This window comes from Pseudoramibacter faecis (assembly GCF_036289405.1).
Classification (GTDB): domain Bacteria; phylum Bacillota; class Clostridia; order Eubacteriales; family Eubacteriaceae; genus Pseudoramibacter; species Pseudoramibacter faecis.
Map to the genome: position 1 here is coordinate 346,030 of NZ_JAYFFI010000001.1, position 54,773 is coordinate 400,802.

Here is a 54,773-nt window from a genome sequence, read left to right on the forward strand (position 1 = left end):
TTCTTCTCCAATTTAGTAACCGTTGAAAAATCCAGCAGCTGCCGGGCCCGGGCCAGCTTCAGTTTGTCCAGATACGCCGGATCCGGCGCGGGCATATCTTTTGCCACGGCCATCGCGGCGCGATAATCGTAGTCTTTCACCAGTTGCTTGATGATCTCCTCGTCTTGAATATTCTTGAGCGAATGGCATTCAAATTCGTGGCAGCGGTTCTTAAAATCCGGTGCGTTATCAACGTCCACTTCCCAGGCGAGCTCGACGTCAAAACCCTCGTGCGCGTGTTCGTTCATTTTCTTTGTCGGCGTGTCCACCTGAATCAGACGCGTCTTTCGGGAAAAGCCGCGAATGGTCTGGAGCACCTCCAGCCCGCTTTTCATCGCCGGCGTCCCGGACGACACGTTGAGCAAAAGTTCATCATCCTCCGCCATTTCATCCGTGATTTGATTGATGCACTTCCAAAATTCATCGAAAAAAATATCAAAATGCTGGACATTTCTTAGCTCCGGGCGCTCGATGATTTCGATTTCCGGCATTTCTCGATTTTGAAGCCGGGCCAGCTTTTCAAGACAATACACATAGCGATTGTCCGACCGGTGAAACGCCAGCATTTCCGCCGACAAATACAAGATAATTTTATCCGGTCGATAAACCCGGGCAATGTGCAGCATCGCCCCATCATAACCGTTTGTCCACGAAATCGGATCCGTCCCGCCAACCGGCGAAAATAGAATGTTTTTTCCCATTGGATAACTCCTTTTCTATCTTTAAATCAAAATGACATCTTCCTGCATCACGCCCGCATGGACACCCCAGGTCTGAATTTGCCCTTCGCCGATGATTTTATACACGCGGATGCTGTCTTCCTCTCCGCAAAAACACGGCAGCTTTGCCAAAAGCTCTGCGTATTTCTTCTGGGACAGGTGCGCTTCAAAGGCCGAACGCTGGACCCGATCGCCATAGCCCTGCAATAACTTGGCGAGCTGTGTCCGCTTTTTATTGTCGATGATATCGTAAATAATCAAAGCAAAGATTTGGCGGCTTCGCGCACGGCCGGCCTCTTCCCCCAAAAGATAAGATGCGCTTTCCATCAGATCACCTGATCGAAATGGGATCATAAAGCGCGGCATCTTCCGCTTCGATCGCTCTGGCCAAACGCCCCGCCTGAAATCCCAATGCCCGCCGGAAGGTCACCGGATAATCCAAATAATGAAGGTAGTGAATGCTGGTTTGCATTTTCTTTTCCATCTTGCTCAAAAAAACAGCGAGCCCTTTTTTGGTCAAATAGCAACCGCCCGCGTCATCGCTTTCAAAATCGCTGACGGCCAACTCGTGACCGTTGAGCAAACTCATCGCCAACGAATCCACCAACACGGCGCGCCATTCTTCCATTAAATCGCTGGCCAATGTCGGATGCTTTTCGACATCCTGGTGCATAAAGCCGAAATAAGGGTTCAGCCCGTGGGACTCAATTTCCCCATAAAGCTCATTGAGCAAAATGGCATAGCCCAAACTGATCAGCGCATTAAAAGGATCTCTTGGAGGTCGGCGGTTGCGCCCGGAAAACGCAAAATCCGCATCCACACAGCGCGATAAGCCTTTAAAATAGGCTTTTGCCCCATGCCCCTCGTAACCCATGATCACCGGAATGCTTTCGGCATCCATCGCCCGTTCCCTTGCCCACAAAATGGGCATCACCTCCCGTTGCACGTTCAATGCCTGATTTCTGGCATAACGCCGAAGAATCACCGCTTGATTGTTTAATTTGGCGGCGACCATCCGTTGACTGAGCTGAATGGCAAAACCGCTGTGGTACAGCTTTGCCTGCTGTCGCTGCAAGCCCGCCTTTTGATAAGCCGTGGCCGTCAGCCGGCCGAAATAATGCCCGCCTTTCGAAAAGAAAACCACATCGATCCCCTTTTTCATGCAGGTCTCCATGCACTGGGTTGTGAGCTGAGCCGGGGCCAGAAGCGTAATGCCTTCAAGGGTTTCGACAGGAATGGAACGGCTCATGCCGTCCTTCGTGTTCACAACAATACGGTTCGCCTGCGATTGAATCACCGCGCCGTTCTCACTGACATAGAGCAAACTCATACACACCTCCGATTTAAATTTTTCTGATAATTAAAGCCTCTCGGCCGTCCCCTTCCGGGGGCTTTTGTTTTTAAATTATTTCATCGAAAAACACCCATAAGGACGCTCAAAATGTCTCCGTCCCCTTCCGGGGGCTTTTGTTTTTAAAATTTGCGATCGACGATTGTGTAATCCGCGGTGGGAGCGAGTCTCCGTCCCCTTCCGGGGGCTTTTGTTTTTAAATGCCGATTGGGATTATGCGATCGACGATTGTGTAATCCGGTCTCCGTCCCCTTCCGGGGGCTTTTGTTTTTAAATAAGATCGTTTTATCCGCGAACAGATCGATCTTTTTGGGTCTCCGTCCCCTTCCGGGGGCTTTTGTTTTTAAATAATATGAAAAAATTTAATTTAAACTTCGCGTTATCTTTCTCCGTCCCCTTCCGGGGGCTTTTGTTTTTAAATCCGCCGACAAGCCGCATACCAATTCTGGATTCCCTTCTCCGTCCCCTTCCGGGGGCTTTTGTTTTTAAATGAGCAATCCATCGAATTATACTTTGAAAAATACAATTCTCCGTCCCCTTCCGGGGGCTTTTGTTTTTAAATTTATTGATATGATCATCAAAAGTTTGGAGAAATTATTCTCCGTCCCCTTCCGGGGGCTTTTGTTTTTAAATCGTCAAAAAGGCTGCGACCGACGCCGAAAAGAGCTTCTCCGTCCCCTTCCGGGGGCTTTTGTTTTTAAATAACGTTAAGCTCAATGAACGGTAAGAACATTGGCATTTCTCCGTCCCCTTCCGGGGGCTTTTGTTTTTAAATTTTAGTCAACGGCAATGAAGAATTCTGTCATGCGACTTCTCCGTCCCCTTCCGGGGGCTTTTGTTTTTAAATGATTACGCAGTCGACGACTGCGTAATCAACGGCGTTCTCCGTCCCCTTCCGGGGGCTTTTGTTTTTAAATGGCTGAAGCACCGAATGGTTAGTGTTTTCAATTTGCTCTCCGTCCCCTTCCGGGGGCTTTTGTTTTTAAATGGCGGCGAGTCTGTTTTCAATAAACCCGCCGCCTGGTGTTCTCCGTCCCCTTCCGGGGGCTTTTGTTTTTAAATAATTTATTGACGATTATGCGTACAAGCATCCAAACAGTTCTCCGTCCCCTTCCGGGGGCTTTTGTTTTTAAATTGAACCACGCGTTGTCTTACGACGCGATGGACAACGTTCTCCGTCCCCTTCCGGGGGCTTTTGTTTTTAAATTTTCATGTTTTTCCCTCCTTAGCGGTTGCCCTTTCCCTCTCCGTCCCCTTCCGGGGGCTTTTGTTTTTAAATGCGTCGTCTTCTTCGTAAAAGTCCAAGTCTTCGACTCTCCGTCCCCTTCCGGGGGCTTTTGTTTTTAAATCGTTGTCTTACGACGCGATGGACAACGCAGCAGAAATCTCTCCGTCCCCTTCCGGGGGCTTTTGTTTTTAAATTTGGTTTTTGACGGGCGTTTCGCGCGTGATCGTCAACCTCTCCGTCTCCTTCCGGGGGCTTTTGTTTTTAAATAAAAGCCTTTGCGATGAAAAAAATCTGTCTAGCTCTCTCCGTCCCCTTCCGGGGGCTTTTGTTTTTAAATTTTCCGAAAAGTTCGCGAACGCCTATAAGGGCATTCTCTCCGTCCCCTTCCGGGGGCTTTTGTTTTTAAATTTACCGTTCATTGAGCTTAACGTTTCCGAAACAAAAATCTCTCCGTCCCCTTCCGGGGGCTTTTGTTTTTAAATAAACAAATGAAAAACTTTAACTCAAACTTCGCGTCTCTCCGTCCCCTTCCGGGGGCTTTTGTTTTTAAATTTTTCCCTCCTCAGCGGTTGCCCTTTCCCGACCACCTCTCCGTCCCCTTCCGGGGGCTTTTGTTTTTAAATCCTCGCCCCGGCATCCGCCTGCTGGCGCGGGCCGGATGCCTTTTTGCGGGGCAAAGCAAAATCGGTGTGAAAAAGAAGACTGTGTTGGGCCATTTTTGCGCTAAAGCCCCGAAACTTGGGCATCGGCGCAAAATCATTCGACGGCAAGCCGGCATTTGCCAAATTCATAAAGCTTGCCTCCATACCGGGCGCATTTCACAATCCGGGGCGAAACCCCAAAACGCTTTTGATCCCGCTCATGATGATGTTTGCGGAAAGCCTTCGACTGTTGCAAAATCTGCTGGATCTTTTGCACGCCCGCCTGCCGGCCCAGCGCCGCATAGACGACGGTCTTGGTGGCAAAGCCGGCACTTCCGCCGAGATAAACCTCGCTGCCGGTCAGGCGGTCCATCCCCGAAAAGACGCTTAAAAAGCAATCTTGATACACCTTGTCAAAGCGCGCGACCGCTTCCAGCAAGGCCGCTTTCGTGACGGCGCATCGACTAGAATCAATGGTCAATGAAAAGCGGATCGGCGTCCCCGGGCGCAGGCTTTCTTTTAAAATCGGAAGGGTACTCTCCTTTCCATCAGGTTTGCGCTCCAGCCGCTGGCACAAAATCAAATCCCCAAGCGCAAGCGGCTCGCTGTCGCTGACGATCAAGCCGGAAAGCGCGTCGTTTACCGCGTCCCCCCAACGGGTGCCGGGCCGGCCAATCGTGTGGAAAGCTTTTGTCTCCAGTGCTTGAACCACCACCTTTAGATCGTTATCGTTGCGCGCACCTTGCAAGGCGGCAATCTCCCGGGCAAAGCGCTCCGGATCTTTTGTGATGCACCCCGCAAGCAAAATCGTCCGCAGCATCCCTTTGACGCTGCTGCCGGGCACATAGGGCTTGCCATAGGGATCTTTGACGAATGCCCAGACATTATATTTGCGGCTCGTTTCAATCGCGCCCGTCGGCAAAATATAACGCACACAGCGCTGCAGCTCTTTTCCACTGATGCGATTTTTGCGAATCCAGCTCCATAAATCCTGATTTCTGCGATACTCCGGCGGCGGACAGAGAAAATCTTCAAAAGAGGGACCAAGATTCTTTTTTTGGGCCAGCGCGTAAAGCTTGGGCATATCCATCACCACGATTTGATGATTTTTAGGATCGAGCACATATTTCTTTTTGGAAATTTCTTCCCCGCTGCCGATGGATACCGGTCCCTGCGCCGTTAACGTCATCCGAAAAGTTTGTGCTTTCATCGGCTCACCTCCATCCAAAAGGGTTTGGCCAGGCGATACACCGGGTGGCTGCCCGCCCCGGTGCTGACATCGGCCACCTGCCCGGCAAAACGCGTTTTAAAGCAGGAGCCCGCCGCAAAGACATAAAGGTCCCGCTTGCGCAGCTGCTCTTTGGCATAGCTCGCCGACGCCACAAAGCCGCCCCGCCGGACCAGCTTGTAACTCGCGCCTTTAAGCGCGTCGGTCAGCTCCCCATCTTCCGGCAAGGCGTTGCTTAGCGTCATGTGCCAAGGGCCGTCCGCTTCCAATCGGCGAGCAATCGACCGGGGCAGCGGCGCTTCGCGCCAGGTGAATTTGCCCAGGCCGGAAGATCGCCGGCCGCCGATCCCAACGAAGGACAAACTCGTCAGCAGCTCGGCCATCAGCCGCCGCTCCGCTTCACCCGCCGTGCGCACCAACGCATAAAGCCCGTTGTCATCATCAAAATAAAATTGCTTGACGCGGTAGGGCTCGGGCTCTTTTTGCGCCGGATCGTTCCCGTTTTGAAGGCTGACCTGTGTTTTCATATTAAAGTGGCCGAGCGCCTCCAAATCCCGGGTCCGTTCCAGCGGCATTTCCCCCTTTAAAAAGGCATCAAAGCAATCCATCGCCACGTATGTCATTTTTTTATACGCCTTTTTAACGCTGGAATCGCCGGCTTCTGCTTTGCTTTCGATATGCATAAACGGCTTGGGCAGATAATAACGCTCGCCCATCAAGGGCATCCCGTTTGAAAAATTCAGCCGATCCTCCCGAACGGCGGTTAACAGCGCTTCGGCGCAGGCTGCATCCCTTTTGAGCGCCTCGATAAACAGCGCCGAAAAAAGCGTATCCGCGCCGAAGGCCGAGCGCCCATTTTCAAGCCGCTGATCCCCGAAATGGACCCCGGTTGAAAAACGAAATTGAATCAACGCCGTTTTCATTGCGGGCCTTCTCGCCGGGGCGAATCCGCCTGGGCGCCTTGGATGATTGCGTCACAGCGCGCCATCAAATCCGCCGGCAAATCGCCGATGGCTTTTTGGGCTGCAAGTCTTAAAAACCGAATCTTGCCATACCCCCGGGTGCCGCTTCCCCCAAGATAATCCATCTGGAGCAGGCGCATTCCCTCCGCCAATGTCGCCATATCCGCTTCGATTTCTTCGGAATCGCTTTCTCTGTCCAGGTCGTAAATTAAATTGAGATCAAAGATCGACCCGCGGACAACCCGCTCCAGCTGCCGGGGATTGGCCACCGCCGTCGCCCGGTTAATGGTGTTTTCAAATTTAATTTCCACCATGCTCGAAAGCCCCCGATCCCGCAGCTCCTTTTCATTGGCCAAAAACAGATCCGAAAAAATCAGGCGGCTGCGGCGTACGTTGTTCTTTTGTGCCGAACCGAATAACCGCAAAATCCGCTCGTCGTCGTAATCCGGCGTTTTCGCCAACGTCTCGTTGTATTCTCTGGCCAACAGCGCGCGCATCTTCCCTTTTAAAGAGCTGCCCGGAATCATCGGCAAGTTGGTGTGCACATCGCGCACCACCGGCGCATCCACCGCGCCAATCGCCGCGAACGCCGTGCTGCCGCCAATATGCATCCCTGTGACCACTTTGATTTGTCCTGTGATTTGTATTTTCCCAAACATTTTGCTCCCCCGTTTATTGATCTTTGCCGCCGTAATATCTGTGATAGGCCACCAGGGCCTCCATGTATCGGCTGAACAGCATAAAATTCGAGCGTTTGCCGTCGATTTCTTCCACAATGTCAATCAGTTTTGCTGTTTCAACAAAATTTTTTACCTTTTGGTCCCGGCCGGCATCGTATAAAAACCGCACTTTCAGATAAGCGATGCGCCCCTTGATCGAATCGGATAGGTCTTCTTTCCGAAAACTCCGCACATCGTTATCAATCGCACTGATTAGTGACAATAAATTCCTGATCTGCGTTGTTGTAACCATGCCAATGAATTTTCCTTTTTTATCTTTCTGCTTTTTTGACTCTTTTATGGCATTGTCCGCTTTATCCACATAATTCGCTTCATTAATGATTTTCATCACTTTGCTGTTCCTCCCTTGTTAAATAAACATAAATATAAATCGCGGTTTTAAGCTGTCTGGTATCTTCCGCGTTCTGAACCCACCTGACAATGCACGTTTCAAAACGCGCATAGGCTTTCTTGATCTCTTCCGAAGCTTTTTGATCCGGCTCCAGCCGGGCCAACAGATAAACCAACCGGGCAAAATTAATTTTGCCGCCGTTCATCCTGTCGCCGTTCATCCTGTCGTCGTCCACCCTTCGGATCAAATCGAGCATGCGATACAAGAAGGCCTTCCCCCGCTCTTCCGTGCGGTCAAAGAAAGCCCTCAGCACGCGAAGCTTCTCGCCGATCACTTGCCTTTCAAAACTCTCCTAGTCGGTGGTGCCGTCGCTGACGGTCACCGCGCCATCGTCGCCGGGTTCCGAATGGGTTTTGCCATCGTCGAAAATCGTCACGGCGTTTTTCCCCGGGTAATGCTTGGATTGATCTTCCAGCGCCGCCACTTCTTCGGCCATGGCGCTGATGGGATATTTGGGCGGATAGACGCCAATGCCCGCCGACAGCGTCAAGGTGCCGTCGCTGTAGTCCGCAAGGGCGTTTTTTAAATCGATCGCGAGGGCGATCACCTGATCCCAGGCGCCGACGATAAAAACATCGTCGCCTCCGGAATACACAATCGTCGCCGCACGCTGCTCAGGACGCGCGTCTGTCAGCGAAAATTGGGGAGACGCTAAAATTTTGTTGATATAAAATTTGAAAAACAGCGATAACTGCCGGGACAAGGTCGCCGTCCGCGACAACGTCACGTAGCGGTTTTGATTTGCCGGGTCATTGAAGCCTGCAACAAAGCTGTGCCCCAGATTGTCGACATCCGCCCGCAAGACGGCGATGCGCCGGATGCCCTGCGCCTGTTTGGCAAAAGCCTCGAAGGTGTCACCGGTGGTATAATCCCCCGTCCATAGCTTTGTGGCCAGTCTTTCGCCCGTAAGCATTTGATTTTTACCGTAAACCCGCACGAAATCCGGGTCGTCTTGAATGATGGCTTTAACGCGCGATTCCTTCTGCGCCGCGTGGAGAACGCCATCAAAAGGCAGCGGCACCCCCGCTGCGCCCGCACCTTTTGCTTTGATGATATAAAAGAAATGATCGTACAGCACATGGGCCGACAACTGTTTGAGCGCCTCGCACATGGCGCATCGCCCGCTTTCATTCACGCTGCCGATACGCTTGCACACCACACATTCGCGGGCGTAGTCTTTCTTTTTCTGATGATTGAGCGCCATAATAGCCTTCGCCGAATAGCGCTGCATTTTCTGCCCCGAAAGTTTGGACGAAAGTTCACGAAACAACTTCGCATAACGGCCTTCCCCTTTCGGCTCGTTACAAAGCGCGTTGCTGCTGCAGGGCACATAGCCGCCGGCGATATAAAGCGCGGTGTCGAATTGTTCCAAAAACCACCGATTGGCCGAGGCGAGGCAATTATCAAACGTCTCTTTGACCGGCTCCGTGTTGGGCAGCAGCAGGTAGCAATGGCCCCCGCCGGCATAAATCACATTGCAGCGCGTCAGGGAAAGCCGCGCAAGCAGCGAATCGACGATGTGCTCCACAAGCAAGTCCAAATAGAAGGAGCGGGCGCGGAGCATCCGAAGGGCATCCTCGGACGTAATGGTGTAAATAAAATCCTGAATGCCCGACAGATCCAGCGAGGCCAGCAAAAAGACATCTCGGTCGTAAAACGACGCAGCCTGCTTGAAAAGAACCTCCCGATAATCCTGAATGGCTTGGGCTTTTAAATACTGACCGATGCAGGCGGCCATCGCGCCGGTCATCTTCATGTGGTCGTAAAGGGAAATATCCGGGACTTCCCCTTTAGCCGTCGACGATGGAATGAACGAGAGATTGGCTTCAAGCGCTTCCAGGATGGAATTGATATAATCCTGCGGCTGACCCCAGTTGATGCCCCGCAGATGGTCCGTTATGCCGGCCATGATCTGGTTGTATTGCTCCCGGCTGAAAACCGCTTTTTCCACCACCGGAACATTGATCTGAGCAGCCGTGTGATCCGCCCCGACCGGCAAAATTCCCGGGGAATACCATTTGTCGCCGTGGTTGCCGTTCAGCAGATTAAAAACCGGCTGCAAAGGCGTCTGCTGACTGAAACCAAATTCCACCTGCGTCTTTTTTCTCCGGTCGGCGGCCGAGGCCATGTTGTCCGCCATATAAACAATATAGGCCGGCGCATCCTTCGCGAGCGCCGCTGCATTTAAGGCATCGCCGTGGTGATAGCGAACACATGCCAGCAGGTCGGCATCTTTCACGCCAATGCTTTCTTTTAAAAAAGCATATCCCAGCTCCGAATGAGTTCTTCTTTCTTCCGCCTGCCGATAAACAACCTTGCCGATATCGTGCAGCAAAGCCCCGATAACCAAGCTGATTTCACAATGATTCATGTCTTCTCTGCCTTTCTTCAATCAAACGCATCGCACCCATGCCCATGGCTGATTTCACGCCTATACCGGAAAATTCGCCGAATTCTGCCAGCATCCGCGCATATTTCGCCATGGCAGAAGCGCCCTTCACCTTGATGGCCACCGTCCCCATAAAAGCGGGGATCACCATGCCTTCCATCGGAAATTTCACGCTTCGCAACCGATATTTAACGATCTCGCTTTCTCGGCACAATTGTTCCAGCGTCTTTTCATCCGCCATCTCGACCGTATCGCTTGAAGCGCTGTATTTTTGCATCAGGCTCTGAAAGATCAACCGCACATCCGGAAAAATTTGATAACGCCCATTTTGTTTAAACGCCGTCGCCGATTGAAAGACCAGATTCAAATAGCGGCTGTAATCCCTTTGATAAAAGTGCGCCAATAATTTTTCCTGGGGTATTTCCCGATAGGCGCGGCCTAAAACCGAAATGGTCATTGGTTTGCCTGTCAGTTCAAATTCTGAGATATTCCGCGATAAAATCGGTTGAATGATTTGTTCATTCGCTTTTTGATTGGTCGTTCGAATATGCCACCGCCACCGCTCATTTTCGCGCAAAAGGCACTGACTGTAAGGATGGCGCTGCTGCCGGTGCAGGGTCTGGGCGTCGTTTGAATCGATCCACGTCATCAAAACGCCTTGCAAATTCGACGACTGATAATAACCAAAATTCGGGCTGTCGGCTTTTAAATCTAAAATGAGTTCTGATAACATCATTTCTCTCACATTCTTTTAGGCTAATCATATTTTAACATAAATGGTTTGCAACAAAATATAAATTTAATTCCCCGAATCATTGCTCGTTTTTGCCCAAATTTACGAAATCTCATCTTCGCCTACAAAAAAAACAGACCCGAAGGTCTGCGATCTCTCCACTGGAGCCTTTGACCAGATTCGAACTGGTGACCCCCACCTTACCACGGTGGTGCTCTACCAACTGAGCTACAAAGGCGCGCGTTATGAATTTTTAAAAAAATGGTGGGGAAAGATGGATTCGAACCATCGTAGACTCAGTCAACGGATTTACAGTCCGCCCCCTTTAGCCACTCGGGCATTTCCCCATGCTTGTCGGAACTTCTATATCATACAAGACCGACCATCCAAAGTCAAGCACAAATTCATCAAAAAACAAAAAAGAGAAGGCCGGGCAAACCGGTCTTCTCGGGCATAAACCCTATTCGCCAAAAACGGCGATGTAGTCCTTCTTGAAGTTTTCGATGCCGCGGTCGGTCAGCGGATGGGCGATCATCTGATCGATCACCTTCATCGGCACGGTGCAGATATCCGCTCCGGCCGCCGCGCAGTCGACGACGTGCATCGGGTGGCGCACCGACGCGGCGATGATTTCCGTCCCGATGCCCTGCACGTCAAAAATTTCCGCGATGCTCGCCACCAGCTCGACCCCGTCGGTGGAGATGTCGTCCAGACGGCCGAGGAACGGCGAGACATAAGCCGCGCCGGCCATGGCCGCGAGCAGCGCCTGTCCGGCGGAGAAAATCAGCGTGACGTTGCAGCGGATGCCTTCGGCCGAAAGCACCTTGGTGGCCTTGAGCCCTTCGGCGGTCATCGGGATCTTCACCACCATGTTCGGGTGAATCTTCGCGATTTCGCGCCCTTCGGCGATCATCCCTTCGGCATCGGTGGTCGTGGCTTTCACCTCGCCGGAAATCGGCCCGTCGACAATCGACGTGATTTCTTTGATGACTTCGTTAAAATCGCGGCCTTCCTTCGCGATGAGCGACGGGTTGGTCGTGACCCCGCAGATCACGCCCATATCGTTGGCCTTGCGGATGGCGTCCACATTGGCGGTGTCCAGGAAAAATTTCATAATACACACTCCTCGTATTTCAATTCACGCCCCAATCGGCGATTTTGGCACAATTTAAAACGGCTGCGGCGAATGCCGAAACCGTTTTTCTGTTTTACTTGCGGGCGATGGCCGCCTTGGCCGCCGCCACGATGCGGTCCGCGGTGAGGCCGTAATGCTCGAGCACTTCGAGCGCCTTGCCGGACTGGCCGAATGCGTCGTCGATGCCGACCTTTTCCACCGGAGCGGGCGCCGTTTCGGCCAGCACTTCGCACACGGCGCCGGCGAGCCCGCCGATCACGGAGTGTTCTTCCGCGGTGACGATGGCGCCGGTTTCCCTGGCGGCGGCCACGATGACCTCGCGGTCGATGGGCTTGATAGAGCCCATATTGAGCACCCGGGCGTGAATGCCTTCGGCGGCCAGGCGTTCGGCGGCATCGAGGGCGCGCTCCACCATGAGACCGATGGCCATGATGGTGACGTCGCTGCCTTCGCGCAGAATCACGGCTTTGCCGAGCTCAAATTGATAGTCCTCGGGCAGGATCACGTTGGCCGCCAGACGGCCGAGACGGAGATAGACCGGCCCGTCGACGGCGATGGCCGCGTCCATCATGCGGCGGGTTTCGGTGGCGTCCGCCGGGACGAGCACCGTCATGTTGGGCAGCACGCGCATCAGCGCAATGTCTTCCACCGACTGATGGGAGCCGCCGTCCTCCCCGACGGAAACGCCGGAGTGGGTGCAGGCCACCTTCACGTTGAGCTTCGGGTAGCAGATGCTGTTGCGGATGATTTCGAAGGCGCGGCCGGCGCCGAAAATCGCAAAGGTGCTCGCGAAGGGAATTTTGCCCGTCGTCGAGATCCCGGCGGCCATGCCCATCAGATCGCATTCGGCGATGCCGGCGTTAAAGTGGCGTTCCGGAAAGGCTTTCTTGAAGATCCCCGTCTTGGTCGCTCCGGAAAGGTCCCCGTCGAACACGACGATATCCGGATTTTCTTTGCCGAGTTCTACTAAATAATTGCCATAGGCTTCTCTTGTCGCTTGTTTTTCCATGAGGCTCATACTCCTTGTTCGAAAATCCGATTATGCCAAATCCTTCAGCGCCTGCTTGACCTCTTCGGCGTTCGGGCCCTTGCCGTGCCAGCCGACCTGATTTTCCATGAAGGAAACGCCCCTGCCCTTGACCGTCTTGCAGACGAGCACGGAGGGCTTGTCGGTGCAGGCTTCCGCCTGGTTAAGCGCGTCGCGCAGCTGATCGAAGTCGTTGCCGTCGGCCACGTCAATCACGTTCCAGCCAAAGGCCGCAAATTTTTCATCAATCGGATACGGACTCATGACCTCGGAGATCGGCCCGTCGATCTGCAGGTTGTTGTTGTCCACAAAAGCCGTCAGATTCGACAGGCCGTAATGAGCCGCGGCCATCGCCGCTTCCCAGATGATGCCCTCTTCGATTTCGCCGTCGCCCAGCAGCGCATAGGTGTGCCATTTGGCCCCGTCGATTTTCGCGCCCAGCGCCATACCGACCGCCGTGGAAAAGCCCTGGCCCAGCGATCCGGTGGACATATCCACCCCCGGCACGTGATCCATGGCCGGATGCCCCTGGAGCATCGCGCCCAATTGTCGCAGATGATTGAGCTCTTCTTTGGGGAAGAAGCCCTTTTCGGCCAGCGTGGCATAAAGCACCGGCGCCGCGTGCCCCTTGGACAGCACAAAGCGGTCGCGATCCGCCTTTTTCGGATCCGCGGGGTCCACATTCATCTTTTCGTAATAAAGCAGGGTCAGAATTTCCACTGCGGATAGCGATCCGCCGGGATGGCCGGATGCCGCCTTCCCCGTGCTTTTAACGATGTCTCTGCGAATTTCCTTTGCAATAGCTTTCAGATCTGCCATAAAACGCTCCTTCTCTTGCAATGCTTGCCGGTTCACAACCGCCGACGTCCCACACTTTTATTCTTCCTCGCCAAATCCGTTTTCGGCCAAAGCGGCCAGGGCCTCCACCGCGGCCTCTTCGTCGTTGCCATTGGCGGTGATCACCATCTCGGCGCCCTTGGACAGTCCCATGGCCATCACCGAAATCACCGATTTGGCATTGCCCACGCGGGTTTCGTCCCGCGCATCTGCAATGGCAATGTCCGATTCAAAAACGACGGCTTCCCGGCAAAAGTTGGCCGCCGGTTTCGCGTGAAGGCCGGTTTTATTGATGATTTTAACGGTTTTGCTGTACATAGCAATACTCCCTTTAACTTTTGTTCATTATACACTCTCCCCATTTTCACTGTCAAAAGAATCGCACGGGGAGAGACGCACTTTTCTTTAATTTCCTTTTTGGCTTTGGTGAAATTATTTTCACATTTTTTTCAGCCGTTTATTTTAATGGATGACGTCCGATTTGCGCAGCGCGTCCAGCTCGGTAAAGACCCCGCCTTCAATCTGGTCGCCCAGCCGCTGATGCTGCGCCGCTTCCGCCTCGCTGTCGCGGCGGGGCGCCGTCCCACCGATCTCGTCCATCTCCTGAATCAGCTCCCGGGATGAGATCCGCACCGCGCCGCTTCCCAGCACCATCTGCTGCACCGCGCCGTCGGAGGTTACCACCGCCACCTGGATCCGGCTGCAGCGGCGCTTCGCCGGGGTGTCGCCCAAAAGCCTGACCACGCGCCGTTCGATATAGGCGTCGGCGGTGATTTCCCGGCCGGTGAACACCACCGTGATCCCCGAACGCTTTTCCTCCCGGGTTTTCGGATCCTCCTGGGCATAGGCGTCGAAGACGAGCACGGTTTCACAGCCCCTGAAGCCGCTGTAATTCGCCAGGCGGTGAATCAGCGCGTCCCGCTCGTCCTCCAGATCAAAGACAGCCCGCTTTTCAAGCTCCGCGCGCTGATAAATCACGTTATAGCCGTCAACGATCAAATAATGGTTCACGATGGGACCCCGCGGCGCTGCCTGGCGGCCTCGGCCATCAGAATCCCCGCCGCTACCGAGGCATTAAAGGAATCGATGCTGCCGTAATTGGGGATCGACACCGTAAAATCGCAATGCTTTTTTACGTTGGGACCGATGCCTTTGCCCTCGCTGCCGATGACCAGCGCGAGTTTCCCGGTGAAATTCTGCGTATAATAGGGTGCGCCGTCCATATCCGCGGCGGCCACCCAAAAGCCCCGGGCCTTGAGCGCCTCGATGCAGCGGGAGAGATTGCCGACCTTCACCATGGGCGTCGCGTTCATCGCCCCGGCCGAGGCCTTCATCGAAACGGCCGTCACCGAAGCCGAGCGCCGGTCCGGAAAAATCACGGCCGCTGCCCCGCAGAGGTTGGCCGAGCGCACAATTGCGCCGAAATTGTGGGGATCGAGCACGTGATCCATGACGACGACAAAGGCGTCCTCCCCCGTGGCCTCGGCCGCCGCGAGCACAGCCTCAAGGGTCTGATAGGCAAAGGGGGCCATTACCGCCGCGATGCCCTGGTGGTTTTCGCCCTCGGCCAGGGCGTTAAGCTTCGCCTGATCCACCGAGTGCACGATGATGCGCCGCTTCTTGGCCTGCTCGATGAGATCGCCCAGCACGTGATCGCGGTTGCCACGCATCACGTAGAGCTTGTCGATCTGGCGGCCGGCGCGCAGGGCTTCCCGCACTGGATTCTTGCCGACGATCACGAAGCTATCGGCGCTTTCGCTGCGCCCGCGTTTATCGAATTTATTTGGGGGCGTTTGCCCCGGATGCCGTTTTTGCTTCATGGGATTTGCCTCCACTCATGCTGCCGGTTCCGCCGGCGATGGCTTCCCGCCGGTTGCGGCGCGGCGGCAGCGGCCCGTAATACTGATAGCAATAGGTTTTGAGCATGCTATTGTAAAGCTTGCGGTTTTTGGTCGCCCGCCGGCCGAAGGCAGCCTCAAAATCCGGACAGGCAGTGAGGATAAAATAGGACCAGTCAGGAAGGCTTTCAAAAGCGGCGCCCATCTCGCGGTAAAGCTTTTTCACCCCGGCGGTATCGAGCAAACGCTCGCCATAGGGCGGATTGGTCACGATCACGCCGTAGCGCCGCTTGGTGGCGACCTTTTGAAAGGGCAGCTTCTGAAAGGCCGCCAAGTCTGCCACCCCGGCCGCCCGCGCGTTTAGCCTCGCCTGCTTGAGCACCCGGCCGTCGATATCGCTGCCCAGCACGCGAAAGCTTTTGCCGTTCACGGCGCGCTCGGCCTCGGTGCGGGCTGCCAGCCAATGCTTTGGCCCGATGGCCGGCCACGCCTCGGAGACGAAATGCCGCCGCATGCCCGGGGCGATGTTCCTGCCGATCATCGCCGCCTCGATCACGATAGTGCCCGAGCCGCAAAGCGGGTCGAGGAAAAATCGTTCCGGCTGCCAGCGAGAGAGCTTCACCAACGCCGCCGCCATGGTCTCCTTCAGCGGGGCGCCGCCGGCGTGGGCGCGGTAGCCCCGCTTGTTGAGCCCGCTGCCGCTGGTGTCCAGCGACAACGTGACCTGATCCTTTAAAATCTGGATATGGATGGGGTAGGCCGCGCCGTCCTCCGGGAGCCAGTCGCGCCGGTAATGGGCGCCCAGCCGCGAGGCTATGGCCTTTTTCACGATGCGCTGCCCATCGGATTTTGAAAAGAGCCGGGACTTCACCGAGGTGATTTTCGCCGCGGGGAAGCTGCCGTCCGCGGGGATGATGGTCTCCCAGGGCAGGGCGCGGGTCCCCTCGAACAGCGCGTCAAAGGTGGTCGCTTCGAAGCGGCCGATGTCCCAAAGCAAACGGTCTGCGCAGCGCAGCCAGAGGTTCGCCCGGGGAATAGCCGCCGCATCCCCGACAAAGTGGACCCGGCCGTTTTCCACCCCTTCGATGGCATAACCCAAAGCGCGCACTTCGTCTTTCACCAAAGACTCCAGACCAAAGGCTGTCGTCGCCGTCAGGTGCAGCGGTACCGCGTTATTCGCCATCAAAGGTCTTCACCGCTTCGTCCCGGCCGAACACCATGAACCCGGTGTAGCCCGTTGCCTCGCAGTGGCCGATCTGCTTGCCGAGCTTTTTCTTCTGGGTGATCAGGTTCACGCTGTAGCCCGCTTCCCGCAGCGCGTCGGCCTGAGCGATCACCGCGGCCATATCGGCATCCGCCCGGTGGAAAAGCGCCACGCGCCGCTCCGTCTTGGCCGCGCCCGCTTCCCGTTCCATCAACAGGCCCACAATGCGCTCGAAGCCGATGGAAAAGCCCACCGCCGGCACCGAGGCCTTGGCGTACTTGCCGATCATGTTGTCGTAGCGGCCGCCCCCGGCGATGGAATAGCCCACGTCGCCCCAGCGCACCTCAAACACCTGTCCGGTGTAATAGCCCATGCCCCGGATCAGCGTGAAATCAAATTCGATGCGGTAGCGGCCCGCCGCGAGGGCAGTCGTCGTTTCGATCACCCGTTTCAGGTCGGCCACGGCCGCAGCATCATCCACCCGGTCATCGATGTTGTCGAGGCTCGCCCCGGCCACGGCGTCCACAAAATCGCTCGCCATCGCCGCGTCATAGCCCTTTTCGGCAAGCTCCGCCTTCACGCCGTCAATGCCGATTTTGTCGGCCTTGTCCAAAGAGATGCAAACCGAGCCCACATCCTCGGCGCGAAAGCCCGCCGCCGTAATGAAGGCGGTCAACAGGCGCCGATCGTTGACTTTAATCGCAAAATCCTCGAAGCCCGCCGTCATCAGCGCCTTGGCCGTGGTGGCAATGAGCTCGATCTCCGCCGTCACGTCGGGATCGCCGATGATGTCGATGTCGCATTGCTTGAAAGAGCGAAAGCGGCCCTTCTGCGGGCGTTCGGCGCGGAACACGTTGCCAATCTGAATCGCCTTAAAGGGCAGCTCGAGGTGCTCTGCGTTATTGGCATAAAACCGGGACAGCGGCAGCGTCAGATCGTAGCGCAGCCCCATATCGCACAGATCCCGGCTGGTGGCCCCGGCCTCGGGGCGCAGCTTATCCCCCCGTTTTAAAATCGTGAACAGCATCCTGAGGTTGTCGCCGCCCTCGCTGCCGAGCAGCAGATCGATGTTTTCCAGCGCCGGGGTTTCGATCCGAGAAAACCCGTGGGCGCGGTAAATGCCCGCAATGGTTTGCTCCAGGTGATCCCGGACGCGCATTTCCGCCGGGAGAATATCCCGTGCGCCGCGAACCGGCTTCGAACTGATTTTTTCCATAAAGTACCATCCTTATTTTTTATTTTCTTAATTGCTATTTTGATGCGATTGTCCGCCGGGCCTGCACCCGCCTCTGCGGCTGCGGCAGGAATAAGCCTAAGTGTATCATTTTCCCTTTTAAAGGGCAAACGCCGCCCGCGCTTTTCAAAAAAAAAGCCCCGTGCTATAATGACAGCAGATTCCCGGGACGGCTCGAGGCCGCCCCGCGTTTTTGAACCCCGCGAAAGGACCCTTATGATTTTCTACCTCATTGCCTGCGCGATCATCATCGCGCTGGATCAGCTCACCAAGCTTCTGGCCGTCACGTTTCTCGCGCCCATCACCACGCTGCCGCTGATCCCCAAGGTCTTCCACCTGACCTATGTCGAGAACACCGGCGCCGCCTTCAGCCTGCTGGCCGGCCGCTCGGTCTTTCTGATCCTGCTGACGGCCGCCCTGATTGCCGCCTTGATCGTTCTGCTGATCCTCCAGCCCAAAATCCGGGCCGTCCTGCCGCTGAACCTCGCGCTGACGATGGTCATCGGCGGGGCGCTGGGCAATCTGCTCGACCGGCTGCACTACGGCTACGTAGTCGATTTCTTCGACTGCCGCATCATCGGCTTTGCCGTCTTTAACGTCGCCGACTGCTTTGTGGTGATCGGTTGCGTCCTGGTGGTGGCAAGCATCCTGCGCGCCCCCGGCCTCGCCGAAGAGCCGGACGCCGCCCCCCGCGAAAAAAAACGCCGACCCCGCACATAGGGACCTGGCGTTTTTTAACGGCATTTTTTGTTTTTGACGCGCTGCTTATGGCCTATCAAGCGGCTCGAAGGCCTCGTCGTCCGCGAGCAACTCCATCATATCCCTTTCGGTGATGCTGATGTGGCGTCTGGCGTAGCGCGCCGCTTCTTCGGCATTGCCCGCCTCGATGTTGTCGATGATGTCCCGATGCTGCCCCGGCAGGGGCTTTTTCTTTTCGATGCGGTGGACGTATTCCACGCGAAAGCGCAGCATCTGCTCCCGCAGCGTGTGAATCATTTTCTGCAGACGCCCGTTGCCCGAGGCGCGGTAAAGCACCTCGTGAAAGGTGATGTCGTTGTCGATGATGGCCTCGCCGTCGTTATCGTGCACCCCCGCCTCGAATTTCTGATTGCTGGCCCGCAGGGCGGCGATATCCTCCGGGGTCGCGTGGATCGCCGCGAGTCTGGCCACCAGCGCTTCCAGCGCGCCGCGGATCTCCATCATCTCTTTCAGATCGGTGATGGACATCGGCGTGACATAGGCCCCTTTGCGCGGCACCATCTTCACCAGCCCCTCCAGCTCCAGCTTGCGAATCGATTCGCGCACCGGCGTCCGGGAGACGCCCAGTTCGTTGGCCAGCTTGACCTCCATCAGCCGCTCGCCGGGCTTGAAATCCCCGTGAACGATGGCGCTGCGGATGGTCTCGAAGACGACCTCCCGCAGGGGCTTGCAGGACTCCGCATCCATCTTAAGCCTGTGATGCCATTGACACTTTGCTTGTTCTTCCATCTTTGCCTGCCTCTCGTTTGTTTTCATCTTCTCATCGGGTCCGATCCCCGTTTCAAAATTGCGCCGTCTCTGACCTTTAGCCCTCCGGCCGGTAGATTTCGGCCGTAAACACCTGATGGCCCGCCTCAAAGGCAGGCCTAGCCGCCCGGGCTTCGGCCATCGCCGCAAAATAGCCGATCACCGTCGAGCCGCTGCCGCTCATCACGGCGAAGCGCGCCCCCGCGGCAAGCAGCCGGTCCCGGATCGCCCGGATCTCGGGATACGCCTCGAAAATCACCGGCTCGAAGGCGTTGGCCGCGAAACGTCCCACCGCGTCGAGCTCTCCCGACGCGAGGGCAGAAAGCAGCTTGTCCGTCGTGTCTTCGCGCGCGCCGCCCGCCGCATCCAGACGGGCAAAGGCCCAGGGGGTCGGGATGTCGATCGGCGGCTTCACGCCGAGGACCGAAAACCTCGGAAAATGCGCCAGTGGCTCAACCCGCTCCCCGATACCGCTCACCAGCGCCGGCCGGTTCACACAGCAATAGGGGATGTCCGCGCCGATGGCCGCGCCAAAGGCATATAGATTCCCGCCGGCCAGGGGCAGCTCCCACAATGCCGTAAGCCCGCGCAGCGCCGCCGCCGCATCGGCCGAGCCGCCGGCGAGCCCCGCCTGCATCGGAATCCGCTTGGTCAGATGCATCCTGGCGCCCCGGGTGACGCCAAAGGTCTTTTGCAGCCGCCTGGCGACCCGCATGATCAAATTGTCGTCCCCGGCGGGCACCGCGGCATTCTCGCAGCTCAGCGAGAGCTCAGGCGCCGGCGAAAGCGTCAGCACGTCGCAATGGTCCGCCGAAAAATTGACCATGCGCATCAGATGGTAGCCGTCGGCGCGCTGGCCCGTTACCTGCAGGGCCAAGTTGATTTTGGCCGGTGCTTCGATTGTTATCATAAATCACTCCGTACGCATAATGATACTGTATACAAGTATAACACAAGCATTTGAGAAAACAAGCCGCCCAAATGCTTTTTTCAGCGGCGTCGGCGCCGCGCTTTTATCAATTTCGAACCGTTTTCGGCCGCACGCCAAGATTCATCCTTTATTTTTCGCGCTTTTTCTTCTATAATTTTAACCATAGCCATCAACGCGTGATGATTTTTATTTTTTCGGAGGGAGGCCCGAATGAGCATTCATTTCAAAAACGACTGGGAAACGCCGCTGCAGGAAGAATTCCAGAAAGACTACTACCGCCGGCTGCACCAGTTTTTGCTGCGCGAATACCGCACCCAAACTATTTATCCCAATATGTACGATATTTTTAACGCCTTTCACTACACGGCCTATCAGGACACCAAGGTCTGCATCATCGGCCAGGACCCCTATCACGGCCCGGGCCAAGCCCACGGCCTGTGCTTTTCGGTGAAGCCCGACGTGGCCGTCCCGCCGTCGCTGCGCAATATTTATCAGGAGCTTCACGACGACCTCGGCTGCCCGGTGCCCAATCATGGCTGCCTCGTCCACTGGACAAAAGAAGGGGTGCTCCTGCTCAACGCGGTGCTCACCGTGCGCGCCAGTCAGGCGGCGTCCCACCGCGGCCGGGGATGGGAAACCTTCACCGACCAGGCGATCCGCCTGCTCAACGCCCGGGAAAAACCGGTGGTGTTCATTCTCTGGGGGGCCTTCGCCCAGTCCAAGAGCCCGATGATCACCGCGCCCCAGCACCTGATCATCAAGTCGCCGCACCCGAGCCCCCTTTCGGCCAGCCGGGGCTTTTTCGGCAGTCGGCCGTTCTCCCGGTGCAATCAGTTTTTGGATCAGGTGGGCATCGCGCCGGTCGATTGGGCCATTCCGCCCATTGCGGACCGCACGGCCGCCGCCCGAGCCATGGCCCACACCCAGGGATAGCCCATGGATCACCAAATCCTCGTCGCCATTTCGCATCTGGCCTGTCCGCCCCTGGATGTCTTCTTTAAAAGCATGACCTTTCTGGGCAACGGCGGCCTGATCTGGCTCTTGCTGATTCTTTGCCTGTCCGGTTATCGCCGGACGCGGCCAACGGCCTGGATCGTGTGCATTTCCCTGATCGCGGCAGCGCTGATCACCGTCTGGGGGCTCAAACCGCTCTTTATGCGGATGCGGCCCTATCTTCGCTATCATTTTCCCATCATTATTGCGGCGCCGACGGGCACCTCGTTTCCGTCGGGGCACGCCGCGTCTTCCTTTGCCGCAGCCTGGGCCTGCTTCCGCCTGTATCACAAACGCCATCCGCGATGCTGTGCGGCGCTGCTGATGCTGGCCGGCGCCATCGCCTTCTCCCGGCTTTATCTTTATGTGCATTATCCCAGCGATGTCCTCGCCGGCTCGCTCTTGGGCATCGCCGTCGCCGAGGCCTGTGTGCGGCTGGCTGACCGCCATGCTTTTTCACGCAAAAAGGACACCCCCGCTTTTTGATCGGGGGGCGTCCTGCTGCCGTTTCTATCGCCATGTTGTTTAAAGGGGCTTTTATGATTAAAAAAGGGTTTTACAGCCGGCGCACGACCGGCGATCTCACCATTTTACTTCTGGGGCTGGAGCTGGCGCGCCACCTGGGATTTGCGGCGGGGTTCTTTCCCTACGCCGCGCTCTGGGGTCCCCCGCTCACCACCGAGCCGTCCCTGCACGCCGCGGAGGGCGGGCTGATGTTTTGCCTGCTGCTGGCGATGGCCGCCTGCTTTAGGCTGGGGCATCACCGCTTTCTCCGCCGGGATGGCGGAGGTCGGCCGCGGTTTGTCCCTCTGGGTCGCCGCCTTTGGTCCGGCTACGCCGTGCTGATTTTCGGCGCGTTGCTCACCCTGGGCTATTGGCGCTGCAATCCCCTCGCCCTGCGCCTGATCACCGGCTGCGGCGGGGTGGTATTTTTGCTGCTCGCCCTGCGGCTGCTCCGGCTGGTCCGCCGCGACAGCCTCCGCGCCCAAAAGGCCCTCGCGCGTCGAAACGAGCCAAGGGATCCAGCCGTCACGGCCGATGGTCGCCGGCCAGCGCCGCCGTCGCCGCGTCGATCTGGGCATCCGTCAGAAGGGCCGGCGCCCCCTCCGCCCGGCGGCCGTCCAGATCCACGACGGCCGCATCCGCCGCGCCCACCGCGTCGTAAGGAAGGCCGCTGGGACTGATCGCCGTCAGTCCACTGGCCGGACCGCAAAGGCTGACGTTGCCGAAGGTCCCGGTGACCAGCCCCGCTTCCCGCAGTTTGCGGCCGAAGACCGCCACCTGTTCTCTTTCCGATTTCAATCGCATGGTTTTCCTCTTTCCTGTTTTAATCGACCGCTTTGTTTGTCTTCGCACCGGTGCGCCGGCGGTGCCCGGCGATTTTTTTTATATCAGGATCTGCCCGCCCGCGCGAAAAATTCTCGTGAAATTTTGACGGGAGGGGTTATCAAAGGCGGACAAAAAGTTTACAATGGCATCAAATTTGAACCTGAATTGGAGGATACAAAATGGCAACAGGCATTTTAATTGTTTCGCACAGCGAAAAACTGGCAGAAGGCATTATCGAGTTGATTTCCGAAATGGCGAACGACACGGTCGTCATCAAACAGGCCGGCGGCACCGAAGACGGCCGCCTCGGCACCGACGCCGTGCGCGTTCAGGCCGCGATCGAATCCATGGCGGACTGCAGCGCCATCCTGATCTACTGCGACCTCGGCAGCTCCATCATCAGCTCCGAAATGGCCATCGAGATGCTTGAAGACGACGCGCTGCGCGAAAAAGTGCAAATTGTCGACTGTCCCATTGTCGAAGGGGCTTTCACCGGCGTGGTGCAGGCTTCCATCACCGAGGACGCGGCGGAAATCGTCGCCGTTTCCGAACAGGCCAGAGACCTGCGCAAGCAGAGCTAAATCCCCGGACATGCAAAAGAGCCGGCCTCAACCGAGACCGGCTCTTTTTGCGTCTTGACCGTCAGCCCAGGGCCACATCCAGGGCGAGCATCACCGTAAAACCCAGCGCAAAGCACAAGGTGCCGACGTTGGAATGCCTGCCCTGCGACATTTCGGGGATCAGCTCCTCCACCACCACATAAATCATGGCCCCGGCGGCAAAGCTCAGCAGATAGGGCAGCACCGGTACGATTAGCCCCGCCGCCAAAATGGTGAGCGCCCCGCCGACGGGCTCCACCGCGCCGGAGAGCGCGCCCGCCGCAAAGGCCCTGCCCCGGCGGTGCATACCGCCGGTTGCCAGCGGCATCGAAATGATCGCCCCTTCCGGGAAGTTCTGGATGGCGATCCCCAGCGACAGGGCCAGCGCCCCCGACGCGGTGATGTGGGCGCTGCCGGCGAGCCAGCCGGCATAAACCACGCCGACGGCCATCCCCTCGGGGATGTTGTGCAGCGTGACCGCCAGCACCAGCATCGTCGAGCGCGTCAAATGGCTGGCCGGCCCCTCCGCCTCTTCCGAAAAGCGGTGCAGATGGGGAATCACGTGGTCCAAAAACAGCAGGAATAAAATCCCGATCCAAAAGCCGGCCACCGCCGGCACGAAGGACCACTTGCCCCAGGCCGCCGACTGCTCGATGGCCGGGATGAGCAGGCTCCACACGGAGGCCGCCACCATCACTCCCGCCGCAAATCCGGTCAGCGCTTTGTCGACGCGTTCCTTGAGCGCGCCCCGCATAAAAAACACGCAGGTGGCCCCGGCCGTCGTCCCGATAAAGGGAATCGCCAGGCCCTGCACCACGGTTCCATTCACTGTGTTCACCTCTTAACTGCTTTCGTGATCGGCTGCCATTAAAAAAACCGATGACCGAAGCCATCGGATTCGCATCCATCAACATGGCGGAGAGGGAGGGATTCGAACCCTCGATACGCTTAATCACGTATACACGCTTTCCAGGCGTGCTCCTTCAGCCAGCTCAGACACCTCTCCATCTCAACCGCCCTCCCAGGCAATCTTTCTTTTTGAATGCTTTAACAGTATAGCGAAGCGGCAAACCTTTGTCAAGGTATTTTTACGTCCGTTTATGTGCGCCCGTTGACGCGGAATTTTAGGTGAATTTGCAATCCCGCGGGCAATTTGCGCCAATCTGTGCTATGATAAAAAACAAAGGAGTTGCCATGTTACACATTCTCGGATCGGCCGCCGCGCTCAAGGCTTATTTGCTGAACTTCGGCCCGTGGACACCATTGGTTTATTTTTTGCTGCAGACCGCCCAGGTCGTCGCCGCCCCGATTCCCGGCGGCGTGACCACCGTCATCGGCGGCGCGCTCTTCGGCTGGTATAAGGGCTTTCTCCTCAGCGGCAGCGCGGCCATGCTCGGCTCGTTTCTCGCCTTCGGCCTGGGCAGAAAACTGGGCCGTCCCTTCGTGATGCGCTTTCGCGACCGGAAATGGGTCGCCCGCCTCGAGGCGCTGGAAGAAGACAAGCTCGACCGCTTTTTATTTTTTCTGTTTCTTTGTCCGGGCTTCCCCGACGACTTTATCTGTCTGGCGTCCGGGGTGACCAAAATTACTTTCCGGCGCTTCGCCTGGATCTGCATCGTCGGCCGGCTGCCCGGCTTCTTTCTGATCGCCCTGATCGGCGCCGGCATCATGAAAAACGATCCGGTGCAGCTCGCCCTGCTGCTCGCGGCCTACGGCGGCCTGACCCTGGCTCTTTATTATCTGCAAAAACGAGTTACCGCGGCCATCGACCGCCGACGGCCCCATCCTGATGCTTCCCAAGAAAGGAGCTCCCCATGAAAATCATTCTCGACGTTGATACCACCCCCCGCGCTGCCCGCAACATCTGCGACACCATCGCTCAGCAATTCGGGCTTTCCCTCGTCTCGGTTTCCGATATCGACCGCGACGCCGGGGATCCCCGGGAGCGCACGGATCGCATCCTCGAGGCGCTCACCCGAAACGATATTGTCGTCACCGACGACTATACCCTCGCCGACCGGATTTACGAGCACGCCATGGCCACCGTCAGCCCCAAGGGCTTTGTCTTCACGGCGGCCAACATGGACGAGCTGCTTTACGAGCGCTATCTCAAAAATAAAAAGGCGGCCGAGGCCCCTGCGCCGGCCCTTTCCAAGCGCGGCCTGGCCCGCAGGGCCCGCGCCGAGGAGCGGGCCTTCACCTCGCTGATGCTCGATTTGATCACGCCGGTTTCCAAGGAGTTATAGCGCCGCATGGCCGAAGCAGACGTCCCGCCCGGGGCGTCTTTTTTGATGCGCCGGCGCCCGTCACGCGGATTTAATGAATTAAATCCCACCGGAAAACCGCCCCGAGGTTATCCCCTCGCGTCCCCGGCCGGCTTTTGATATAACTTCATCAGCGCGCCAGGAGTTTTTGATATGATGCGGCGCGAGACAGCCAAGCGCGGCAAAGCCGCAGCTGCAAAACGGCGTCCACATCTTCCCCGCAAGATCCGATGCGGCCGGTGCGGCTGCCGGTACGGACCGAAGGTCTGGCACTCCAACGATTGATAGAGAAAGGCGATCTGGCAGTGCAGCCACAAATCCGGCGGCGGCAAGCAGGCACTTCCACACCGCGCTTGACCGGGGAACAACTGCAGGATATACTTCTGTCCGCGGCAAATAAGCTGTTGGCGACAAAGGAAGCGGTTATCACAAACACCAAGGAAATGACGAAGCTCCTCTTCAACACGAAAGAGCTGGAAGCTGAACACAAACGACGCTCAGGTCATCTCCGACGCGGTACGGAACAGCATCGAGAAGAATGCGCACACTGCATTAACCAAAAGCCTATCAGAAAAAATACGGTGATCTGACCGCCCGGTACGAAACTACCAAGACTCGCCTTGAAAGTTGAACGGCCCAATCAATTCCCATAAAGGCAGCAGCTACGTGGATTTCCCCAAAACCTTCAGGAAGGAGCCGGATTCCCTAACAGAATTCAGCCTCGATGCCTTCAATGGACTGGTCGCCTTCATCACGGTCTACAGCGACAAGGACATCCGGGTAACCTTCCGCACCTCGCTGTAACAAACGACTCCGGAAGGCAGGCTATCGTTTATTTGTATCCAAATTTTGAGTCTTGTTTTCTGTCGCCGTGTCTAATTTGATACAGCATAACGGAGCGGAATTTTTACCCTTTAACGATGAACATCCCCGTGTGCATTTTTGCACACCCCTCATAACGATATGGTATTCATCGTTACGGCGTATGAATTGCGGTTTTATCGCTGTTTGTACGTGCATTCTTCTCCTTGCGAAACTGGAAAAACACTATTCCTTAATGTTACCCTTACGGATGTTTTCTTGAATCATCTGATCCGTCACTCATACAGGCGTTCTGAACCGAGCCTCGTCTTGCTTTGTCTCCCGTAAACCTGCTCTGCCGTGACACCATGCTCTCTCCAGTCACCACCGTCATTGCTGTTATTCAGGATCAACGGCTGCAGATTGTCCATCGCATGGGCAAAGCGGGATTCCGAAGTCTGTCCGGCTTCAAATTCATCGACCAGCGAGATCAGTTCATCCCGCTGGTCGTCCGGAAGCAAAGAAAATATCCTTGCTTTCGCAGCATCTTCTCTGGCTTTCTGTGTTTTCAGACTTTCAGCGTCATAAGCGTAGGTATCTCCGGCATCGATCTCAACGACATCGTGTATCAGGCACATGAGCATCACTTTTGCGATATCCACCGGTTCGTTGGAATATTCCCGCAGAAGATAAGCCATGATGGACATATGCCATGCGTGTTCCGCATCGTTCTCATTTCTTCCGTGGTCTGACAGATGCGTCTGACGGAAGATATTCTTTGTCGATCTCAAGCGCAAAAGCAAGCCGTTTTTTAATCTCTCGTCCATCACTTTGCTCCGATATAATAAAATCCGTTGGATTTATGACCGTTCATCGTGGTGAAGGTCAGATGTTCAAATTCCTTCCGGCTGAAATCACCCAACAGTTCCTTTATCCAGTCTTCCGAATGATGGCACTGCGCCTTCCGGCAGTTCAGACGCGCCGTACACGCCCAGCTGCTTCTCATACTTTTTATACCTTGTGATATTCCTTTCATCCGTATTGAGCAAAAAATCATTCACATAGAGAATACCGTCCGGTTTTAATATTCTACGAATTTCAGCGATAAGCTTTTTCTGGCCTTCGTTTCTTACGATGCAGGTCAGCACAGCAAACAGAATCACCGCGTCAACGCTGTTATCCGATAACGCGATGGTATCGTCTCCTTTGACGCGCAGATCAACAAGCTCCGGAAATTGCCTGTGTCCGCGCCTGATCATCTCTGCAGAAAAATCAAAGCCGATGAGATGCTGATACCCTAACCGATGCAGCTCATCAAGGGTTCTTCCGTAGCCGCCGCCGACATCTACGACGAGGGCGTTTTTATCCACATACTTTGAAAAAGCCTCTGCCTGAAAAGGTGCCGTGAATTCTTTCTTCTCTGAAACGCTGTCCCAATAAGCTCTCTCTTCCATTGTTGATTCTTCTTTTCATAAATGATCCCTGCGCATTTGGTGTAAAGGTGTGTGCATTCTATTTCGCATTCCGGGAAAATGCGATATGTCCTGATTCTCACCGGTTTCTTCTAAAGCCATTCTCATCCACATACTCCGGGTGTTCCTTTGCATACAGTTCCTCATCTCCGACAAAGCTGTAGTCGCATTTATCGCTAAATGCCAGGGTTTCCGGCCTTATCAGTTTTATCCGCATACAGGCCATTGCCGGATAATCCGCGTTGCACATGGCGGGCATAGCCTCTTCCAGATGAAACTTTTTGGCAAAATCGACGATTGGGCAGGTGCCGAATTCATAGTGTATCGGTTTATTCTTGTCAAACGGGTAGAGCTTCATTACAAAATCTTGGTATTGATCGCCGCTTTTTTTCGCGCTTGTAAACGACTTGTACAGGATCTTCTTTATAAAAGCCCTGTTCCCGTTCGCGATCCTGAGCTTGCTGAGTGCTTTGAATGTTGAGAGAACCAGATTCGTCTCCATTTCTTCCAGTTCCGAAACGGAGATCACATCCTTGCAGACGGAATACAGGCATAGGAGCGCAATGCTGTCGAATGTGCCGCCGGCTCCTTTATTGCGGAAGTTTTTCTCCCCGCCGAGATCCTCGTCCCACGCATTCAGATATTCCGCATAACGGTTTTGGAATGTTTCAAAAACCTCATCCACCTGCTCTTCCGGATAATGCGCGGCGATATGCTTTATGATCTCCTCCCGGCAGGCCTTCGTATAAACCGCATGGCGGGTTCGGTCTATCTTCGGTTCATTTTCCTTCATATTTGATATGTTCCTTTGCCGGTTCTCCTGTATAGGCATCTTCCGCGCTGTTTCGGAAGTCCTGTTTCTCTAGCCACACTTGCTCTTCACCATTTTCAGGAAGGTCGATACGCTCGATTTTAAAAACAACCGGTCTTGTTCCGTCATTGCAGCAGGCGATCATCATACGCTCGTCATTTGTCCAGCCGTGCATGATGGAGCCGCCCTGCAGCGCCGCATAGATATATCTGCTGATGGCGTCCCACGCCTCCGCGCAGAACGGCATCTTCGGACCGCCGGCGGTAGTATCGAGATCGCCGCTGCCCTTAATGAGCGAATTCAGACCGGTGTGCCAGAAGTCATCCTTATCCTCGTTTCTGTCGAACAGATACACATCGCCTTCATGATAACAGGGACATGGCCCTGATTTCGGATCGGCAAGATATTGCTCCTGAAAATCCGCGAAGCATTTTGTCGCCAGCACTGTCACTTTGCATTGGTGTTTCATTTTGCAACCCCGCTTTCTTCCCGTTTCACATAAGTCAGCTCTACATCGTAGCCGAGAACTTCGAGCATCTGCACAAAAGTCTTATTCACGATGGAGTCGCCTTTCTTGATGAGCCGATTCACATACTGGCCCGTTGTGCCGACTGCTTCTCCGAGTTTCGCCTGCGTCATTCCGGCTTCGATGCATTTCACCTTGACATCGACTTCAAAATTATTTTTGACCATATTTCAATCCCTCTGTTGTTTCTAATGACATTTTTGTCGGTTTATTACACTCACAATGTTATTTATTATAATATGGATTTATAAGCTTTTCTACCCCGCAGCAAAAAGACACCCGACCGCAGCCGAGTGTCTGAATTTCCGTATTCGGTTATGCCTGTATCTCCGTGCCGTCCCGGAAAGTGACCGTGATTGCCTTGTCCCTGCCCGCCGTGACATACTCGACCATGCCGCCCCAAAGGCTGCCGTCAAAGTCGCGAATGGTTCCTCCCCGGTTTTTGAGTACCTTGATGAAACTCACCAGCCGTTCGCTCTGCGCTTCCTTTGCGGAGATGGCGGCCACCACCTCATCGTATCGAGCCTTGGCTTCCTCATACCGCTTGACCGGCCCGTCGTAGCGTTTCTGGTACTCTTCTTGGCCCTGCGCAACGTGGGCGTTCTCCGCCACGATGTTCTACGTCATTTCCACAAGCGGCACCACTTCTTCCTCCAGCTTGTCCTTTTCTTCCTGCAAGGCACCAATGACACATAAGCCGGATGATCCCTGTAGTCTCTCGTCACAAAAAAAAGCTGCCGGCGGTGATCCTCTCGCGCGCCGGCAGCGCGTTTTGATAGACCTCCGCGAGGGTTTTCGGCGGCACCGGACAGCGTCCGAAGATCCATTCGCAGGTCAGGCTCGCCGTGCCGAGGCAGTAAATCCGGATATACATCTCGGTCTTTTCGTCTAAGGCTTTTTCCGGATATGCTTTTTCAGCGCCTCATCGTTGATCTCCGTCATGCGGCGGATAAACGCGTCCTGCCCGCCGGTATGCAAAAACAGATTCGCAAGGCAGCTTCGCTCCGCCTGAAACCACCTCGCCCCGGCCAAAAGCGTCTGCTCCCAGGTGAAATCGCCGCCGATCTGCCCCATGATGGCCGCCGCCCCGCGGGTGTAATCCCAGACAATCAGATCGTATTTATCCTTAAACTGACGATAAAAGGCCGCCGGTGAATAACCGCAGTTATCTGTGATCTCCTTAATCGTGATTTTATCCGCAGCTTTCTGCGCCGACAGCTCCCGGAAGGATTCCGCCAAAATCTCTTTGGTCGTTTTGCGTTTCACACAACCCTCTCTTGCTGCGTCCCGCACCGGATCAAAGGCAAGACAGCCGGTTAAATATCGGGCGCCGTCAGCCGCAGACTTCCCGGGAAGGGACTGCGCGTTTGTTTTTATTTCTGTCGTTCCCGCGTCGATCTTGATTTTTATGATAGCACAAAAACCACCCGCTTTGCAGAGGGCTCGTCTGACGGCTTTTGCCGCAAAGGCAATCTCGCATCTCGCCGGCCGCCGTCCGCCGAGGAGGCTGCTGAGCATTTCGCACCGGCTGTCCGTCGTAAAACAGGGAAAAGACCGAAGCCAAAAGCAAAAACCCCAGGAGTAAAACCACTTCCAACAACGATTTAATCAATTTGCGTCTCATATCGGCCACCCTTTCTGTTCAGTCTGCCGCCGATGCGAACCATCGACGCACCGGTGATTGATCTTAGGATAGCGCATTTTGTTAGATTCGTCAAACTATTTTTATATTTTCTGTTTCCTTCCCGGGCATACTTGGCCGGACCGACTGATTCCGGTCGGATTCGCATTTGTCACTCGTTGAATCGGGCCGCCGCCTGCCGGTCGGCGGTCTCGCTCGCAATTTCTCGGCGGATGCCGCCGCGGGAAACGAATCCCGCACAAAAACCGTCCGCCTTGCGAAATTTTCACCTTCGGGTATAATAAATCATAAAACCGACCGGCTTACCGTGATTGCTCATGCGGCAAGCCGGCGAATCGAGGTGACTCATGAAAATTTCAACCAAGGGCCGCTATGCCCTGCGGATGATGCTCGACCTGGCCTATCATCAGGACGAGGGCTACATCGCCCTCAAAGACATTGCCCGCCGCCAGGACATCTCCAAAAAATACCTGGAGCAAATCGTCTCGCTGATGCGCGGCCCGGACATCCTGGCCACCAGCCGCGGCTACAGGGGCGGCTACCGCCTGGCCCGCCCGCCAAGGGACTACACCGTCGGCGAGATTCTGCGCCTGACGGAAGGGTCGCTCGCACCGGTGGCCTGCCTGGAGGAGGGCGCCGACGAATGCCCCCGGGCGGCCAGCTGTGAAACCCTGCCCGTCTGGCAGGGGCTTTACACCCGCATCACCGACTATCTCGACAGCCTGACCCTGCAGGACATCATCGACCATACCTGGGAAAACGCCCCGCTGGACTTTGTGATTTAACACCGCTCTGAAAGGAAGCTCATGACCCGTTTTGACTTTACCACCCCTATCGACCGCCGGGGCAGCGGCGCCATCAAATACGGCCCGCACCCCAAATTCCCCGACGCCGACCTACTGCCCTTCTGGGTGGCGGATATGGATTTTGCCGTCGCCCCCGCCGTCCGGGACGCTTTGCAAGCCAAACTCAACCACGGCATCTTCGGCTACGAGGGCATCAGCGATGCCTATCGCGACGCCGTCACCGGCTGGTTTGCCCGCCGCTTCGGCTGGCAGCCGGACCCGAAGAGCCTGACCACCACGCCGGGGATCGTCTTCGCCGTGGCCACCGCCATCCGCGCCTTCACGGATCCGGGAGAGGCCGTGCTGATTCAAAACCCGGTGTATTTCCCCTTCGCGGGGCTGGTGAAAAAAAACGGGCGCAAACTCGTCGAGACCACCCTGGCGCTCAAAGACGGGCATTACGCCATCGACTTCGCCGAATTTGAGCGTCAGATCGCCGAAAACGACGTCCGCCTTTTCGTGCTCTGCTCGCCCCACAACCCCACGGGCCGCGTCTGGACCCGGAAGGAGCTCGCCCGGATGGCCGCCATCTGCGCCGACCATGACGTGATCGTCTTTGCCGACGAGATCCACTGCGATTTTGTCTATCCCGGCCACCGCCACACGCCCTTTGCAAGCCTTTCCCCCGAGGCCGCGGCCATCGCCGTCGTCGGCACCGCCCCCTCCAAAACCTTCAACCTCGCCGGGCTTCAGGGCTCGAATCTCTTTATCGCGGACCCATCCCTGCGCCGCCGCTACCGGAATGCGCTTGCTGCCCAGGGCTTCGGCGCGCCGAATAACCTGGCGATGGCCGCCACCGTCGCCGCCTATAACGCGGGCGAGCCCTGGCTCACCGAGCTGCTCGCCCACCTGGCCGAAAACATCGCCGCCCTGCGGGAGGCCCTCGCGGACACGCCCATCCGCCTGACCTGCCCCGAGGGCACCTATTTGATGTGGCTTGACTGCCGGGCCCTGGGCCTTGCCGACGACGCCCTCGAGGCGTTCTTTGCGGAAGGCGCCGGGCTCTGGCTCAACGCCGGGATAACCTTCGGCAGCGCGGGATCGGGCTTTATGCGCATGAACCTGGCCTGCCCCCGGGCCACCTTGGATGCCGGCCTCGCAAGGCTTAAGGCGGCGCTTAAGCGGCGGGGGAAGTAACCTCTGCGATTTGTATTTTTAAGATTATGAGGTAAAAAAATGTCCACCACCCCTCCCGCACACGCTTTTATTTCTATTGTTGTCCCCTGCTTTAACGAAGAAGCGGCCATTCCCTATTTCTATCGGGAGATCGCCAACGTATTTCAAACTTTACCAAATCCTTACGAAATCATTTTTGTCAATGATGGTTCCAAAGATCAGACACTTTCTGTTATTCAAGGGTTATCCGCTCACGATGATCACATCTTTTATCTTTCCTTTTCAAAAAATTTTGGGAAAGAAGCCGCCATGTTGGCCGGATTTTCAAATGCGCATGGTGACTACATCGCCGTGATGGATGCCGATTTGCAGGATCCCCCTGCTTTAATCAAAAAAATGATTGTTATTTTAGATGCCGGACAATACGATTGTGTTGCCACGCGTCGGCAAGACCGAAAAGGCGAGCCGCCCATTCGCAGCTGGTTTGCCAGAAGATTTTACAGGCTCACCCGGAAAATCACGGACGTTGCCATGGTTGACGGCGCCAGAGATTTTCGGATGATGAAGCGCAAAGTCCTGGATGCCATTGTGGCCTTGCCCGAAACCAATCGCTTTTCTAAAGGTCTTTTTGAATGGGTTGGCTTTAACACATACTGGATTGCCTACGACAATGTGGAGCGCGTCGCCGGCGCCACCAAATGGCATTTTGGATCTCTTTTCAAATATGCCCTTGATGGGATTATTAATTTTTCTCAGGCTCCCCTCGTGATCGCGTCCTGGATCGGCGTCGCGATGACCGGGATTTCATTGATTTCACTTATTTTGATCATTATCAGACAACTGCTCTACGACAACCCCGTCGCCGGATGGGCATCTACCGTTTGCATCATTATTTTTATCGGCGGAATCCAGTTGTTTTGCATGGGTATTCTCGGCCAATATATTGCTAAGATCTATCTTGAGGCCAAACATCGCCCCATTTATATTGTGTCCGACACCAATATTCCAAATGCCAATAAAATCAAATAAAACTGACGAAAGTGATCTCAAACCATGAAACGATCTTCCAAACAGGGTTTAACCGATTGGCGAATCCGAAACCTGATTTTTATGCTGCTCTCAATCCTGCCGGTTCTGCCTTTTTTAATGCTGCAGGCTTTTCCCATCGGCTTGGATGGCTGGTTCCATTTATCCCGTTTATATGAAATTGAGCAAAACATACACATGGGCAAATATATCCCTGATGTCTGTTTTCATACTTTTAATCATCAAGGCTACGGTGTCCATTTCTTTTATCCTTACTTTCTAAACGATCCCGCCGCGCTTCTGTGGCATTTGACAGGCCGGCCCGTCACGGCGGTGCTGTTGTTTAACGCCGCGATTCACTGGATTGGGCTTGCGATTGCTTATGATACCTATCTGACATGGCAGGGTAAGCCGCTTCCCGCTTTTATTTTTGCCATCCTCTATATTTTTGGAGTGAGCGGGTTTAACATCAATCTTCTGAAGCTAACCATGTACAATCAATACATGGCTTTTATCTGGCTCCCGTGGGTGATGATGGGGATTTCCCAATTGATCTGCGGCAACCATCAAAAATGGATGAAACGTGCCGTCCTTGGCGTCACGCTGCTCACGCTGACACATGTCTTAACGTTATTTTTCTGCATGGTTTATGCCGCCGTTCTTTTTTTATCCGCGCTCATGCGAAGGCAAATCACCCGGGCGCGCGTGATCTGCTGGGTTAAAGCGATTCTCATTTTGATCCCGGCCACCGCCATTTTTACCTTCCCGATGCTGGAACAGCGAATGGCCAACGCATGGCTGAAGGTGCCCGCTCAAAATTTAAAATACCGCCATCAACTCAGTTATAGCCTGCGCGATGGCAGTGGCCTTTTCACCAAATGGAACGGTGCCCTCAATTTTTCAAACATTCTTTTTTTATTGTTGATCATCGTAGTGATTCTGCTGATTTATGACCATCTGCTTGATCGAACCCTCTTCAAATGCGCTATCGGCATGGGCACGATCTTGGTCTTGCAAAGCCATTTGATCCCATGGAATGTGCTGGATCATCTTGCCCTCATCGATATGATCCAAATGCTTTGGCGTTTAGACGGCCTCTTTTATTTATTCGCGGCTTTTGCAATCGCCTATGGTTTTCAAAAATTGTGGGCTGCAAAATCACCCTCCTTAGGCCCAAAACCCTTCATCATCATGACCGCCGCCTTATATCTCGTTTTTGCCAGTCAAAATTTTTATCCCGTTAAAGATATCCTTCATCGGGCGCATGCCGGCAACCCGGCCGGCCGCACTCAAACGGTCACGCCCGTCACTTTGTCCGATGCGCTGAGTCACCCTTCTTTTTCGGAGAATGAAAAACTGGAGCGCGTTTATCTTGTCAACGGCTTCTACGACTATCGGGCCAAAGGGCAAGTCGTCGGCGACCAGACGCGGGGCATCCTCCATGCGGGGGATTTCCAAATTGAAAACCACCGATCTTTATATCCGAATCCCCATGCGCCGGCCGATCAGAAAATACAAACCAATCTATTGATCGAAAATGCCATTTTAATCGACGGCAAACGGGCCCTGCACCATTTCTCGCAGCGTGGTCAAGCCTTTTATATCCGAAAGCTGCCCAAAGGAAGCCATATGATCCAAACCCCGATCACCTATCTTCGCGGCTTTAAGGCTTTTGACGAAAACGGCAAGGTGTTACGCGTGCAAAAAAATGCAACAGGATTTTTAGCCATCCCGTCAAAGGGAACCGGCCGAATCAAAATCACTTACGAAAAAACCACCCTTCACAAAATAGCAATCGGTTTATCCATGCTCACATGGGTAATGGTTGCCAGCACCTTTTTATTTCGCAAAAAAGCCACCCCTTAACAAAAAAAGCCAGCCGATTATTGATTGTAATCAGCTGGCTTTTGTTTTGACCGAAATCAGCAGCCGCTGCCGTCGAGGCTACAGGCCTGCCCGGCAAGCGGCGCGTCCTGCGGCCGCGGAGCGATGCCCACATCTTCTTTGTTCAGGGTGATGCTGCCGTCTTCGCGCACGAAGCAGGGCACCCCGGCGCGGCCGGCGGCCTTGGCCTCATTAAAGGCCGGATCATTGTCCCGCAGCTTGAGGAAGGCCTTGAAGTTGCCGATATTTTCGCCCACATTCACATAGTGAAATTCGGGGTTCCCCTGCACCTGGGTCTTCACGTATTCGCAGTCCGGGCAGCCGGTGACGCCATAAAAAGTAATCATGTCGCTTTTCCTTTCTGGATTTGCTCCTGAATCGCCGGCGGCATTCCCGCCGGTGTTAGCCGCGCTATTTAAAAGCGTTATTTTATATTGGATGCATTTAAAATACCACGTTCGGCCGGCTTTGTCAACTGCGCGTCCTGCCGCCGATGCGCGAATGTTATTCCGTCACATCCTCGTAATAATCGATGGCGAAAAACGGTTCCCCGCCTGGACCGGGCCGTTGGCCAGCTGCGCGAAGAAGATATTCCGCCCGCCTTCGATCATTTTGCCGCCCACCTTCATGGTGCCGCCGACCGCCGTCTGCCAGAAGGGCATATAAAACACATGGTGCAGCCCGAAGGGAATGAGCGCCCGCTCGATGGCCCCGAAGGCCAGCGTTCCCAGGGGGCCAGAGGCCGCCGCCAGCACGCCGAGGGCGTTGATGCCCGCAGAGATGGGCGGCCACGCGAAATAAAAGGCGATGCCCACAAAGGTGTACACCAGCGTCGAAATGATGGGCACAAAGCGGCTGCCGCCGAAAAAGGAAATCGCGTTGGGCAGCTCGATTTTATAAAACCGGTTGTGGAGCGCCGCCACCCCCGAGGCCCACGATGATCCCGCCGAACACCCCCCATCTGCAGCGAGGTAATGCCCAGCGTCCGGGTGATGGCCCCCGGCAGGATATGTGCGCTCTTGAGGAGCTTGCCGTCGGCGTCGATCTGCCCCGTGATGCGCAGCATGCCGTTGATGGCCGTGTTCATCGCGATATAGCCGATCAGCCCCGCCAGCACCGAGACCTTCTTTTCCTTTTTGGCCATGCCGATCGCGACACCCAGCGCGAACAGCACCGGCAGGTTGCCGAAAACCGCATTGCCCACCGCCAACAGAATCGCATTGAAGCCGTGCACAAAGGTGCCCGGCCCGAAAAACGCCGTCAGATGATAGGCCGCCGGGGTGGTCTCGTTGGTAAATACCGAACCGAGACCGAGCAGGATCCCCGCGATGGGCAAAAGCGCGATCGGCAGCGGCCCACCCGCTGCAAAACGCCGAAAATTTTATCTTTCACGGTTTCCTCCTTAAGGTTCCTTTACGGATATTGGTTTGACCATTTTATCGCAAATCGTTTATCATTGCAATCTTTTTCAGCCGTTGTGACCGCTCTTTTTTTCGCCGGCGTTTCAGGCGCGGCAGTGTTTAATTTTACACCTTAATTTCGGGCGTCCGCCTTGACATTTCCATTAAAACGGACTATCATAAAACATGAAGAACCAATCATTTATTATTTACGCATATATTTAACCGTTTGAATTTCGGGTCTTTGCCCATTAAAAATTTTAAAGGAGAAAATCATGTCCTGCGAACATCATCATGATCCCAAACACGCGCATGTGCCCTGCGATCATCACGATCACGCGCATCACCACGAAGACGGCTGTGGCTGCGCTCACGGTCATGTGCATCATCACGAATACCACCACAGCGATGCCTGCGGCTGCGGCCACGCCGAAGCGGTCGCCATCGATCCGGCAAGTCTTTCCGCTCACGGCATCCACTGCGGGCGCTGCGACGCGCCGATGGACGAATGCACCTGTCCGCCCCGGCCCACCACCACCAAGCTCTACCAGATCAACGGGCTGGACTGCGCGGACTGCGCGGCTAAGGTCGAGCGCGGCCTCGAACAAATCGAGGGCCTCGAGGCGGTTCAGGTGGCCTATCCGGCGGGGCTCGTGCGGGTCACGGCCCACGACCCGGACCGCTACCTGCCCGCGATGAGCCAATTGGCCGGCAAGCTCGAGCCCGGCTGCGAGATTGTTGCCCGTGACCGTTCGGTGGCCGCCGCCCGGGCCAAAGCGAGCGAAGCAAAGGAAACCGGCGTGGCCGAGTGGTTTTTCGGCGAAGGCTACGCCAAGCTTCAGCTCTTCCTCGGGGGGATCTGCTTTATCGCGGGGCTTCTTTTCGAGAAGGTGCTCGGCGCCGGGATGCCCGTGTGGCTTTCGCTTTATCTCGTTTCCTACGCCATCATCGGCCTGCCCATCGTGGCGGTGGCCGTGCGCATGCTGCTCAACGGTCAGTTTTTCGACGAGCACTTTTTGATGGCGGTGGCGACCATCGGCGCCTTTGCCATCGCCGAGTGGCCGGAAGCCGTCGGCGTCATGCTGTTTTACCGCATCGGCGAATATTTTGAAGACCGCGCCTCCGACCGCTCCCGCGATCAGATCATGGCGGCGGCGGACCTGCGCCCCGAGGTGGTAAACCGCGTGGCAGCGGACGGCAGCGTGAGCGTGATCCCCTCGGAAGACGCCCAGTCGGGGGATCTGGTGGTGGTGCGCCCAGGCGATCGCATCCCGCTGGATGGGATCATCACCGAAGGCACGTCCCGCATCGACACCTCCCCGGTGACAGGCGAGCCCGTGCCGGTGGCCGTGGCCCCGGGAAACGATGTGGTTTCCGGCTGTGTGAACACCGCCGGCACGCTCACCCTGCGGGTCACGGCACCGCTGGAAGCCTCCATGGTCACCAAGATCCTCGACTCAGTGGAAAACGCGGCAGCCACCAAGCCCCGGATGGACAGATTCATCACCCGCTTCTCCCGATATTACACCCCCTTTGTGGTGGCGGCGGCCGTCGCCGCGGCGCTGATTCCGCCGCTTTTTTTCGGCGCCTCCTGGCACCAGTGGATCTACACCGCCATGTCCTTCCTCGTCATCAGCTGCCCCTGCGCGCTGGTGCTCTCGGTGCCGCTGTCTTATTTCGCCGGCATCGGCGCGGGCTCGAAGCGCGGCATCCTCTTTAAGGGCGGACTTTCCCTCGAAGCGTTAAACAAGGTGCGCGCGGTGGTGATGGACAAAACCGGCACCATCACCGAAGGCAACTTCACCGTGCAGCAGATCGACGCCCGCGGGAATTACGACGAATCCGGGCTTTTGGCCGTCGCCTGTGCCCTCGAGGCGCGCTCGAGCCACCCCATCGCCGTCTCCATCGTCGATGCGGCCAAAGCGCGCGGCCTGAGTCCGGCCGCCGCCGAAAACGTCCGCGAAGAAGCGGGCCAGGGCATCATCGCTGAGATCGCGGGCAAGCCCTTTCTCGCCGGAAACGACAAGCTCCTCGCCGCCCAGGGCGTCGCCCTGCCGGAGGACGCCGTCCCGGCCTACGGCACGCCGGTGTATCTGGCCGAGGCCGGGCAGTTTATCGGCGCGGTGGTCATCGCCGACGCGGTGAAGGCCGATGCGGCGGGCGCCGTCGCCACCTTGAAGCAAACCGGGATCCGCACCGTGATGCTCACCGGGGACAGAGCCGAAAACGCCGAAGCGGTCGCCCGCACCACCGGCATCGACGCCGTGCGCGCGGGGCTCCTCCCCGAAGACAAGCTCGCCGCCCTGCGGGAGATCCGGCAGGACAAAGGCGGGGTGATGTTCGTCGGGGACGGCATCAACGACGCGCCGGTGCTCGCCGGGGCCGATGTGGGCGCCGCCATGGGCAGTGGGGCCGACGCCGCCATCGAGGCGGCGGACGTGGTCTTCATGAACGCCGAGCTCGCCTCGGTGCCCGCCGCCATCGCCATCGCGAAGCAAACGAACCGCGTCGCCTGGGCCAATATCGTCTTTGCCCTGGCGGTAAAGGCCATCGTGATGCTCGCCGGGCTTCTGGGCCACGCCAACATGTGGGTCGCCGTTTTCGCCGACACCGGCGTCTCGGTGCTCTGCGTGCTCAACGCCATCCGCATTCTCTACCGGCGCCGCGGCTCCGGGCGCCAGGTAGCCGCCAAGGCCGAAGCGCTTGAAACCGCCGAGGTCTGACCGTTTTTTTTAACCGCTCCGAAAGGGGCGGTTTTTTGTCGGTCGCCCTCTGTTTTCGCAGAAAACAGCCGGAAGACCGCTGAGGAGCGCGGCGGGGCGCAGCTGCGCAATTGTCAAAAGCGATCTCATCCCCTTCGCCCTCCCTCGCAGAAACGAGAACCAAATAATATTGAAAAACCATCCGATGGCAAAGACGGACCGCGAGCCGCCATTTTGCGTATGCTCCTCCTTTAAGCCAGGCTGCAGAAACGGATGCTAAGCCATGAACGTTATGCGCCTATTGGATGCTTCATCGGGCGCGTGTTTTTTTATCGGCCTCCCCGTTTTGACACGATTTGACACGAAAGGACCTTCACGTGACCAACCGTTTAACCTCTGACCGTTTTCGCCCTCTGCTTTTGATCGCTTTGATCGGCGCCGTTTATGCCGCCTCTCTCCGGCGCAAAGCGGGCTTGTGATCGTGCTCGGTGCTTTCGGGGCCACGGCCTGTCGATGCTGTGGCAGCTCTTTGCCGACGGCGTCCTCTCCGCCATTCCCCTTGTCCACAAGCTGCCCGCCCAGCTCAACCAGTCGATGGCCGCCGTGGACAGCGGCCGCTATCTCTGGACCTTCCTGGCCGCCCGTGTGCTCGGTCCCGTCGTCGAGGAGCTGATTTTCCGGGGGCTGATCTTCAACTGCCTGCGCCAGCTCTTCAAAACGCCGGTGCGGCCCGTTCTGATCTCGGCCGCCCTCTTCGGCATCTGGCACGAAAACGCGGTTCACGCCGTTTTTGCCCTGATCCTGCCCATGATCGGCGTCTATATCCATCTGTTCGCCGCGAAAAAGCCCCGCTTTCTCCCGCGGCCCGGCAAAGGCCGCCGGCATTCGCCGGAGGGTTGAGCTGCCGCTTCGAGGTCTCAAACCGGCAAGCCTTTGGTTTGCCCCCTGCCGGCCCCGGGGCGCCTCCCCATGATACAATAGGGGCATCACAAACCATCAGGAGGAAGCCATGCCCATTTTTGTCTTTATGTATATCGGCCAGGGGCTCCACCCGGCCACCCATCACGCGGAAATCCCCTCGATGACCTTCCACATGCATCTGGTCGGCGTCTCGTCCTACGCCGAGGCGGAGCAGACCGCCCGCAAGCTCGCGATGAATCCGGATCTGCGCGCCATCGAGTTGTGCCCGAGCTTCGGCACCTGCGGCGTAGCCCGGGTCAAAAAAGCGGCCGGCCCCAAAATCAACGTCGGCGTCGTGCGCTTCGATCCGAATCCCAACATGGGTCACCGATCCGGGGACGATCTGTTTTAACGGCATTTTGCCGCGCGCCAACCGGCGCTTTTTTATTTGCTCCCGGCCGCTTCTTTGTGTTACAATGGTTCAAATAATTAAAGTTAAATGGAACAGAAGCCTGGCATGAACACCGCCAAAAACTTCCGTCGTTCGGCCTTTTTGTATTATCTCGCCGCCGGCTGTTTTTATTTTGCGGCCATAATGAATTTCGTAAAGAAAAACACCGCGATGGGCTGCGTTTATCTCGCTTTGGGCTCGGCCTTTTTCTCCCTGGGCAGCGCTGCGGCACCCGCTCAGGGCCAACGCGCCGAGGATGCGGAGGATGCCGACGGCCGGGCCGAGGAACCCGAGGCGGATCGCCGATAGCCCGACGACGTTTTTTGTTTGGATGCCGCCTTCCGTCCAGAAAGGAGTCCCGATGCAGCCCATCCATATTGCCAAGGCCGGCGGCGCCGTCGTGCCGGCCATCTGCGGCGTGCCGGATGCCGCCGGGCAAATCGTCATCATGATTCACGGCTTTGAAAGCTCAAAGGCATGCGCCACCGGTCAGCTGCTCTTTCGGCGGATGGTGCCGGCGGGGCTCGGCGTCATCGCCTACGACCAGCCGGGGCACGGCAGCGCCGAGGCGCGCCGGGAGCCCCTCACCCTCGACGCCTGCTTTGAGAGCCTGGCCGCGGTGGAAAACGCCGCCGCAGAGCGATGGCCCCGCGCCCGCCCGGTGTATTTCGCCTCGAGCTTCGGGGCCTACGTCGCCCTGCTTTATGTGAGCCTGCGCCCCCATCTCGGCCGGCGGCTCTTTGTGCGCTGCGGCGCTGTCAACATGCCAACGCTCTTTCTCGGCTCCGCGCCGGATCCCGCCGCCCTCGCTCTGCTCGAAAGACAGGGCTATCTCCAGCCGAACCTCGGCATCGGCGACCCCGTTAAGGTGTCGGCCCGGATGTTTGCGGATTTTGCCGCCCACGATCTCTTCAAGCGGTTTCGCCCCGGCGAGGCGGCGGTCTGCATGGTTCACGGCGAGGCGGATCCGGTGGTGCCCGTCGCCGCGGCCCGGGCCTTTGCCGCGCGGTTCGATCTGCCCATCACCGTCTTCCCCGGAGAGAACCATTCCCTCAACGCCGACCCCGGGACGCCGGACCGCGTGGCGGATCTGGCTCTGGCGTTTTTTCGCGGCGAAGACGCCCCGGCATAAACCGGCGGTTTCCGCTCCTATCCGATCAGCTTTTGTATATAAATGAAAAGGAGGCTTTGATGCGAAAAAAAACACCCTCGCCTGGCCGCAATGTTATCGTTTATGGCCGCCGTCTGCTTTCTGACGGTCGGCATCTTCAGCCGAAATCTGCGCTATGCGCCGGAAAGCAACCGTTCGGGCGGCCTGTTTTATTTCAGGCTCTGCGCGCTGTTTGCCGTCTCGGGCATCGTGTCGCTGCTGAACTCCAAATAACCCGCCGGCCGCGTCGCTCCAGTCTTTCTTGCGCTTTATGTTTTTTGGGCGGCGCTGCTCCTTCGCCTTTGCCATGTCGGCCAAATACGCCAGGCAGGTGCGCACCGCGGTGCTCGGGGAGCCGGGCCAGGACTACATCGTCGGCGCCCGGGTCCGGGGCTTTTCCGAGCGGCAGATCCTCTGGCGCCACGTGATCCCAAACGCCATGCCCCCTGATGACGATGCTCGGCCTCTCCCTGGGGAGCCTGCTGGGCGGCACCTCCGTGGTGGAGGTGCTCTTTGCCTATCCGGGGCTGGGCAACCTCGCGGTGGAAGTCCTCGAAAACGACGATTATCCGCTGGTGCAGGGCTATGTGCTGTGGATCGCGCTGATTGACATGGTGATTAACTCCATTGTCGACATGACCTATCACCGGCCCGATCCCAGAGTGCAGCTGAGGGGATGAGACCGATGCTTTTTTAAACCGATCCCGAAAGCGGCCGGCCGGGATGCTCGGCGTGAAGGAAAACCGCCGGGGCTTTATCCTCCTGTCCGCGCTGGTGGTGCTGATCCTTCTCGTCGCGGTGCTCGCGCCGGTCATTACCCCGCAGGACCCCACCAAGACCCTGGCCTTTTTGCGCCCGGGCCCTGGGCATCCTCGCCGGCCATTTCGGCGGGGTGCTCGACGCGGTGATCATGCGCATCGCCGACATGATGATCTCCTTCCCCGGGATGGTGCTCGCCATCGCCATGGCGGGCTTCATGGGGGCGAGCATCACCAATCGGAACTCCTATTCCCCTCAGTGCAAAAAGCGCCCCCGGGGTGAAAGGGGATGATGCGCGAGTCCAGTACAAATCGGTTTTGCCGAACGTCAAAATGGCAAAAACTATCTTGCGGATTCAATAAATCGAACCCCTGCATCCTCTCGCGCCGCGTCCCACGCGGCCATGGCGTCCGCTTCGGTAATGGCCCGCAGGGGACGGCAGGGCACGCCGCCTGCGAAGGTGTTTTTGGGGATATCCCGCGTGACCACGCTGCCCGCCCCGATGACGCTGCCCGCCCCGATGCTCACCCCGGCGCAGAGGGTCACGTTCCCCGCGATCCAGCAATTGTCCCCGATGGCCACCGGCTTCGCATATTCGAGGTTGCCCGGGGTGCCGTCCGCTCGGACAAAGGCGTTGCGTTCCTGGTGGCGCATCGGGTGGACGGGCGTTAAAATGCTGACGTTCGGCCCGACAAACACATCGTCGCCGATGCTCACCGGCGCGCAGTCGAGGCAGGTGAAGCTAAAATTGATATACACGTTGCGGCCGATGGTGGTGAACCGGCCGTAGTCCAATTGAATGGGCCCCTGCAGATAGGCGCCTTCGCCGAGGCCGCCCAGCAGCCGCGCAAGGATCGCCTGACGCTTGTCGGCGTCCGTCTCCGAAAGGCCGTTGTATTCGCGGCACAAGTCGTGGGCCTGCGCCCGCATGGCCGCAAGGTCTTCCTGATCCGGGTCATAAAGCCCGCCGGCGAGCATTTTTTCTTTTTCGTTCACGATATTCTCCTTGGTTTGGCCCACGCGGATGCTTCTAACGCGTCTTTGAACGGCCGACCGAATGCTTTTTAGGGCCAATTTGCTCCCGGAGCCCTTTCAAAAAGGCGATCAGCGCCGCGTCGCAATTCGCCTTCACCACGATATAGGCCTGATTGCTGCCGATCATCAAATAAAAATGGGTGGGGGTTTCGATCACCTTGTAAAAATCTTCATAGCGGATTCGATTTTCGCCGTTGGCCGTTTTCACGACGACCCGTTCGGGCTCAAAGGCGTAGTCCACCGTCAGGTTCTGAGCGGCCTTGGTCGTGCGGTAGACCCGGCGGATATTGGCACGAACGATCAGATAAAGCAGCAGGGGATAGCCCACCCCCAGGATCAGCACGAAAAGGACAATGCCGTATTGGCCGGCCACCCAAGCGTCAATCCCCACGCCGATCAGAAACAGGAATGCGATCCCGGCGGCGATCGTTATTTTCCGCCGCCGCATCAGGGCCCAGCACATGGTTTTAAATGCCTCATAAGTCACGGTTGCCGTCGTGTGATAGGTGTTCATCTGCTTTAACCTCCATTTTAATAGAAGCATAGCATAAAACCGCAGACCGATCAACACGGGCGCGGCCCGCGCGCCGGCGGCTTGAGCCGCCCAGGCCACCGGACTTTTGTGATAAAATATCTACCGATCCAATCATTTCTATCCATCTAATCATCCAATCCATCCAATCATTTCAATCTGAGGCGCCCATTATGAAATCATTTTTAAAAAAATATCCCGGCCTGCTGCTGACCGTCGTGCTGGCGGCGGCCATCGCCTGCGCGCTGCCGCATGGTGCGCACGCCCCGGCTTATCGGCCCAAAGGGCCTGTCAAAATCGCCCTTTGCGGAGAATCCCACGGCATTTCGCCGCTGCTGGAAGAAGAGCTTGCGCTCTGGCATCAGTATTACCGTCGCGGCAGCCGGGATCTTTTTATCGAGGATGCCTATTTTACCGCGCAGGCTCTGAACCTCTGGATGCGCGCAGGGGACGACGCCATTTTGAAGCGGATCTATCGGCACTCGAAGGGATCGCCGTCCCACACGCCCGCAACGCTGGCCTTTTACCGCGGCATCAAGAAAAATGAACCGCAGACCATTTTTCACGGCACCGATGTCGGCCATCGTTACGACACCGACGGCGCCTGGTATCTGACTTATCTGAAAAATCACGGCCGGACGCATACCGAGGCGTACCGCCGGACGCTTGACAATATCCGCCAGGGAAAGCGATATTACCGCTTTGATCTGTCGTCGCCGGCCGCAGATGCCTGGCGCGAGACGCGGATGGTCGAAAACTTTGAGCGGGAATATCGATCCCTGAAAAAAAGCGGCCGTCAGCCGGTCGTCATGGGGATTTATGGCAGTTTTCACTGTGACATGCGCAATCCGGACGCGATGGCCCCTCGGCTCCGCTCGGACCTGGGTGACATTCTGTCGACCCGGGATATGACGCAGGCATTTCTGGCCGGCCGCAGCTATCGCCTCGGCTTCAGCTGGTTCGGCGCCGCCCTGCTGCTCGCGATCGCCCTGCCGAAGCTGATTCTGCGGCTGATGTGGCCGCCGGCCCCGCAGGCATCGCCCGAAAACCGCATCCTTGCGGCCATGAAGCGCATCGGAGCGGCAACAGCGGCGACCTCCGCGCTGATTTTTACCGCGTGGGATCCGGTTATCTTCCGCGGCGCCGACGGCGCTGTCGACGCGCCCGGCGACAATCTTTATCTGTTGCTCATCCTCGGGCTGCTCGTGGTCTATACGCTCTTCTGGATCCGCCGCTTCCGGAGCGCTCGCCCCCGGAAGGCGCCGTATGCCGACTTTGCCGGCTTCCCGGTCGCCGACGCAACGCTCGTGTTTTTGATGCTTCTCCTCCTGGGGATTTACGGGCGGCAACTTTTGATGGTCGCCGCGGCCGCAATCTTCGGTATCGGGGCCATCGGCCCGGCCGTGCGCCGTTCCCGTTTGTCATCAGGCTAAAGACATGCCGGTCGTCTGTCTTTTTAGTGCCGCTCGCCCCGGCAGTACCTTTGCCACGCACGTTTATCCCCGTTAAAAAGATCGTGATCCACGCCCCGGGCGTCCGTCTGCCAGATCGCCCAGAACGGCCAGCTCCGCACCGCCGGGCGCTTCACGCCGTAATGCGCCACCCAAAGCCCGAAATTTTCCCGGGCAATGGCCGCGTAGCGTCCCGTCTGCGACGCGGAGCAGTAAAACAGCGGGCGCACGCCGGTGCGCTGAAACACGCGCTTTAGCCACGCCAGCGGCCAAACCGGCCCATATCTTAACGCCGCGCCTTCAAAATCCAGCGCAAAAATCGCGTGGCCGGCGTGGTGCCCCACCAAGCTGATGAAGTGGTCCGCCTCGGCCTGCGCTGAATTGCCGTTCTCCGGCCTTGCGTAGTGATAAAATCCGTATAATTTTTTAGAATCCGGCCGCCCGTCCGTCTTGCCGTGCAGACGGTTATAGTGCGCGTCCAGCAGCGGATCCTTGTAGGTTTTGCCTTCGCTCGCCTTCATAAGCACAAAATCCTGCGCGTTTGGGTCAAACGTCCTTTGGTGATTGCTGATGTCGATGCCTTTAAACACGGGGCGTCACCTCCGGCAAGCCCTTGAGCGCCAGCGCCAGGGCGAAGAGGGCGGCAAAGCCCGCCACGATTAGCGCTTCGCGGTAGCCCGCCGGGCTCATCGGCCGGCAGGCGGCGACGTAGGCCAAAAACACCTCGGCCCAGGTGCGCGCCATGCGGACGATAGCCGCCCGCCATAAATCGAGTTGCATGGGTTTTCCTTTCTGTGAATACGTGGGGTTGAGGTCATTTGTTCGGCACGTTTTTTCCCTTGATGGTTTTGTTTTGGCGAAAGGTGCGTTGCCGAGTTGACAAATCCGCCATTGCTCTTGTTCAGCTGATCCGAACGAATGGCCGTGCCTTTTAGCGTTTGGCAAGCGCCCCGGTGTTATGATTCGTCTCTCTGCGAGGGAGGGCGAAGCAAATCAGCCATCGCCAAACGCCGGTCAGGCGGGAAGCCTGCCGTTCAAACCAATAAGCGCAGCGCCTCCATCCGAAAAGCCCGGCACGCGGCCGGGCTTCGGCGCTGTCTTGGCCGTTATGCCAGGGCGACCGGGGTCACCGTGCGGCCGACGCGGTTGGCCGCCTTCACCGCGGCGATGGGGCTGCCGTCATAGGCGAAAAGCTTGTTGGCCACCACCGTGGAAAGCGCCGCCTTGATCGCGGCATCATCCGCATCCGTCTTGTAATCCATCAGATTCAGGGTGCCGGTTTCCCCGGCTTCCGTGGTCCATTCAATCGCTAAATAATTCGTTGCTTCCATGGTTTATCCTTTCTGTTTGCATGCGCCAAAGCGCCCGTTAGCCTTCGACCAGCTGGGTGGTCTCCACCCGGGAGATGGTCTCCAGGGCCGGGGTGAGCATCAGGCCGAGGCCCTTCGCCCCGGCGACAATCTGCTCGTCGCTGATATTCGGGTTGAGGTTTGCATAGGTTTTGCTGGTGGTTTTGACGCTGCCGTTATCCTGGACGCCGTAATTCAGGCGCACTCGCAGAGACAGCGCGGTTCTTGTTGCTGTGATTGCCATTTGATTACCTGCTTTCTTGTTTTTTGATGGCAGGCCTGCCGTCGATCATGATCTTGATTTGATGATACCCCTTTCAAAACGAAGCGCAAGGGCAAGATGGGGATGCGCGCTGAAAACCGGGGCGGCTGACCCTGCCCCGCCGGCGGATTTTTTGCTTTTCTCGCGCGCGCCTTTTACCTTTATGTTTTATATTTAATAATAATGAAAGGTGGCCAATCTGGCCGGCATCGGGGGCGCGAACTGTCGGCGTCCCAGCGGCCAAAAGCAGCGCATCCCGGCCCGAACGGCCCGAACGGACAGACCGGCGGACGCTGCCGATGCGCGAAAGAAAAATTTAAGAATCGATGGGGCGCCTTCTTCCCCTTGGGGGCGTCCAAACGAAAGGGTGCGTTGCCGCATTGATCAATGCGTTGTTTCCCTTGTGGGGCTGTCCTTACGAATGGCCCGCACCTTTTCTCACAGAGAAAAACAATTGTTCCAAAGCCCGCACAAAAAAGCCGCTCTTTCGAGCGGCTTTTACCGTTTGGCCGAGCAGTCTTACGCCAGGTTGTCCTTGGCCCACTTGGCCACCACATCGCAGGATTCGGCCACGTTGGCCCCGAGCACGGCAAGTCCCGGGCCGACTTCCGCTCCCGGGCAGGCCTGCTCAAGCGCCCGGGCCGATCCCGCAAGGCCCGCCCCTTCGTGGGTCATCACCGGGAAGACGCGCTTGCCGGCAAAATCCAGGGTTTCCAGCTGGGTGAAGATCGCCATCGGATAGGTGCCCCACCAGCAGGGCCCGGCCACCACGACGTTGTCGTAGCCCGCGACGCTGTTTAGCCTGGCGGCGAGCTCCGGGCGAGCCTTGTCGCGCAGTTCCTGCTTCGCCACGTCGATGCATGCGTAATAATCCGCCGGGTAAGGCTTCACCGTTCGCACCTCAAACAAATCCGCATCCGCCGTCTGGGCGATCATCTGAGCCACGGCGGCCGTGTTGCCCTTGTCGAGCACCTTCACGCTGCCGTCCACATAATTTTCGCCGGTGCGCGAATAATAAATCACCAATGTTTTTGCCATCATCATACCTCCTGTTTGCTGTTAATGCCATTATACGCCCTCGAAGCCCCGCACACAATGAGGCGTCCTGCTTTTTTAACGCATTCGCTGTTTTGATGCCGAGGCCATCGTATCGCCGCCATCGTATCGCCGACGACAGCGTCCCGACGCGTCTGCGCGAATCCCCATCGGGGCGAGTTTGATAAAACGATATCAAATTTTCGTGGATTGCCAAAATTTTACCCTTCTTTGACAAAGTTTAAACTTATCTTGCACTTGTTTACATACAATTGTACAATATCTGTGTATTTCTTTATTTTTTCAAACAGGCCCTGGCCCATCACCCGAATCATCAAGGGCGATCGCGCCGCGCGCACCGCGGCCCCGCCGATCGTTAGAAAGGAGCCCCATGAGCAGACTGGAACTTTACACCCCCGCCGCCGCCGAGCTTGCAGTGGAGGAACTTTACAAAACGCTGGAACGCCGCATCGAGGCGAGCCCGCCGGGGATTTGCCCCGTGGATACCACCCGTGCCTTTCTGGAGCTTTGCCACGCCCAGACCTGCGGCAAATGCGTGCCCTGCCGTATCGGCCTGCTGCAGCTCAAGCATCTGCTCACCGAGGTGCTTGACGGCGAAGCCACCATGGCCACCCTCACCCTCATCGAGGAGACGGCCAGATCCATCTCGGAAACGGCGGACTGCGCCATCGGCTACGAAGCCGCCCACATGGTGTGGCGCTGCCTGCGCGAATGCCGGGACGATTTCGAGGCGCACATCAAAAGCGGGCGCTGCCACTGCATCACGGCTCAGCCGGTGCCCTGCGTCTCGCTGTGCCCCGCCCATGTGGACGTGCCGGGCTACACCGCCCTGGTGCGGGAGGGCCGCTATGCCGACGCCATCCGCCTGATCCGCAAGGACAATCCCTTCCCGGCCACCTGCGGCTATATCTGCGAGCATCCCTGCGAGGCGCGCTGCCGCCGCAACATCGTCGACGACGCGGTGAATATCTGCGGGCTCAAGCGCTTCGCCGCCGACCATGCCGGCGTGGTGCCGCCTCCGCCCTGCGCGCCGGCCACCGGCAAAAAAATCGCCGTCATCGGCGGGGGGCCGGCCGGGCTTTCCGCTGCCTATTACCTGCAGCTGATGGGCCACCAGGCCACGGTGTTTGAAATGCTGCCGGGCCTCGGGGGCATGCTGCGCTACGGCATCCCCAATTACCGCCTGCCCAAGCGCGAGCTCGAGCGCGACACCGACGCCATCCTGGCCACCGGGGTGAAGGTGCGCCACGGGGTTAAAATCGGCGAGGACCTCACCCTGGATGCGCTGCGCCGCGACTTTGACGTGACGCTGATCACCATCGGCGCCTCCACCGACAAGAAGCTCGGCCTCAAACACGAGGACGCCCCGGGCGTCATCTCCGCAGTGCGCTTCCTCCGGGATGTGGGCAAAGGGCTCACCACCGACCTCGCCGGTCAGCGCGTCGCCGTGGTCGGCGGGGGCAACGTGGCCATGGACGCCGTGCGCACGGCCGTTCGCCTCGGCGCGAAGAAAGTCAGCTGTGTGTACCGCCGCCGGGTGGCCGACATGACCGCCCTGGCCGGCGAAATCGACGGGGCCCGGGAAGAAGGGGTCGAGCTGGCCACCCTCAGGGCGCCGGCGCGCATCGAGGTGGACGATGCCGGGCGGGTGCGCGCGCTTTGGGCCGCCCCCCAGATGATCTCCGCCATCAAGGGCGGGCGCGCCTCGGTGGTGCCCTCGGGGGAAGCCGACGTGCGCATCCCCTGCGACACCCTCATCGTCGCCATCGGCCAGAACATCGAAACCGACCATTACGAAAATGCCGGCATCCCCGTGAAGCGCGGCACCATCTTCACCCTGCCCAACGGCGGCTTCCGCGGTCTGCCCGGCCTCTTTGCCGGCGGGGACTGCGCCTCCGGCCCGGCCACGGTGATCCAGGCCATCGCGGCGGCCAAGGTGATGGCGGCCAACATCGACGAATTTTTGGGCTATCACCACGAGATCACCTGCGACGTGGCCGTCCCCGATCCCGCCATCGGCGACTTCGACCACGCGCCCTGCGGCCGAGTGGAGCCCGGCGAGCGGGAAGCCGGCGAACGGGTGCGCGACTTTGAGGGCGTGGCCCTGTGCATGCAGCCGGCGGAGGCCCGTCAGGAGGCCTCGCGCTGCCTGCGCTGCGACCACTACGGCTTCGGAATTTTTAAAGGCGGGAGGCAGCCCCAATGGTAAATTGCACCATCGATCACATCCCGGTCACCGTGCCGGCAAACACCACCATCATGCAGGCGGCCGAATCCGTCGGCATCGCCATTCCCCACCTCTGCTTTCTGAAGGATCTGAACGAAATCGCCGCGTGCCGGGTGTGCGCGGTGGAGATCGTGGGCACCGAGCGCCTGCTCACCGCCTGCAACAACGCCGTCGCCGAGGGCATGGAAATTTTGACGGGCAGCCCCAAGGTCACCATCGACCGGCGCCGCACCGTGCAGATGATCCTCTCCCAGCACGATTTCCGCTGTGCGACCTGTGTGCGCAGCCGCAACTGCTCGCTGCAGGATCTGGCGGGGGATCTCAACATTCAGGACGTTCCCTTTGGGTCCTGCATCGAACGCCGCCCCTGGAACCGGGACTTCCCGCTGATCCGCGACGCGGCCAAATGCATCAAGTGCATGCGCTGCATCCAGGTGTGCGACAAGATGCAAGGCCTTAGCGTCTGGGATTTCGAGGGCACGGGCTCCCGCTCCACCGTGAACGTCTCCCACGCCCGCAATATCGAGGACGCGGGCTGCTCCCTCTGCGGCCAGTGCATCACCCACTGCCCGGTGGGCGCGCTCTCCGAGCGGGACGACACCGGCCGTTTCCTGCGCGCCGTGATGGACCCGAACACCACCGTGGTGGTGCAGGTCGCGCCGGCGGTGCGCACGGCCTGGGCCGAATCCCTGGGCCTGCCCCTGGAGGCGGCCCCGGTGGGCAAGATTTTTGACGCGTTAAAAAAAATGGGCGCGGATTACGTGTTCGACACGGCCTTCTCCGCCGATCTGACCATCATGGAGGAGGCGGACGAGCTGATTACCCGTTTTGCCGCCGGGGATCTGGCCGAGCGCCCGATGTTCACCTCCTGCTGTCCCGGCTGGGTGCGTTTTCTCAAAAGCGAATATCCCCATCTCGAGAGCCGCCTCTCCACGGCCAAGTCGCCGATGCAGATGTTCGGCAGCGTGATGAAAACGGCCTTTGCCGAGGATCAGCACCTGAATCCGAACCGCATCTTCTCCGTGGCGGTGATGCCCTGCCTCGCCAAGAAGAGCGAGGCTGAGATGCCCCTTTACGCCGGGGAATACGCCGGCCACGAGACCGACTGCGTGCTGACCACCCGGGAACTTGCCCGGCTGATCCGCGCCTGCCACATCAACGTGGCGACCCTCGAGGCCGTCCCGGCGGACACCCTGTACCGAAACGTCTCCGGTGCGGGCATCATCTTCGGGGCGACTGGCGGCGTGATGGAGGCCGCCCTGCGCACGGCCTATCACGCCCTGACCGGCCGCAACTGCCCCGGAGATCACTTCGCCGATGTGCGGGCAGCAGGCCGGGACACCGGCATCACCGAGGCGACCTTTGCCATTGGGGACATCCCTCTGCGCGTCGCCGCAGTGAGCGGTCTCGCGAATACCCGACGCCTGATCGAGGCGCTTGAAGCCGGCCGGGCCCACTACGATTTTGTGGAGGTGATGGCCTGCCCCGGCGGCTGTGTCGGCGGCGGCGGACAGCCCATCCACGACGGCGAAGAGCGCGCCTTCACCCGAGGAAAGAATCTCTATTTCCTCGACCGCGACGCGCCGATTCGCCACTGCCACGAGAACCCGGATATCCAGACGCTCTACCGCGACCATTACGGCGAGCCGGGCAGCCCCGCCGCCCACCGCCTGCTCCACACCGACCACCATCGCTGGGCCATGCCCCGCGGTTTATAACCGACACGCCAAGCCCCCGAAGTCCGCGCTTCGGGGGTTTTTTGCAGGGGAGCGCTGCGGGCTCATGGCAGGCGCGTTGCCGAATCGCTAAGACTCAACGTTTGGCAACGTGCCTTTCGCTCAAACGGAGCTTAATACAACGGCACACCCTCATCCCTAGGTATATAAGCGTTTGAGGGGTGTAGGAGAGTGCGCGAGGGAGGGCAGCCGGTCGCACTCTGTTTCTGAAAGAAACAGTTAGAAGAGCGTCCCGGAGCACTTCCAAGAGAGCGCATCGAAGATGAAGTTCGATTGGTCAAAAGCGACCTCATCCGCCTTGCGTGAAACCAATCGATCACCCCCCTTCGCCCTCCCTCGCAGAAGGACAAACCATTGCGTTGGGACGCTTGCCGGACGATAAGCCGCCCGGGCAAACAAACTTTGGCTGAGAAGAGAAGGCCGATCCGCTCGATATCGCCCCACCTTGCCCTTGCGCCTGCCGCTCCACCCGCTATACTCAAAGCAAGGCACACAAAAAGCGGCCCTGTCGAGCCGCCTTGATGCCAAAGCTGATCTTTCAAACGCGGCGCCCCGTCATTCGGACGGCGCCCCTTGATCCCTGGCCGCGAGCAAAAGCGCCGCACTCACCACCACGAACACCGAGCCGAAGTTGTGCCAGAGCGCCCCGCTCACCGGCGTGAGCACCCCCAGAGCCGAAAGCACGATGGCCGTGACGTTGATGATCATCGAGGCGACGATGTTCACCTTGATGCGCGCGAGGCACCGGCGGCACAGGGAAAGCAGATAGGGCAGGCGGGCGATATCATCGGTCACGAGCACGGCGTCCGCACTTTCCACGGCGATGTCCGAGCCAATGCCGCCCATGGCGATCCCCGCGTAGGCCGCGGCCAAAGCCGGCGCGTCGTTGACCCCATCGCCCACCATGGCGATCTTCGGCGCCGCTGGATCCGCCGCATTGTAGCGCACCGCCGCGAGCTTCTCGTCCGGCAGCAGGTCCCCGCGCACGGTGTCGATGCCGACGGCGCGCGCGATGGGAGCCGCCGCCTCGGCGTGGTCCCCAGTCAGCAGCATCGGCGCGATGCCCAGCCGCTTCACCCCGGCCACCGCATCCGCAGCCGCCGGCCGCAGGGTATCCGCCAGGGCGAGGGTCCCGGCAAAACGGCCGTCCACCGCGGCAAAAATCACCGTCTGCCCGACCTGCGCAGCCGCCGTATCCGCCACATCCACCCCCCGCTTTGCAATAAAGCTTTTGCGCCCGGCCAGCACCCGGTGCCCGGCCACCGTGCCGGCCACCCCCTGCCCCGGGGTCATTTCAAAACCCGCCGCCTCGGGCAAAGGGCCATCCGCCGCGGCCGCAATGGCTTTGCCTAACGGATGCTCCGAGCGGGCTTCCACCGCGGCCACCTGCTGCAAAAGGCGCGCGTCGTCGCCGTCTGCCGCCGCCACCGAGACCACCGCCGGTTTCCCGGCGGTGAGGGTGCCGGTTTTGTCAAAGGCCAGGCGCTCCACCGCCGCCAGCCGCTCCAGAGCGTCCCCGGTTCGGATCAGCACGCCGTAGCGCGTCAGGTTGCCGATGGCCGCCGCCACTGCCGTGGGCGTCGCGAGGATAAAGGCACAGGGGCAAAACACCACCAGCACCGTCACCGCGCGCATCCACTGATGGGTCACAACCCCCGTGACCACTGCGCAGGCCAGCGCCGCCAGCACCAGCCAGCTGGCCCAGCGGTCCGCCAGGCCTACGATGGGCGCCTTTTCCGCGTCCGCCGCCTCCGCCAAGGCAATCACCCGGGCGAGGGCGCTGTCGGTTCCGGCCGCCGTGACCCGCATATCGAAGCTGCCGCAGCGGTTGACCGTGCCGGAGATCACCGCGTCCCCGGGGCCCGCGTCCACCGGCAAGGGCTCCCCGGTCATCACGCTTTGATCCACCGAGGTCTCGCCCACGGTGATGACGCCGTCTGCCGGGATAGTCTCCCCGGCCACCACCCGCAGGGTCTGCCCTGCGGCCACATCCGCCGCCGGCACCACCAAAGTCGATCCGTCATCCGCGACGAGGCGGGCGGTTTTGGGCGTGAGCGCCACCAGGGCCGCGATGCCCCGCCGCGCCCGATGGTCGGTGTAATCCTCCAGCAGGGAGCCGATCTGCATGATCAGCGCCACCTCTCCGGCGGCAAACCACTCCCCGGCGATCACCGAGGCGATCAGCGCGATGGCAACCAGCACGTCGGCCTTGATGTCGTGCTCGGTAATGAGCGCCACCGCCGCCCCCACGACGATGGGCACCCCGCACAGGATGATGCCCACCCAGGCGATATCCACCGGCAGGGCCGAAAGCCAGCCCAT

Annotated in this window: 62 protein-coding genes, 3 tRNA genes, 2 pseudogenes and 1 CRISPR repeat array (2 of these 68 only partly in view); of the genes and pseudogenes, 22 read left to right on the top strand and 45 right to left on the bottom strand. The window is 57.9% G+C overall.

What is annotated here, in order from left to right:
- From csm6 to hisS, 20 genes are all read right to left on the bottom strand, one after another.
- On the bottom strand, positions 1-740 hold the 5' portion of the coding sequence (gene csm6, locus V3C63_RS01570) for a type III-A CRISPR-associated CARF protein Csm6 (RefSeq protein ID WP_329886059.1). 670 nt of this gene lie to the left of the window's left edge; only the first 740 of its 1,410 coding nucleotides appear in the window; the start codon lies at positions 738-740; its stop codon lies off the left edge, out of view.
- Positions 741-761: 21 nt separating this feature from the next.
- Positions 762-1,085: a CRISPR-associated endonuclease Cas2 gene (gene cas2, locus V3C63_RS01575; protein ID WP_329886060.1), complete on the bottom strand. Its 324-nt coding sequence runs from the start codon at positions 1,083-1,085 to the stop codon at positions 762-764.
- 4 nt (positions 1,086-1,089) lie between these two features.
- Positions 1,090-2,088: a CRISPR-associated endonuclease Cas1 gene (gene cas1 / locus V3C63_RS01580; protein ID WP_329886061.1), complete on the bottom strand. Its 999-nt coding sequence runs from the start codon at positions 2,086-2,088 to the stop codon at positions 1,090-1,092.
- Positions 2,089-2,128: 40 nt separating this feature from the next.
- Positions 2,129-3,960: a CRISPR direct-repeat array (repeat unit 36 nt; unit sequence TTCTCCGTCCCCTTCCGGGGGCTTTTGTTTTTAAAT).
- A gap of 133 nt (positions 3,961-4,093) precedes the next feature.
- On the bottom strand, positions 4,094-5,188 hold the full coding sequence (gene csm5 / locus V3C63_RS01585) for a type III-A CRISPR-associated RAMP protein Csm5 (protein WP_329886062.1): 1,095 nt from the start codon (positions 5,186-5,188) through the stop codon (positions 4,094-4,096).
- Positions 5,185-6,129, bottom strand: coding sequence for a type III-A CRISPR-associated RAMP protein Csm4 (csm4, locus tag V3C63_RS01590; RefSeq protein ID WP_329886063.1), 945 nt, complete (start codon positions 6,127-6,129; stop codon positions 5,185-5,187). The genes csm5 and csm4 overlap by 4 nt, the downstream gene beginning before the upstream one ends.
- The gene (gene csm3 / locus V3C63_RS01595) at positions 6,126-6,827 is read right to left on the bottom strand and encodes a type III-A CRISPR-associated RAMP protein Csm3 (RefSeq protein WP_329886064.1); all 702 of its coding nucleotides are present in this window, start codon (positions 6,825-6,827) and stop codon (positions 6,126-6,128) included. The genes csm4 and csm3 overlap by 4 nt, the downstream gene beginning before the upstream one ends.
- A gap of 13 nt (positions 6,828-6,840) precedes the next feature.
- Positions 6,841-7,236, bottom strand: a complete 396-nt coding sequence (csm2, locus tag V3C63_RS01600; protein WP_329886065.1) for a type III-A CRISPR-associated protein Csm2 — start codon at positions 7,234-7,236, stop codon at positions 6,841-6,843.
- Positions 7,223-7,573 carry a hypothetical protein gene (locus V3C63_RS01605; protein ID WP_329886066.1) on the bottom strand — a complete coding sequence of 117 codons (351 nt, stop codon included), beginning with the start codon at positions 7,571-7,573 and terminating at the stop codon, positions 7,223-7,225. The genes csm2 and V3C63_RS01605 overlap by 14 nt, the downstream gene beginning before the upstream one ends.
- Before the next feature lie 18 nt (positions 7,574-7,591).
- Positions 7,592-9,670 (bottom strand): type III-A CRISPR-associated protein Cas10/Csm1, encoded by a 2,079-nt coding sequence (gene cas10 / locus V3C63_RS01610; RefSeq protein WP_329886067.1) that lies wholly within the window; start codon positions 9,668-9,670, stop codon positions 7,592-7,594.
- The gene (cas6, locus tag V3C63_RS01615) at positions 9,657-10,424 is read right to left on the bottom strand and encodes a CRISPR-associated endoribonuclease Cas6 (RefSeq protein ID WP_329886068.1); all 768 of its coding nucleotides are present in this window, start codon (positions 10,422-10,424) and stop codon (positions 9,657-9,659) included. The genes cas10 and cas6 overlap by 14 nt, the downstream gene beginning before the upstream one ends.
- A 159-nt stretch (positions 10,425-10,583) precedes the next feature.
- Positions 10,584-10,659 (bottom strand) — tRNA-Thr (locus V3C63_RS01620).
- Between the two features lie 24 nt (positions 10,660-10,683).
- A tRNA-Tyr gene (locus V3C63_RS01625) sits at positions 10,684-10,768 on the bottom strand.
- 113 nt (positions 10,769-10,881) lie between these two features.
- On the bottom strand, positions 10,882-11,535 hold the full coding sequence (gene fsa / locus V3C63_RS01630) for a fructose-6-phosphate aldolase (RefSeq protein WP_329886069.1): 654 nt from the start codon (positions 11,533-11,535) through the stop codon (positions 10,882-10,884).
- A 94-nt stretch (positions 11,536-11,629) separates the two neighbouring features.
- Positions 11,630-12,565 carry a transketolase family protein gene (locus V3C63_RS01635; RefSeq protein WP_329886070.1) on the bottom strand — a complete coding sequence of 312 codons (936 nt, stop codon included), beginning with the start codon at positions 12,563-12,565 and terminating at the stop codon, positions 11,630-11,632.
- A 30-nt stretch (positions 12,566-12,595) separates the two neighbouring features.
- Entirely contained in the window at positions 12,596-13,402 is an 807-nt protein-coding gene (locus V3C63_RS01640; RefSeq protein WP_329886071.1) for a transketolase, read from the bottom strand.
- A gap of 57 nt (positions 13,403-13,459) precedes the next feature.
- Positions 13,460-13,738, bottom strand: coding sequence for an HPr family phosphocarrier protein (locus tag V3C63_RS01645; protein ID WP_329886072.1), 279 nt, complete (start codon positions 13,736-13,738; stop codon positions 13,460-13,462).
- Positions 13,739-13,882: 144 nt separating this feature from the next.
- Positions 13,883-14,431 carry an NYN domain-containing protein gene (locus V3C63_RS01650; protein WP_329886073.1) on the bottom strand — a complete coding sequence of 183 codons (549 nt, stop codon included), beginning with the start codon at positions 14,429-14,431 and terminating at the stop codon, positions 13,883-13,885.
- Positions 14,428-15,240: a 23S rRNA (guanosine(2251)-2'-O)-methyltransferase RlmB gene (gene rlmB, locus V3C63_RS01655; protein WP_329886074.1), complete on the bottom strand. Its 813-nt coding sequence runs from the start codon at positions 15,238-15,240 to the stop codon at positions 14,428-14,430. Before rlmB ends, V3C63_RS01650 begins: the two co-directional genes overlap by 4 nt.
- Positions 15,200-16,441 (bottom strand): THUMP domain-containing class I SAM-dependent RNA methyltransferase, encoded by a 1,242-nt coding sequence (locus V3C63_RS01660; protein WP_329886075.1) that lies wholly within the window; start codon positions 16,439-16,441, stop codon positions 15,200-15,202. Before V3C63_RS01660 ends, rlmB begins: the two co-directional genes overlap by 41 nt.
- Entirely contained in the window at positions 16,431-17,678 is a 1,248-nt protein-coding gene (hisS, locus tag V3C63_RS01665) for a histidine--tRNA ligase (RefSeq protein ID WP_329886076.1), read from the bottom strand. Before hisS ends, V3C63_RS01660 begins: the two co-directional genes overlap by 11 nt.
- Before the next feature lie 234 nt (positions 17,679-17,912).
- Between hisS and lspA the strand changes: the two genes are divergently transcribed.
- The gene (lspA, locus tag V3C63_RS01670; protein WP_329886077.1) at positions 17,913-18,416 is read left to right on the top strand and encodes a signal peptidase II; all 504 of its coding nucleotides are present in this window, start codon (positions 17,913-17,915) and stop codon (positions 18,414-18,416) included.
- Between the two features lie 45 nt (positions 18,417-18,461).
- Here the strand turns inward: lspA and V3C63_RS01675 are convergent, their stop codons facing one another.
- Both V3C63_RS01675 and V3C63_RS01680 read right to left on the bottom strand, forming a co-directional pair.
- Complete coding sequence (locus V3C63_RS01675) at positions 18,462-19,184, bottom strand: GntR family transcriptional regulator (RefSeq protein ID WP_329886078.1); 723 nt, start codon at positions 19,182-19,184, stop codon at positions 18,462-18,464.
- 76 nt (positions 19,185-19,260) lie between these two features.
- Positions 19,261-20,112, bottom strand: coding sequence for a 4-(cytidine 5'-diphospho)-2-C-methyl-D-erythritol kinase (locus tag V3C63_RS01680; RefSeq protein ID WP_329886079.1), 852 nt, complete (start codon positions 20,110-20,112; stop codon positions 19,261-19,263).
- Between the two features lie 231 nt (positions 20,113-20,343).
- Between V3C63_RS01680 and V3C63_RS01685 the strand changes: the two genes are divergently transcribed.
- Together V3C63_RS01685 and V3C63_RS01690 are read left to right on the top strand one after the other, a co-directional pair.
- Positions 20,344-21,066, top strand: a complete 723-nt coding sequence (locus V3C63_RS01685) for a uracil-DNA glycosylase (protein WP_329886080.1) — start codon at positions 20,344-20,346, stop codon at positions 21,064-21,066.
- 3 nt (positions 21,067-21,069) lie between these two features.
- Positions 21,070-21,612, top strand: a complete 543-nt coding sequence (locus V3C63_RS01690; RefSeq protein WP_329886081.1) for a phosphatase PAP2 family protein — start codon at positions 21,070-21,072, stop codon at positions 21,610-21,612.
- Between the two features lie 104 nt (positions 21,613-21,716).
- Here V3C63_RS01690 and V3C63_RS01695 read toward each other — a convergent pair whose 3' ends face one another.
- Entirely contained in the window at positions 21,717-22,115 is a 399-nt protein-coding gene (locus V3C63_RS01695) for a hypothetical protein (protein ID WP_329886082.1), read from the bottom strand.
- 40 nt (positions 22,116-22,155) lie between these two features.
- Positions 22,156-22,434, bottom strand: a complete 279-nt coding sequence (locus V3C63_RS01700) for a class II aldolase/adducin family protein (RefSeq protein ID WP_329886083.1) — start codon at positions 22,432-22,434, stop codon at positions 22,156-22,158.
- A gap of 200 nt (positions 22,435-22,634) precedes the next feature.
- Between V3C63_RS01700 and dhaM the strand changes: the two genes are divergently transcribed.
- Entirely contained in the window at positions 22,635-23,036 is a 402-nt protein-coding gene (gene dhaM, locus V3C63_RS01705) for a dihydroxyacetone kinase phosphoryl donor subunit DhaM (RefSeq protein ID WP_329886084.1), read from the top strand.
- A gap of 61 nt (positions 23,037-23,097) precedes the next feature.
- On the opposite strand, the gene V3C63_RS01710 is transcribed toward dhaM, so the two are convergent.
- Together V3C63_RS01710 and V3C63_RS01715 are read right to left on the bottom strand one after the other, a co-directional pair.
- The gene (locus tag V3C63_RS01710; RefSeq protein ID WP_425355317.1) at positions 23,098-23,892 is read right to left on the bottom strand and encodes a ZIP family metal transporter; all 795 of its coding nucleotides are present in this window, start codon (positions 23,890-23,892) and stop codon (positions 23,098-23,100) included.
- Positions 23,893-23,967: 75 nt separating this feature from the next.
- Positions 23,968-24,060: transfer RNA gene (locus tag V3C63_RS01715), tRNA-Ser, on the bottom strand.
- A gap of 188 nt (positions 24,061-24,248) precedes the next feature.
- Here V3C63_RS01715 and V3C63_RS01720 point away from each other — a divergent pair.
- The 4 genes from V3C63_RS01720 (at position 24,249) to V3C63_RS01735 (ending at position 26,122) form a co-directional block, all read left to right on the top strand.
- Complete coding sequence (locus V3C63_RS01720) at positions 24,249-24,872, top strand: TVP38/TMEM64 family protein (RefSeq protein ID WP_329886085.1); 624 nt, start codon at positions 24,249-24,251, stop codon at positions 24,870-24,872.
- Entirely contained in the window at positions 24,869-25,300 is a 432-nt protein-coding gene (locus tag V3C63_RS01725; protein WP_329886086.1) for a DUF188 domain-containing protein, read from the top strand. The genes V3C63_RS01720 and V3C63_RS01725 overlap by 4 nt, the downstream gene beginning before the upstream one ends.
- Before the next feature lie 248 nt (positions 25,301-25,548).
- Entirely contained in the window at positions 25,549-25,908 is a 360-nt protein-coding gene (locus tag V3C63_RS01730) for a hypothetical protein (protein WP_329886087.1), read from the top strand.
- A 76-nt stretch (positions 25,909-25,984) separates the two neighbouring features.
- Positions 25,985-26,122: a hypothetical protein gene (locus V3C63_RS01735; protein WP_329886088.1), complete on the top strand. Its 138-nt coding sequence runs from the start codon at positions 25,985-25,987 to the stop codon at positions 26,120-26,122.
- 293 nt (positions 26,123-26,415) lie between these two features.
- On the opposite strand, the gene V3C63_RS01740 is transcribed toward V3C63_RS01735, so the two are convergent.
- From V3C63_RS01740 to V3C63_RS01775, 8 genes are all read right to left on the bottom strand, one after another.
- On the bottom strand, positions 26,416-26,946 hold the full coding sequence (locus V3C63_RS01740) for an HD domain-containing protein (protein WP_425355318.1): 531 nt from the start codon (positions 26,944-26,946) through the stop codon (positions 26,416-26,418).
- An 87-nt stretch (positions 26,947-27,033) separates the two neighbouring features.
- Entirely contained in the window at positions 27,034-27,573 is a 540-nt protein-coding gene (locus V3C63_RS01745) for a class I SAM-dependent methyltransferase (RefSeq protein ID WP_329886089.1), read from the bottom strand.
- A gap of 97 nt (positions 27,574-27,670) precedes the next feature.
- Positions 27,671-28,384 (bottom strand): L-2-amino-thiazoline-4-carboxylic acid hydrolase, encoded by a 714-nt coding sequence (locus tag V3C63_RS01750; RefSeq protein WP_329886090.1) that lies wholly within the window; start codon positions 28,382-28,384, stop codon positions 27,671-27,673.
- Positions 28,371-28,871: a TIGR04076 family protein gene (locus V3C63_RS01755; RefSeq protein ID WP_329886091.1), complete on the bottom strand. Its 501-nt coding sequence runs from the start codon at positions 28,869-28,871 to the stop codon at positions 28,371-28,373. The genes V3C63_RS01750 and V3C63_RS01755 overlap by 14 nt, the downstream gene beginning before the upstream one ends.
- Positions 28,868-29,095, bottom strand: a complete 228-nt coding sequence (locus V3C63_RS01760; RefSeq protein WP_329886092.1) for a helix-turn-helix domain-containing protein — start codon at positions 29,093-29,095, stop codon at positions 28,868-28,870. The genes V3C63_RS01755 and V3C63_RS01760 overlap by 4 nt, the downstream gene beginning before the upstream one ends.
- Before the next feature lie 148 nt (positions 29,096-29,243).
- Entirely contained in the window at positions 29,244-29,540 is a 297-nt protein-coding gene (locus tag V3C63_RS01765) for a hypothetical protein (RefSeq protein ID WP_329886093.1), read from the bottom strand.
- A 109-nt stretch (positions 29,541-29,649) separates the two neighbouring features.
- Positions 29,650-29,802 carry a hypothetical protein gene (locus V3C63_RS01770; RefSeq protein ID WP_329886094.1) on the bottom strand — a complete coding sequence of 51 codons (153 nt, stop codon included), beginning with the start codon at positions 29,800-29,802 and terminating at the stop codon, positions 29,650-29,652.
- Positions 29,803-29,816: 14 nt separating this feature from the next.
- Positions 29,817-30,446, bottom strand: a complete 630-nt coding sequence (locus V3C63_RS01775; RefSeq protein WP_329886095.1) for a TetR/AcrR family transcriptional regulator — start codon at positions 30,444-30,446, stop codon at positions 29,817-29,819.
- A gap of 471 nt (positions 30,447-30,917) precedes the next feature.
- Between V3C63_RS01775 and V3C63_RS01780 the strand changes: the two genes are divergently transcribed.
- From V3C63_RS01780 to V3C63_RS01795, 4 genes are all read left to right on the top strand, one after another.
- Entirely contained in the window at positions 30,918-31,355 is a 438-nt protein-coding gene (locus tag V3C63_RS01780) for an RrF2 family transcriptional regulator (protein ID WP_329886096.1), read from the top strand.
- Positions 31,356-31,376: 21 nt separating this feature from the next.
- Positions 31,377-32,552 (top strand): MalY/PatB family protein, encoded by a 1,176-nt coding sequence (locus V3C63_RS01785; RefSeq protein ID WP_329886097.1) that lies wholly within the window; start codon positions 31,377-31,379, stop codon positions 32,550-32,552.
- Between the two features lie 39 nt (positions 32,553-32,591).
- Entirely contained in the window at positions 32,592-33,560 is a 969-nt protein-coding gene (locus V3C63_RS01790; protein ID WP_329886098.1) for a glycosyltransferase family 2 protein, read from the top strand.
- Positions 33,561-33,755: 195 nt separating this feature from the next.
- Positions 33,756-35,423: a M61 family metallopeptidase gene (locus tag V3C63_RS01795; protein ID WP_329886099.1), complete on the top strand. Its 1,668-nt coding sequence runs from the start codon at positions 33,756-33,758 to the stop codon at positions 35,421-35,423.
- A gap of 56 nt (positions 35,424-35,479) precedes the next feature.
- Here the strand turns inward: V3C63_RS01795 and V3C63_RS01800 are convergent, their stop codons facing one another.
- Positions 35,480-35,788, bottom strand: coding sequence for a glutaredoxin (locus V3C63_RS01800; RefSeq protein WP_329886100.1), 309 nt, complete (start codon positions 35,786-35,788; stop codon positions 35,480-35,482).
- A 219-nt stretch (positions 35,789-36,007) separates the two neighbouring features.
- Positions 36,008-36,833, bottom strand: a pseudogene (locus V3C63_RS01805) (PTS transporter subunit EIIC); the annotation flags it as partial.
- 283 nt (positions 36,834-37,116) lie between these two features.
- On the opposite strand from V3C63_RS01805, the gene V3C63_RS01810 reads away from it, so the two are divergent.
- From V3C63_RS01810 to V3C63_RS01840, 7 genes and pseudogenes are all read left to right on the top strand, one after another.
- Complete coding sequence (locus V3C63_RS01810; protein WP_329886101.1) at positions 37,117-39,564, top strand: heavy metal translocating P-type ATPase; 2,448 nt, start codon at positions 37,117-37,119, stop codon at positions 39,562-39,564.
- A 492-nt stretch (positions 39,565-40,056) separates the two neighbouring features.
- A complete protein-coding gene (locus tag V3C63_RS01815; RefSeq protein WP_329886102.1) occupies positions 40,057-40,443 on the top strand; it encodes a CPBP family intramembrane glutamic endopeptidase in 387 nt (128 codons plus the stop codon).
- Between the two features lie 109 nt (positions 40,444-40,552).
- Positions 40,553-40,855 carry a DUF6506 family protein gene (locus V3C63_RS01820; RefSeq protein WP_329886103.1) on the top strand — a complete coding sequence of 101 codons (303 nt, stop codon included), beginning with the start codon at positions 40,553-40,555 and terminating at the stop codon, positions 40,853-40,855.
- Between the two features lie 105 nt (positions 40,856-40,960).
- The gene (locus tag V3C63_RS01825; protein ID WP_329886104.1) at positions 40,961-41,203 is read left to right on the top strand and encodes a hypothetical protein; all 243 of its coding nucleotides are present in this window, start codon (positions 40,961-40,963) and stop codon (positions 41,201-41,203) included.
- Between the two features lie 52 nt (positions 41,204-41,255).
- Positions 41,256-42,026: an alpha/beta fold hydrolase gene (locus V3C63_RS01830; RefSeq protein ID WP_329886105.1), complete on the top strand. Its 771-nt coding sequence runs from the start codon at positions 41,256-41,258 to the stop codon at positions 42,024-42,026.
- Between the two features lie 102 nt (positions 42,027-42,128).
- A complete protein-coding gene (locus V3C63_RS01835) occupies positions 42,129-42,278 on the top strand; it encodes a hypothetical protein (RefSeq protein WP_329886106.1) in 150 nt (49 codons plus the stop codon).
- Between the two features lie 73 nt (positions 42,279-42,351).
- Positions 42,352-42,724: pseudogene (locus tag V3C63_RS01840) on the top strand (ABC transporter permease subunit).
- 13 nt (positions 42,725-42,737) lie between these two features.
- Here the strand turns inward: V3C63_RS01840 and V3C63_RS01845 are convergent.
- The 3 genes from V3C63_RS01845 to V3C63_RS01855 form a co-directional block, all read right to left on the bottom strand.
- The gene (locus V3C63_RS01845) at positions 42,738-43,040 is read right to left on the bottom strand and encodes a hypothetical protein (protein ID WP_329886107.1); all 303 of its coding nucleotides are present in this window, start codon (positions 43,038-43,040) and stop codon (positions 42,738-42,740) included.
- A 105-nt stretch (positions 43,041-43,145) separates the two neighbouring features.
- Positions 43,146-43,799, bottom strand: coding sequence for a sugar O-acetyltransferase (locus tag V3C63_RS01850; protein WP_329886108.1), 654 nt, complete (start codon positions 43,797-43,799; stop codon positions 43,146-43,148).
- Positions 43,800-43,833: 34 nt separating this feature from the next.
- On the bottom strand, positions 43,834-44,352 hold the full coding sequence (locus V3C63_RS01855; protein ID WP_329886109.1) for a YcxB family protein: 519 nt from the start codon (positions 44,350-44,352) through the stop codon (positions 43,834-43,836).
- A 191-nt stretch (positions 44,353-44,543) separates the two neighbouring features.
- Between V3C63_RS01855 and V3C63_RS01860 the strand changes: the two genes are divergently transcribed.
- On the top strand, positions 44,544-45,803 hold the full coding sequence (locus V3C63_RS01860) for a hypothetical protein (protein ID WP_329886110.1): 1,260 nt from the start codon (positions 44,544-44,546) through the stop codon (positions 45,801-45,803).
- 23 nt (positions 45,804-45,826) lie between these two features.
- Here V3C63_RS01860 and V3C63_RS01865 read toward each other — a convergent pair whose 3' ends face one another.
- The 5 genes from V3C63_RS01865 to V3C63_RS01885 all read right to left on the bottom strand — a co-directional run bounded on the left by V3C63_RS01865 (position 45,827) and on the right by V3C63_RS01885 (position 48,470).
- Positions 45,827-46,411, bottom strand: a complete 585-nt coding sequence (locus tag V3C63_RS01865; RefSeq protein WP_329886111.1) for a glycoside hydrolase family 25 protein — start codon at positions 46,409-46,411, stop codon at positions 45,827-45,829.
- Entirely contained in the window at positions 46,404-46,601 is a 198-nt protein-coding gene (locus V3C63_RS01870; protein WP_329886112.1) for a hypothetical protein, read from the bottom strand. Before V3C63_RS01870 ends, V3C63_RS01865 begins: the two co-directional genes overlap by 8 nt.
- 326 nt (positions 46,602-46,927) lie before the next feature.
- Complete coding sequence (locus tag V3C63_RS01875) at positions 46,928-47,152, bottom strand: DUF2922 family protein (protein WP_329886113.1); 225 nt, start codon at positions 47,150-47,152, stop codon at positions 46,928-46,930.
- Positions 47,153-47,189: 37 nt separating this feature from the next.
- Positions 47,190-47,414: a DUF1659 domain-containing protein gene (locus V3C63_RS01880; protein ID WP_281672574.1), complete on the bottom strand. Its 225-nt coding sequence runs from the start codon at positions 47,412-47,414 to the stop codon at positions 47,190-47,192.
- 537 nt (positions 47,415-47,951) lie between these two features.
- Positions 47,952-48,470, bottom strand: coding sequence for a flavodoxin (locus V3C63_RS01885; RefSeq protein WP_329886114.1), 519 nt, complete (start codon positions 48,468-48,470; stop codon positions 47,952-47,954).
- A 388-nt stretch (positions 48,471-48,858) separates the two neighbouring features.
- Here V3C63_RS01885 and V3C63_RS01890 point away from each other — a divergent pair, with 388 nt between their 5' ends.
- Together V3C63_RS01890 and V3C63_RS01895 are read left to right on the top strand one after the other, a co-directional pair.
- A complete protein-coding gene (locus V3C63_RS01890; RefSeq protein ID WP_329886115.1) occupies positions 48,859-50,697 on the top strand; it encodes an NAD(P)-binding protein in 1,839 nt (612 codons plus the stop codon).
- A complete protein-coding gene (locus V3C63_RS01895; protein ID WP_329886116.1) occupies positions 50,691-52,433 on the top strand; it encodes a [FeFe] hydrogenase, group A in 1,743 nt (580 codons plus the stop codon). Before V3C63_RS01890 ends, V3C63_RS01895 begins: the two co-directional genes overlap by 7 nt.
- A 573-nt stretch (positions 52,434-53,006) precedes the next feature.
- On the opposite strand, the gene V3C63_RS01900 is transcribed toward V3C63_RS01895, so the two are convergent.
- On the bottom strand, positions 53,007-54,773 hold the 3' portion of the coding sequence (locus V3C63_RS01900; protein WP_329886117.1) for a heavy metal translocating P-type ATPase. The gene runs 93 nt beyond the window's last position; the window shows 1,767 of its 1,860 coding nt (coding positions 94-1,860); its start codon lies off the right edge, out of view — the gene reads right to left on this strand; the stop codon is at positions 53,007-53,009.

Coding starts and splice junctions, on each gene's coding strand:
- V3C63_RS01770 (WP_329886094.1), bottom strand. CDS start 29,802: ATGTATATCCGGATTTACTGCCTCGGCACGGCGAGCCTGACCTGCGAA.
- V3C63_RS01830 (WP_329886105.1), top strand. CDS start 41,256: ATGCAGCCCATCCATATTGCCAAGGCCGGCGGCGCCGTCGTGCCGGCC.
- V3C63_RS01825 (WP_329886104.1), top strand. CDS start 40,961: ATGAACACCGCCAAAAACTTCCGTCGTTCGGCCTTTTTGTATTATCTC.
- V3C63_RS01795 (WP_329886099.1), top strand. CDS start 33,756: ATGGGCAAATATATCCCTGATGTCTGTTTTCATACTTTTAATCATCAA.
- V3C63_RS01810 (WP_329886101.1), top strand. CDS start 37,117: ATGTCCTGCGAACATCATCATGATCCCAAACACGCGCATGTGCCCTGC.
- V3C63_RS01730 (WP_329886087.1), top strand. CDS start 25,549: ATGCGGCCGGTGCGGCTGCCGGTACGGACCGAAGGTCTGGCACTCCAA.
- V3C63_RS01725 (WP_329886086.1), top strand. CDS start 24,869: ATGAAAATCATTCTCGACGTTGATACCACCCCCCGCGCTGCCCGCAAC.
- V3C63_RS01800 (WP_329886100.1), bottom strand. CDS start 35,788: ATGATTACTTTTTATGGCGTCACCGGCTGCCCGGACTGCGAATACGTG.
- V3C63_RS01885 (WP_329886114.1), bottom strand. CDS start 48,470: ATGGCAAAAACATTGGTGATTTATTATTCGCGCACCGGCGAAAATTAT.
- dhaM (WP_329886084.1), top strand. CDS start 22,635: ATGGCAACAGGCATTTTAATTGTTTCGCACAGCGAAAAACTGGCAGAA.
- csm4 (WP_329886063.1), bottom strand. CDS start 6,129: ATGAAAACGGCGTTGATTCAATTTCGTTTTTCAACCGGGGTCCATTTC.
- cas6 (WP_329886068.1), bottom strand. CDS start 10,424: ATGATGTTATCAGAACTCATTTTAGATTTAAAAGCCGACAGCCCGAAT.
- V3C63_RS01820 (WP_329886103.1), top strand. CDS start 40,553: ATGCCCATTTTTGTCTTTATGTATATCGGCCAGGGGCTCCACCCGGCC.
- V3C63_RS01635 (WP_329886070.1), bottom strand. CDS start 12,565: ATGGAAAAACAAGCGACAAGAGAAGCCTATGGCAATTATTTAGTAGAA.
- V3C63_RS01855 (WP_329886109.1), bottom strand. CDS start 44,352: ATGAACACCTATCACACGACGGCAACCGTGACTTATGAGGCATTTAAA.
- fsa (WP_329886069.1), bottom strand. CDS start 11,535: ATGAAATTTTTCCTGGACACCGCCAATGTGGACGCCATCCGCAAGGCC.
- V3C63_RS01870 (WP_329886112.1), bottom strand. CDS start 46,601: ATGCAACTCGATTTATGGCGGGCGGCTATCGTCCGCATGGCGCGCACC.
- V3C63_RS01685 (WP_329886080.1), top strand. CDS start 20,344: ATGAGCATTCATTTCAAAAACGACTGGGAAACGCCGCTGCAGGAAGAA.
- V3C63_RS01880 (WP_281672574.1), bottom strand. CDS start 47,414: ATGGCAATCACAGCAACAAGAACCGCGCTGTCTCTGCGAGTGCGCCTG.
- lspA (WP_329886077.1), top strand. CDS start 17,913: ATGATTTTCTACCTCATTGCCTGCGCGATCATCATCGCGCTGGATCAG.
- V3C63_RS01680 (WP_329886079.1), bottom strand. CDS start 20,112: ATGATAACAATCGAAGCACCGGCCAAAATCAACTTGGCCCTGCAGGTA.
- V3C63_RS01675 (WP_329886078.1), bottom strand. CDS start 19,184: ATGGAAGAACAAGCAAAGTGTCAATGGCATCACAGGCTTAAGATGGAT.
- V3C63_RS01835 (WP_329886106.1), top strand. CDS start 42,129: ATGGCCGCCGTCTGCTTTCTGACGGTCGGCATCTTCAGCCGAAATCTG.
- csm3 (WP_329886064.1), bottom strand. CDS start 6,827: ATGTTTGGGAAAATACAAATCACAGGACAAATCAAAGTGGTCACAGGG.
- V3C63_RS01775 (WP_329886095.1), bottom strand. CDS start 30,446: ATGCTCAGCAGCCTCCTCGGCGGACGGCGGCCGGCGAGATGCGAGATT.
- V3C63_RS01755 (WP_329886091.1), bottom strand. CDS start 28,871: ATGAAACACCAATGCAAAGTGACAGTGCTGGCGACAAAATGCTTCGCG.
- cas2 (WP_329886060.1), bottom strand. CDS start 1,085: ATGGAAAGCGCATCTTATCTTTTGGGGGAAGAGGCCGGCCGTGCGCGA.
- csm5 (WP_329886062.1), bottom strand. CDS start 5,188: ATGAAAGCACAAACTTTTCGGATGACGTTAACGGCGCAGGGACCGGTA.
- V3C63_RS01890 (WP_329886115.1), top strand. CDS start 48,859: ATGAGCAGACTGGAACTTTACACCCCCGCCGCCGCCGAGCTTGCAGTG.
- V3C63_RS01640 (WP_329886071.1), bottom strand. CDS start 13,402: ATGGCAGATCTGAAAGCTATTGCAAAGGAAATTCGCAGAGACATCGTT.
- hisS (WP_329886076.1), bottom strand. CDS start 17,678: ATGGAAAAAATCAGTTCGAAGCCGGTTCGCGGCGCACGGGATATTCTC.
- cas10 (WP_329886067.1), bottom strand. CDS start 9,670: ATGAATCATTGTGAAATCAGCTTGGTTATCGGGGCTTTGCTGCACGAT.
- V3C63_RS01815 (WP_329886102.1), top strand. CDS start 40,057: ATGCTGTGGCAGCTCTTTGCCGACGGCGTCCTCTCCGCCATTCCCCTT.
- cas1 (WP_329886061.1), bottom strand. CDS start 2,088: ATGAGTTTGCTCTATGTCAGTGAGAACGGCGCGGTGATTCAATCGCAG.
- V3C63_RS01690 (WP_329886081.1), top strand. CDS start 21,070: ATGGATCACCAAATCCTCGTCGCCATTTCGCATCTGGCCTGTCCGCCC.
- rlmB (WP_329886074.1), bottom strand. CDS start 15,240: ATGAAGCAAAAACGGCATCCGGGGCAAACGCCCCCAAATAAATTCGAT.
- V3C63_RS01645 (WP_329886072.1), bottom strand. CDS start 13,738: ATGTACAGCAAAACCGTTAAAATCATCAATAAAACCGGCCTTCACGCG.
- V3C63_RS01875 (WP_329886113.1), bottom strand. CDS start 47,152: ATGGAAGCAACGAATTATTTAGCGATTGAATGGACCACGGAAGCCGGG.
- csm2 (WP_329886065.1), bottom strand. CDS start 7,236: ATGAAAATCATTAATGAAGCGAATTATGTGGATAAAGCGGACAATGCC.
- V3C63_RS01750 (WP_329886090.1), bottom strand. CDS start 28,384: ATGAAGGAAAATGAACCGAAGATAGACCGAACCCGCCATGCGGTTTAT.
- V3C63_RS01720 (WP_329886085.1), top strand. CDS start 24,249: ATGTTACACATTCTCGGATCGGCCGCCGCGCTCAAGGCTTATTTGCTG.
- V3C63_RS01780 (WP_329886096.1), top strand. CDS start 30,918: ATGAAAATTTCAACCAAGGGCCGCTATGCCCTGCGGATGATGCTCGAC.
- V3C63_RS01895 (WP_329886116.1), top strand. CDS start 50,691: ATGGTAAATTGCACCATCGATCACATCCCGGTCACCGTGCCGGCAAAC.
- V3C63_RS01785 (WP_329886097.1), top strand. CDS start 31,377: ATGACCCGTTTTGACTTTACCACCCCTATCGACCGCCGGGGCAGCGGC.
- V3C63_RS01760 (WP_329886092.1), bottom strand. CDS start 29,095: ATGGTCAAAAATAATTTTGAAGTCGATGTCAAGGTGAAATGCATCGAA.
- V3C63_RS01745 (WP_329886089.1), bottom strand. CDS start 27,573: ATGGAAGAGAGAGCTTATTGGGACAGCGTTTCAGAGAAGAAAGAATTC.
- V3C63_RS01740 (WP_425355318.1), bottom strand. CDS start 26,946: ATGGACGAGAGATTAAAAAACGGCTTGCTTTTGCGCTTGAGATCGACA.
- V3C63_RS01790 (WP_329886098.1), top strand. CDS start 32,592: ATGTCCACCACCCCTCCCGCACACGCTTTTATTTCTATTGTTGTCCCC.
- V3C63_RS01860 (WP_329886110.1), top strand. CDS start 44,544: ATGAAATCATTTTTAAAAAAATATCCCGGCCTGCTGCTGACCGTCGTG.
- V3C63_RS01660 (WP_329886075.1), bottom strand. CDS start 16,441: ATGGCGAATAACGCGGTACCGCTGCACCTGACGGCGACGACAGCCTTT.
- V3C63_RS01700 (WP_329886083.1), bottom strand. CDS start 22,434: ATGCGATTGAAATCGGAAAGAGAACAGGTGGCGGTCTTCGGCCGCAAA.